We start from the raw sequence: 57,671 nt of genomic DNA, 5'->3' as shown, positions 1-57,671 counted from the left end.
TTTTTGTAAAAACAAGTGAAGGAAAGGACAGGATACTCGAATACATCCGCCAAGGCTATGCCCCTGCCAGGGTGCTGAAGGCACGGAGTATTGAAGAAAATTTCCTTTCCAGGGCAACTGATAAACAGGTTGAGGAATTTGAGGCATTGACCGCCAACCTGATGCCCGTAAGTGAGGAAAGGCAGACCCTTATCGCTGAGCGGATAGCGCAATTTGAAAGCAACGGCGCATCCATTTCCTCTGGAAGAACGCTCTATGAGCAGCATTGCAGCATGTGCCACCAGATAGACAACAAAGGGGGTCTGATAGGCCCGCAATTGGATGGGATAGGCAACTGGGGTCTTCAGGCCCTGGCTACCAAGGTCCTGGATCCCAACCGAAACATTACAGAAAACTTTCGCACCTACACCATCACTTTAAAAAACGGGCAAACCCGCTCGGGTCTTTATCGCAGGGAAGAAGGCCAGGTACTGGTAATGGCAGACCAAACTGGAAAGGAATTTACGGTGTCCAAACAGGATATTGCTGAACAATCCGCCTCCAAAATCACGCTGATGCCTGATTATTTCAGTACAACTTTGGGCCAGGAGCAATTCAATGAGTTGATGGCCTATTTGCTTAATGTAAGATAAAACCCTAATTCGATGATCAACCTATTTGGTAACAAAAAAAGTGCAACACCAACCCTACCCTCCAAAACTGCCGGCTTGTTCATGATAGCAGGTTGCCTGGCTTTTACCCCTGTGCAAGCCCAACAGCCCAAAGCCGTGGCAGCAGATAAGATCTCCTTCAAAAAAAATGTTCTTACGGAAGAATTTCTCGCGGAAGGCGCAGCGGTTGCAGATGTCAACAACGATGGTTTGATAGATGTCATAGCAGGGGCCTACTGGTTTGAAGCTCCGCACTGGAAGCCGCATGAGCTGGAGCCCCCACAGCGGTTCGAATACGACAAGGGTTATAGCAACGCTTTTGTGAGCTACGCCATGGACGTCAACCAGAACGGCTGGATGGATTTTGTAAGGATAGGGTTTCCGGGGAAAGAGGTTCAGTGGTTTGAAAATCCGCAGAACCAGGACGGGCACTGGAAAATCCATGTCATCCATGAAACCTTGGGCAACGAATCAGCAGGGTTTTATGATATGGACGGCGATGGCAGGACCGACATCGTGGGCAGCATTCCTTCTACCGGGCAAATGGTCTGGTTCAAGGCACCTGGCTCACCCCAGGATCTAACATGGGAAATGTATCCCATCAGCGAACCCAAAAGCCCGGGTACAGCCCAGTTTTCTCATGGATTGGGTGTGGGGGATATGAATAAAAACGGAAGAAAAGATATCATCATCAAAGAAGGCTGGTGGGAAGCCCCTGAGGACCCCAAACAACCCGGTTGGAAATTTCATCCCGCCGATCTGGGTGAGGCCAGTGCACAGATGTATGCTTTTGACTTGAATGGAAGCGGTCTTCAGGACGTCATTTCCTCTTCCGCTCATGAACTGGGCATCTGGTGGCACGAGCAGCGCAAAGACCAAAATGGAAACGTGAGCTGGAGCACGCATCTTATCGATGACAGTTTTACCCAGACCCATGGTTTGGAATTCGTTGATATCAATTCAGACGGCCATCCCGATCTGGTTACCGGGAAGCGCTATTTTGCCCATATGGGAAATGATCCGGGAGAATTTGACGAGCCTTACCTTTGCTGGTTTGAATTTATACCCGGTAAAAACCCCCAGTGGAAAAAGCATGTCATAGACAGAAACTCAGGAGTCGGCGTCCACGTCATCACGCAGGACATTACGGGAGACGGGCTCATTGATATTATCGTGGCCAATAAGAAAGGCGTTTTTGTTTTTGAACAGCAACGGGAGTAAAAAGTTTACCGCAGCCATTCCTTCAATGCCTGCTCACGGTCCTCGAAATCAGCCACAATTACTGTTGCGGGAATCTTAAGATCATTTTCCTTCATGGGCTGAAAACCTGATTCGGGCTTCAGCATCAGCAGTTTTCTATCCCTTGAAAGGTAATCCAACAAATCGGGCAGATCGTACACCGGCAAGGCACCGGCCACGGAATATTCAATCAGCGAAGGATCATAGGTTTCACTTTCTACTATGGATTGAAAAGAAGACACAGGGGCATCCAAAGCTATTCCTTCTATGTCGGGATTAAAACTTGCCGCATGCAGCATCACGGCAGCCATACGCTGTTTTCCATAACCGAAAATCCGGCCCGCCCCTTCATCATCCCTCAACACCTTGGCTAAGCGGTTCACATCTCCGGCATGCAGTCCCGCAATGCTTCTGCCAATCAAAATCCCACCAAACCATAAATTATAAGAATTCCCTTCAAAATTGGAATCGCCGGTAAAGTTGCCTCCTCCCATTTCCCCCGTATTCAGCAGGTCCGGTGCCAGGACCATGCTCCCGCTTCTCACCAGTCTTTCCATTTCGCCGCCTTCGGCCGCATCCACTCCTTTTCCTTTGGGGTCCAGGTAAATGATCGCTTTTGCGGTTTCCATTTCAGGCTTCATCAAAAGGTAAGGGATCCAATAATCCCCCTCCCCTTTCATCAGGTGTTTTTCCACCACATAGCCCTCACGCTGTATCCTGCCTACCATCATGGTTTCGGCAGGAGAAACCGGAATACGGTAACCTGATATTTCCGCGGCAGCCTTTGCGACATTGGCGGGCTTGGCGGCGGAAACCCTGTTTTTTTCCAGTTCCCGCTGATTGAGGTCAAAAACACGGACACCTTCATAAGCCGTCAAAACCTGGCCGGTGGAGGTCACCTGTAATTCAGAAGCCGGGAGAGAGTCCATTATTTCATCAGCACTGCTTCCCGGTAGATCAAGGTGTTTCTGGAAAAAAGCGTACATCGCCTCCCTGTTCTTCGGAGTAGAGGCATGCCCGGCATCATCTTCCACCATAAGGAAATTCTCTTTGCTTTCAAAGGTCTTATATGCTTTTTCCAACTCCTCAGCGGCCTCTCTTGCCCCCTGAATGTTGAAAATGTCTCTGGTGGTGGTGATCATCATGTTGGGCTTGGGTGCCCGTACCAATAATAGATCCGGCTGGTCAAGACCGGCAGCGATTCCTTGGAAAAAGTTCTGTTCAGCATCCTGTGGGCCATGGGTATACAACAGCCTTTTAAAAGTGGTAATGTAATTCTCTGGGGCGGAGGCAAGGATCCTTTCATCGAAGGCCGCTATATAAGCAGATTGGGTACCCCCGCCGGATCTCCCGGTGATGCCTATCCTGTCTGTATCCACTTCCGGACGGGTAAACAGGTAGTCAACCGCCCTGATGCCATCCCATATCATGTATTTGGCCTGGGAGCTGCCTGCCAAAAAAGCCTGGGCTCCGGGGTAGGAATGTTGGTTGGTAGGCCCTCCCATGGGATTTCCGCTGTTTGGATCAAAATATTCAAGCCGTTCCCCCTGTCCTACCGGATCAAATGCAAAAACGATAAAGCCCTTGTCCACCAAATTAAGGATAACATGCTGATAAGTAGGATTTCTGTAAGCATGGACATGATGGCCGCTGCAATAAATGATGGCGGGAGCTTTCCCTTTGAGTCCATCCGGTATAAAAAGAGACGAGCTTACATAAAAACCTGGCTGGGACTCAAATACAATATGTTCGATTTTGTAGCCTTCTTTTTGGACAGTTTTTGTTATCTGAGCGTTCAGAGGGGTTTTCTCCGGAAAAGGTCCCACTACCTTGTGAAGTTTTTCCTTGATCTCCGTTTGCCATTGCCCCCATTCTTCTTTGGATTCAATTTCTTTGATGCGGTTTTCTCTTGCTTCCAGCAGGTCAAAAGCCTGCTGTGATAAATGTTTGTAAAGCGCGTTGGGTCCATCCCCAAAATGAACCCAATGGGGCTGGATCACTTTCAGGTCTTCCTGTGCCAGGGAAGCTTCAATTAAAAAGAACACAAAAACGGAAGCAAGGAGGTAATTTTTCATCGGGTAAAGGGATTGGTATCTCTATAATATCGTATGGACAAGGCAATTAAATTGGATGTAAATTCAAACGTGAGTTTAGCGTATGAACGTTCAAAAAAGCCGTCTGTCGCCACTGCGCGGAATTTATCGCGGTCAACCGGGAAAGCAGGCTCTTTTGGTACGCCCCCGTCAAGGGATCGCTTCGGCGCAGACAGCGGTACGGTAAACCCGACGACCAGGTACTGCTCCTCGCGATGAAGGGAAAGTCTGTCGCTACTAATCCTTTTAGGGGATTGCCGGGCTGGAAAGGGCCTTTCGTGGATTCCCACGGCCCACTCCACAAACCACCCCGCTCGCCTACCGATGACGGCGTTTTTTCAAAAACGTCCCCAACTTACGTTAATTTAGATACTTTGCGGACAATTTCAAAAACAGAATCCCCGGCTGCATAACCGGGGATCCCTATATTGTTGACTTAAAATTTAAACCTGGTCAGGCACCACATAGGGTGGTCTGCTGGGTCTTGTAAGCAAGGTATCTGCTTCTGTGTCATTGGCAAATTTTTCATATTCACCCATAAACTTCAATCCTCTGCCCAGCCTGTAAGAAATATTGGCCAGCAAGGGCAGTGCTGATGAATAATATCCTTCCCTGATGTCACAGGTCAGGGTTTCTTTTTTACCGTCCCGGATGGCATCCAGAAAATTGGCATAGTGTTCCGCACCGCCCGGAGCAGCCAGCACATTGGATTCTGAGGCTTGCGGTTTTTCTTTTTGAGAAGTGGCAAACGGCTCTTTTTCATCCTGCCGATAAGCTTTCCAGGTACTGCCATTCAATTCCAAATAGCCATCGGTACCATAAAACACATTTCCTATATTGGTATTCAAGCTGCCTTCACCATTGGTAAATCTGCCTCTGGTTTCAAATTCCAGCACTTTACCATCTTCATATTTAAATACCGAAGTCTGGGTGTTGGGGGTTTCCTGGGAGCATTCTGTAGGTGAAACCCCATAAATACCACCAGTAGAAAATACGGACACGGGGTGTTCGTTCTTGTTCATACCCCAGCGGGCGACGTCAAATTGGTGGGGGCCCTGGTTGCCGGTATCACCGTTTCCGGTGTCCCAATGCCAGTGCCAGTTATAGTGTCCCTTCTTTTCGTTATAAGCTCTGTAGGGAGCAGGGCCGAGCCAAAGGTCGTAGTGCAATTCGCTGGGCGGGGTGCTGTCTTTGGCAATTCCAAAAGAGTTTCTCGGCTTATAACAAAGACCCCGGGCCATATAGATGTCTCCAATATTGCCATCATGCAAAAACTTCATGGCCTCGATCACATTCTTGATGGACCTGTTTTGGAAACCTACCTGAACGATTTTGTCGTATTTTCTGGCCGCTTCAATCATTTTTCTGCCTTCAAAGACATTATGGCTCGCGGGTTTTTCCACGTACACATGTTTTCCCGCCTGGCAGGCCCATATGGTACCCAGAGCATGCCAGTGGTTGGGCGTGGCAAAGGAAACCGCGTCAATATCCTGGTCCTCAAAAACCTTACGCATGTCGTATGCGGTTCCGGGTTTATCCCCTGTCCTTTCCTGGACAATTTTGATCTTTTCCGCATATACGGACTCATCCACATCACACAGGGTTTTGATCTGCACATTTCTGCTGTCTTTTAGCTTGCAGAATTGATTGATGTGGTTGGTACCTTGTCCCCTGATCCCGATTATCGCCAACTGCAAGCGGTCATTGGCTCCTTTTATCCGGGCATAAGATTTTGCACTTGTGGACATCCCCGCCACTGCCAAACCGGCACCGCCCAAAAGGCTCTTCTTAATAAAATCTCTTCTTTCAGTCATTTTTATTTATCTGTTATTAGTTTACTGTTAATTATATATTTTTCACGTAGGTTTCGTACATCTCTTTTTGGGTTTTCATCGCGGCGATTTTATCAGCCGGGTTGCTGTGTGCTTCCAAAAGAACCCACCCTTGATAGCCCGCTTCTTTGAACAGCTCAAAAAGTTGCTGATAGGGATAATCATTTTCATCGAAAGCCCGGACATGGGCGGTATCGCCCAGCCATTGCTTTACCATGTTGAAATTGGCCACCAAGCCCGGATCCATCAGGTCCGTGTCGTTGCTGTTCCAGCATATCTTCACATTAGACTCGGTCACCTGGTCAAAAATCGCCTTCATCACAGGAAGCTGTTGGGTAATCCTTCCATGTACTTCCACCCGGATGAGCTGTCCAAAATCCTGTGCATACTTCCCCACTTCATTAAAAGACCTGGCAATCTGCGCGATGGTTTTTTCCCTGGAAACACCTTCGGGCAAGGTATTGGGCTTTACCTTGATGCCCGTGGCACCGATATCATGACAAAGTTTGATGTAGATTTTAGTTTGGTTGATGTTTTCCACCACCACTGCCGGATCCGGGCTGTGGTATTCGAAGTTACTGCCATAGCCCACACAGGTAACGGGACTATCTGCAAATCGCTGTCTAACTTCCTTTCTCTGTTTGGCATTCAGGTGTGCTTCCACACCGTGGGCATGCTCTGTCCTGAGCTCTACGCCTAAATAACCGGCTTTCTCACAATTGGCAATAAGTTCCTGCAATGACCAGTCCTTGCCCCATTGATAGGTCACCAAGCCCAATTTCATTCCCTGGCGGCCATGGGAACCTAAAGCAGGCAAACTCCCGATGGCACCAAGCATCAAGCCGGAAAACACACTTTTTTTGACAAAATCCCTTCTCGTTCTTGAGTATTTCATTTTTGGTTTATTGTGTGACTGTTTACTTCCATAATACTGCCTGATTGGATTTAATACCATTTTCCGGAAAAGGATGTTTTTCGTCAAAGGGATACAGGGCAGTTTGGTCCTCAATAACGATCATATCCTCATTGAGTGATCCATCCAGATGAAGCGCCTTCTCCAGATCCAATCCCAGGTGTTTCGCCATAAAAGGATACACGGCCTGCCGCTTTTTATCATCATAACCATGCTGGTCTTCCGGGATGTGGACATTTTCCACCATTTCAGGTTTTCCCATGAGGCCATAAATGTATTGAATATGGGGAAACTCTACTTCCGGATTGTTCAAGGTCCAGTCCCCTCCCACAGAAACCAACAGCAACGGTTTGGGCGCTACCACCGCAGCTATTTCAACGTTATTGGTCTGAAAGTCCTTTGTCTTGTGAATTGGCATACCGCTCTCACACACACATCCTCCAAAAAAATGGGCGGACACCATCACCACCGGCGCGGATACCGCAATGCGGTCATCAACGGCAGCCAGCAAGAAGGTCTGCGTCCCTCCTCCGGAAGCTCCTGTAACGGCTATCCTTTCCGGATCAGCCCCCAATGACAAGATAAAGTCCACCCCGCGTATGCTGTTCCACAACTGTAATTTCAATGCTTCTTCGTGCCGGTGTTCCCAACCTATTTCTTTCATCTGTCCATAGCCCACGGCATCATATGCCCACACCATGGCACCCATCCGGGCCATTGACGCAAACCTCTTCTGGGCCTCAGGCCTGTATCTTCCCACCTCACCCACTTTATCAAAATGGCCATGGGGACTGAGGATTCCCGGCAATCTGCCCTCTTTGCCAAGGGGTGTATAAAGACTACCGGTCACATAGACCCCTGGGAGGCTTTCAAAGGCGATGTTTTGCACCTCATAGCCATCATAGGTTCTCTTTTCTCCATACACCGGATTTAATGGGCCTTTTTGAGGCATTTTCTCCAGTCCGGTACCTTTGAGAATCTGCTTTCTGATGGCGGAAGCCCGCTCCATCCATGCCTGGGCTGAAGTATATTCCATTTTCATTTTTTCCAGGAAGGCAGCACCCTCCTCTTCTGTCCAATGTGCGCCTACACAGAGCATGTTATCCTGCCCCGTAGCCGTTGATTGCGCCATCATTCTTGTGGAAATACAATTAGCAAAAAAGACCAGTAATAGGGCCAGTATTTTTATACGGGTGGTCATCATGATTATGTCGTTATCAGCTTTTTAACCATTGATCCCACCAGGAAAACGCTTCCTCCTGCATGGGCTTGTCAAACTTATGCGGACCAGGATAGTAGGAACATTTGTAGCGGTCAGCAGCTCCCGCCTTGGCGAATACTTCCTGTAAAATGCCATCTGCTTTTTTCATTTCAGGTAAGGTGTACAGAAAATCATCCTCATCATTCAATACCATAGTGGGCAATGGCACCCTTAAACCCAGCATTTCCGGAAAGTCCAATTCATCAGGAAGCCGCGGCACATAAGCCATCCAGGTGTGGGTAAAGGACTTGTTCAGTAAAAAATCTGTCCAGGTACTCATAAAACCCACACAGACAGCACATTTCACCCTGTGATCCAGCCCCGCCGACATCACCGTCCGCATGCCTCCCCCCGAAAGGCCTCCGCAACCTATCCGATCTGCATCCACGTCATCCCGCCCCACAAGTATATCCAAAGCCACCTTGTCTTCGGCATAGAACACGGCAGGCCAGGTGGTGCCGGAGCAAAACAGGGATTTGGCCATGATATGTTCATGGTCAGAAGCCCAGCTGTTATATGCCTTTATGTTGTCGGGATTTTCAGGATCTCCATCGGTCAACCCTTTTCTTTGGTCCTCAGGCACATCTTCCATCAGCACCCTCCTGCTACCGAAAGTAAAGGTGTCAGATACCATGACCACGTACCCCCTTTTCGCAAGGTCGTTGGCCCATGCACGCCCTTCATAATAATTCTTCTGATGATCCGCCATCATTTCATGCTGGTCATCCCCGGTTTTGGTAATTTTTCTCACGCCAAAATATTTGTTGCCGCCGTGATCATGAAAAGCCAGCACCGCCGGCAGACGCCCTTCCGCATTTACAGGCTTTAAGACAATCGCCTTGGTGGCTCTGCCGTATGGCAGCTGCCAGGAAATTTCCTCAATCACCAATCCGTCATAAGTGTAAGTATGATGTAAAGTCACCTCCGGAGTGGGGCCTAACTCAGGGAGCCCCAGACGATCCAAAATCGTGTCCATGGCCCTCTTTCTCCAGCCTTCCAAATCGGTGAATTCATCTCTTCTAAAAGAAAGGCTGGGTAATCTGCCACTGTTTCTGGAGTTTGCCCACGGGCCGTACTGCCCTATAATGCTTTTTTCTGTATCCACATTCCCATTGTGTAATCTTGGTTTTTCAGAGGCAGATGCGGGAGTGGGAAATATCCCTCCTCCCATGATTCCCAGTCCGGCAATGCCCGACATCTTTAGAAAATCTCTTCGGTTATTTTTCATAGTTGATGACATTCATGGTCTATAATCCCATCATTTCTTCTCAGTGAGGCTGATGATTTCCCACAACCGCTCCATTCCACCCGCTTTTATAGCCCAAATGGCTAAGCGTAAAGGCAGTAATCCGGCTGCGAGTAAGAAAACTTCATTCCGCCATTTCCAATGCCTTGGTGGTGACGAAATATTTGGCGATCATATTGGGCACCTCCCAGTTGGGCAATTTTCCTTCGGTCAAATACTGAATATAGGCTTCAGTTACTTCCCTAAAGTGGTCTTCATGGCTTGTTCTGAACTTCCCGGGAATGACAATCCGCCAGGAATTGGCTTTGTCGGTTTTTACCACATCCAAGCCATCGTATTTCCCCGCCAGCTTTTGCACATTGTTTTTCAGGGTTTCTTCAAACGCTTTCATATCTACACCCTGTACCGGTTCGATATATAATTCAGGGGTATAATTCTCTTCTTTGTCCTGTCTGATGACCAAATTGGCCTTTGAGCCCCTCATGATGGAATAATGGGTGTCAGCGGATCCTTCAGGGGCCTCATAATTCCAAATTACTGAAACTTTGGCATGAACATCATTGATTTTATAATTGATTTCGCCGTTCCCATACACTTTAAGGACATCACCATCCAGGTACGCATTCAGGTAATCGGGATAAGTACCAAGTCCCGTGGACCTTTCAAACTGCTCAGGCGTAAGGTCGGTTGTCCATCTTTTGGCATTGATCATTTCTATGTCATTTTCATAATCAATGATCTTTTCGGGGAAACACTCCCATTGGACCAGGTCCACCAAGTGGGTGGTCACATCCACTATTCCATTTCCCTGCTGGGAGACATCGTAGAACCAGCCCGGGCGCTGAAGAGGCTTGCCGGACACTTGTTTGAAAAAATGGTGTACGCTTTCTTTGGTCACCGCCGGATTCTCCAAGCTGCCTTTTTCCAGGGTGCCAAACACATCGGGGATCAGCGAAAATTCTTTCTGTAACATGGTGGTGATCTCAAATCTTTCCGTCATGATGTCAAAAAGCAATACATCATTTTGCGCTGCCAGGTCAAAGGCTTCTTTGAGCACTTCAAAGCCATTTACATCAATGGCCATAGGCTTGTCAGCCAGCACATGGAATCCGGCCTCCACCGCTGATTTTATGTTAGCAGTCTTGTCCCTGTTGTTGCCGGCAGTGACCATGACATTTCCCTTTTTTTCCTTAATCATCCGGTTTAAAAAATCATCTCCTTTGTACACTTCAAGCTGCCAGCTTGTAGGATTATCCGAACGGGTGTTATAGCTTTCAATAGCGGCAAGGTATGCCTGAAGCTCGGGCCCGTCCTTGGCATATACATGGACTTTCGGATCTACCTGTTCGTACATCGATTTTTTTACCAAATGGGCATGAAAATGGCCGGGATCCAAAGTGACCAGTTTGATCTCATTTTTCTCTCCCGTAAACGTAGTTTTCACTTCTTCTTCTGATTTTTTGTCTGTTGAACATGATAAGGATAAAAATAGCATGGATGCTGTAACAGGAGACCACAATTTACTGTTGAATTTCATATGATTATAATTTGTTTTTCAATGGTCAGATGGAATCTTGGATGATAAATAATTAAAGTTTTCGGATAAAAACAGATACCTCGATTCATTCGAGGGACTAAATATAAAGAATATCGTAAAAGAATAAAACTTATATTAGCGCAATCGATTGCATTTAATGGATTATTTGTTTATAATTCAAAATGATTGGTAAATAAATCGTGGAATTATCCACTGGGCTCCCGTTAAATTGACCGATGAACAAGAAAGACAGGATCACTATACATGACATAGCCAACAAGATCGGGGTGACAGCATCGACGGTGTCCAGGGCCCTGAACAACCACCCGAGGATCAGTGAAACCACTAAAAAAATGGTTTTGGAAGCCGCCAGGGAAATCAATTATAAACCCAATCAGATTGCTGCAGCGCTCCGTCATGGTAAGAGCCGGTTGATCGGGATCATTGTCCCGACCATCAACCGGAATTTCTTTTCCAGTATCGTCAGAGGAATAGAGGAACACGCCAATGAACTGGACTACAAAGTGATGATCAGCCAGTCCTATGACGACTATAAAAAAGAGGTGCAGACAGTAGAAGCGCTGTTGAACGCTCGGGTAGATGGCATTATGGTTTCATTAGGGAAAAACACCCATAACCTGGATCATTTTCATGCTGTGATGCAAAAAGATATCCCTTTGGTCTTCTTCGACCGGACTACTGACGACCTCAGTGTAAGCCAGGTAGTCATCAATGACTATGGGTCGGCTTACGAGGTCACCCAGCACCTCATCGACCAGGGATACCAACATATTGCCCATTTTACCAGTCATATGAAAATCAAAATTTATCAGGAAAGGCTGAGGGGTTACCAGCAGGCTCTTCTGGACAATGGTATAAATTTTGATAAAAACCTGGTAATAGAAAGTAATATGCAGCTTGACGGCGGCCACCAGAGTGTATTGCAATTGCTGGAAAAAGGGATAGGGTTTGATGCCATCTTTTCGGCCAGTGATTACGCCGTGGTAGGCGCACTCCAGGAATTAAAGAAAATCAATGTCAAAATCCCGCAGGAAGTGGGACTGGCGGGATTCAGCAACGAGCCTTTTACGGCCTTTACCGATCCGGCCCTCACCACAGTGGATCAGCAGGGCATTCCTATGGGGCAGGCCGCTGCGGAACTGTTTTTTGAGATGATCAACGGCATTCCGAAAAACACCTACAGCCGGAAAAAAATATTGAAGGCTGATCTGATTATCAGAGAATCTTCCCTGAGATCCAAAAAGGCCTGAATTGTCCCGATGGATGGGAAGAATTATTTAACTGAACCTTATATTTTATCATTACCATTATGAAAGTTTTAAGCAGAGAGAATCTTCCGCAAAAAAATATCAGACCCATAAAAGTGCTGCAATTCGGCACCGGTAATTTTATGAGAGGCTTCCCTGATTGGGTGGTAGACCTTCTCAATGAGAAAGCCGGATTTAACGGCAACATTCAAATGATCCAGGTACACGGGAGAAAGCCAGCTTATGGCATCAATGCTCAGGACGGTCTATACCATGTCCTCATAAGAGGTTACCAAAATGGAGAGACGGTAGAGGAAAACAGGTTGGTGGATTCTGTAGTAGGCGCCATCAACCCCTATCTTGAATATCCTGAATTTTTGTCTTATGGTGAACTCCCGGAACTTGAATTTATTTTTTCCAACACCACCGAAGCCGGTATTTATTACGATGAAAAGGACAAAGACAGGACCGTCCCCCCTGAATCATTCCCCGGAAAACTCACCGCGCTGCTTTTTCACCGCTACGACCATTTTAAAGGCGATCCGAAAAAAGGTTTGTTTATCCTGCCTTGCGAACTGATAGAGGATAATGGAAAAAAACTTAAAGAGATCGTGCTGCGTTATGCCGAGCTTTGGGACCTGCCCGCCGGCTTCAGCAGATGGGTTGATGAAAAAAACAGCTTCTGCAACACCCTGGTGGACAGAATCGTGCCAGGATACCCCGTAGACATGGGCAGCAAAATCCAGGAAAAGCTGGGCTATAAAGATGAACAATTGGTCATGGCGGAGCCCTTTCACTTTTGGGCAATCGAAGGTCCTGATGTACTCCGTCATAAATTTCCCGCCGAAAAAATAGGGCTTGATGTGAAGGTGGTAAAAGACTTAAAACCTTACAGGACCCGGAAAGTGAGGATTCTGAACGGTGCGCATACCGCCATGGTGCCGGTGGCCTATCTGAAAGGATTAAGGCTTGTCAAAGAAGCTGTGGATGATCCTGAGACGGGCAAATTCCTTAAAGAAACCATTTTTGAGGAAATCATTCCCAGCTTGGACCCTCCTAAGGAAGAATTGCACCGTTTTGCGAACGATGTAATAGACCGGTTCAAAAACCCGTTTATCAAACATCAGCTCAGCGCCATTGCACTGAACTCGATTTCAAAATTTAAAGTGCGGGTGCTGCCTTCCATACTCGAATATATTAAACGCAGGGAAAAAGCACCTAAAAACCTGGCCCGGTCTTTTGCGGCGCTGATTGTTTTCTACAAGGGACATTACGGTGGCTTCCAGATCCCTCTGAACGACAAGCCTCAGATCCTGGCTTTTTTTGATAAGATATGGAAAATCAAAGACGCGGAGGGCATCGTGGAATCTGTGTTCGCCAAGCTGGACTTTTGGGAACGGGACCTCAACCTGGTGCCTCACCTGAGCCATGAGGTCATTAAGGAGGTAGAAAGACTACTCGCAGAGGAAAAAAAGTAAAACAAAAAAGAGGCTGATAATCAGCCTCTTTTTTGTTTTATATGTACTGGTTAAGGATATTTTCGTACATCTCCTGCTTACCGCTTGTTTGCGCCGGCTCGCCTATTTCCAACGCATGAGACCTTAGGTCCTCAAAGGATAGCTTGCCATCCTCGAAGTCCTTTCCCTTTCCGGAATCAAAAGAAGCATATCTCGATTTACGCAAAGATTTATAAGCTGACTTTTCCATAACATCATTGGCGATGATCAGGCCTCTTGCAAAAGCATCCATACTGCCTACATGGGCATGAAACAAATCCTCCAGGTCTGTGGAATTTCGCCTGATCTTGGCGTCAAAATTCACGCCGCCGGTGGTAAAACCCTCCCCTTGCAGAATGACCAGCATCGCCTCTGTCAGTTCCTGGAGGTTGATGGCAAACTGGTCAGTATCCCAACCATTTTGATAATCCCCTCTGTTGGCGTCGATACTTCCCAAAAGTCCGGCATCCATAGCTACCTGAAGCTCATGCTGAAACGTGTGTCCAGCCAGGGTGGCGTGGTTTACTTCCAGGTTCAGCTTGAAGTCTTTGTCCAATCCAAAATGCCTGAGAAACCCGATCACCGTAGCGGCGTCATAATCATACTGATGCTTGGTGGGTTCCATAGGTTTGGGTTCAATCAGAAAGGTGCCTTTAAACCCCTGTTTTCTCCCGTAATCTCTGGCCATGGTCAGAAACCGCGCCAAATGTTCGGTCTCCCTCTTCATGTCGGTGTTGAGCAGGGACATATAGCCCTCTCTGCCTCCCCAAAACACATAGTTCTCTCCTCCAAGCGCAATCGTGGCGTCAATGGAATTTTTCACCTGTGTGGCGGCACGGCTCACCACGTCAAAATCAGGATTAGTGGCTGCCCCGTTCATGTACCTGGGATTGCTGAAAACGTTGGCGGTGCCCCACAACAGCTTGATGCCTGTTTCCTGCTGCTTCTGCTTGGCATATTCCACGATGATGCCCATTCTCTTCTCGTATTCTTCCACGGTATCCCCTTCATCGATAAGGTCAGTATCATGGAAACAATAGAATGGCGCCCCGATCTTACCGATAAACTCAAAAGCCGCATCCATCTTGTCCTTTGCCCGCTGGATTGGATCGGAAGATTTGTCCCACTCCCTGACAATGGTTCCCGGGCCGAACGGATCATTGCCTGTTCCACAGAACGAATGCCAGTAGGCGATCGCAAACCGGAAATGGTCTTTCATGCTCTTCCCGGCGATTACCCGGTTTTCGTCATAAAATTTAAATGCCAAAGGATTTTGGGAGTCCCTTCCTTCAAATTTGATTTTATCGATATTAGGAAAATAAGTATTAGACATTGATTTACTGTTTTTTATTTTTTAGGTTACATAAGTTTCTTTCAATACAGCCCTCATTGAAGCTTCCCGAGGTAATTCTCCCAACGCCGGTACACCTCATGATAGGCTTCTTTCAGCTTTGGATCAGGATGAAAGGTGTCGATTTTCTCAAGGCCCACAAACGCCTCTTTGGCATCGGTATAGATTCCGGCTCCAATACCGGCTCCTCTTGCCGCACCCTGTGAGCCGTCCGTATCATAAAGCTCTAAAGTCACATCGTTCATGTTGACAAAAGCTTCCCTGAACAAAGGACTGAGGAACATATTTGCCTTCCCTGCTTTCACGGTATTGAGGTTAAGCCCCATGTTTTTCATAATATTGAAGCCATAGGTCAAGGCCGCTACGATCCCCTCCTGTCCTGCCCTCAGCACATGCCGCTTATCGTGCTTGAGCAGATTTAACCCTGAAAGATGCGCGTCCACCTGCCGGTTTTCCATGATTCTCTCCGCTCCGTTACCAAACGGGATAAAGTTGAGGCCCTCAGCGCCTATCGGCACTTCTGCCGCCCATTCATTCATTTGCGCATAGTCAATGGAATTTCCCCCAATCAGTTTTTTGAGCCAACTGTTCAAAATCCCGGTGCCGTTCACACAAAGCAGCACCCCGTATCTTGGATCAGAAGCGGTATGGTTCACGTGGACAAATGTATTGACCCTGGAGGCGGGATCATACACCGGCCTGACACTTACCCCATATACGGTACCGGATGTCCCCGCCGTGGTAGCAAGCTCGCCTTCTTCCAAGACATTGAGGGAAAAGGCGTTGTTGGGTTGATCCCCTGCCCGATAGGTAACAGGTATTCCCGCTTCCAAGCCCAGTTTTTCTGCTATTTCTTTTTGGAGGGTGCCTTGTGGACTAAAAGAAGGCACAGCATCTGCAAGGTAACCTGCATCCAGCCCATAATGGTCCAGCAGCCGGGAAGACACGCCGTTTTCCAGAAAATCCCAAAAAACACCCTCCGACAGGCCTGTTTCCGAAGTTAAAACTTCACCGGTCAGTTTCATGGCGATATAATCTCCCGGGAGCATCATCTTGTGGATCCGCTTGTAGTTCTCCTTTTCGTTTTCCTTTACCCATTTAAGTTTGGAGGCTGTGAAATTACCCGGAGAATTTAAAAGATGGGAAAGACAATATTCACTTCCCAAGGCAGAAAAAGCTTCGTTGCCGATGTCCACTGCCCGGCTGTCACACCAGATAATGGAGGGCCGGATAACCTGGTAATGCTTGTCCACCAACACCAGGCCGTGCATCTGATAAGAAATGCCTATCCCTTTGACTTCCCCTTTTTTGATACCCGCTTCCGCCACTACCTTTTGGGTGGTTTCCACAATATATTTCCACCAGGTATCCGGGTCCTGCTCTGCCCAGTCCCTGTGGGGGGATTGGATGGCCATTTCCTCCTTTGGCAGACCCACCGAAGTCAGAACTTTTCCGGTTTCCGCATTCAATAAAGTGGTTTTGACAGAAGAACTGCCGACATCATATCCAATAAGTAACTGTCTCATTATTCAGGGGAGGTTATTTTACTACCAAAAAACAATATATAAAGCGGCAAGAATCCCTGCGATCAGGGTCGCCCCAATCTTGAATTTGGTGCTGGTGGTAAACAGGTCTTTGGTAATCTCTATTCCTTTTGGATGATCTTTACCTTTGCCTTCATAAAGGCTCACAGCTATGATTACGGCAGAAATGATAAGGAACACGATACCCATTCTGTCTATGAAAGGCAGACCGGGAGTAAGGAATTTAAATGCTGTAGAAAGCGGAATGGTCAAAGCCGCTGCAGTGAGCGCTGCATTGGCGGTGGTTTTTTTCCAGAAAAATCCAAACACAAAAATGGCAAACACGCCGGGGGATATAAATCCCGTATATTCCTGGATATACTGGAAGGCTTGATCCAGCTGCCTGAGCGCAGGAGCCACGACCGCTGCAATGACAAAGGCCAACACGGCGGTAATCCGGCCTACCCTTACCTGTTTCTTTTCTGATGCGTTTTCGTCAAAAAAGTTCTTATAGATATCCAACGTGAAGATCGTAGAGGTACTATTGGCCATAGAGGCCAATGAGGATACAATGGCAGCCGTCAAAGCCGCAAATGCCAGGCCCTTAAGCCCTGTAGGCAACAGCTGCAACAAAGTCGGATAAGCCCTGTCTGATTTGATGATACCCGATTCGGGATCGGTCATGGATGAAATAAAGCCAACGTCCATTCCCTCTTTGACAATCACATAAGCCGCTATCCCCGGGATAACCACGATCAAAGGCATCAAGAGTTTAAGAAACCCGGCGAAAACCATCCCTTTTTGGGCTTCATTCAGAGATTTGGCTGCCAATGCCCTTTGGGTAATGTACTGGTTAAAACCCCAATAATTGAGATTGATCACCCACATACCGCCAATTAAAACACTGATGCCCGGGAGATCCAGATAAGCATCCCTTACACCCCCGCTGCCATCCGGAATCATCATTTCCCCTTCCTGAATGATCATTTTAAAATGGGAAGGCGCCTCAGACAACAATGTGGTAAATCCGGACAGGACATTGCCCTCACCTACCATGGAAAGTGCCAGATAGGTCGTAGCCAAACCACCCACCACCAAAAAGAAAACCTGCACCACATCGGTCCAGGCTACGGCTTTAAGTCCACCATAGATGGAATACAGCATCGCAAAAACCGCCAAACCGGTGATCCCGTAGCCAAGAGGAACACCAAGTATGGTGTCCAGACTAAGGGCTCCCAAATATAATACGGAAGTAAGGTTCACAAATACATAGACCAACAACCAAAATACAGCCATCACCGTTCTCACGCGGCTATCATAGCGTTTCAACAGAAACTGCGGCATGGTACTGATTCCCTCTTTAAGGTAAACGGGGAGAAAGAAAATAGCCACTATAATGAGCGTGGCAGCAGCCATCCATTCGTAGGTGGAGATGGCCAGCCCCAATGCAAAACCGGATCCGGACATGCCTATGAACTGCTCAGCGGAAATGTTGGATGCAATCAAGGAAGCGCCGACTGCCCACCAAGGGAGGGCTTTGCTGGCAAGAAAGTAATCATTGGAATCTTTGATGTGCCCCTTTTTCTCCCTGGAAACAATATAACCAAGCAGGATGATCAACAGGCAGTACCCAATAAAGATAGTCAGGTCTAAGGCGGTAAAATTCATGTAATATTATTTAATGGGTTTAGGTTTGTCAACGCTTAATGGCCTTCAGTGAAAAACAATGGTGCAATATAGTCAATTCAGTTTTTTTAAAAATAAAATTATTTAGAAAGTGTCTTTCCCCACCTCCCTTTTCAGTTCCAAGCTCCTATTGACCTGAACTCAACCCTGATTATCGAAGATTTTAAACAGGGGCAAAAACCCGCCTAGCGGGTGGAATTATTCCTGAGCGTTTTTGCGGTGAACCAAACAAAACCAGGACAAAATCGAATCGAAAGTTAAAAAAGATCCTTCAAAACCCGCTGCGCAGCATGGTACCCACACATGCCGTGAACGCCGCCGCCAGGAGGAGTGGAAGAAGAGCAGATATAAATTCCCTTCGCGGAAGTCCGGTAAGGAGACAGTCTGAGCGCAGGCCTGGTAAAAATCTGAGTGAGGTCCTGTACCCCTGCATTGATATCCCCGCCGATATAATTGGGATTATATGCTTCCATATCCAGGGCATTGAAAGCATGTTTTCCCACTATTCTTTTTTTAAATCCCGGTGCGTATTTTTCAATTTGGTTTTCCATTACCGGTATCAGGTCTCTGGTGGATCCGGCGGGAACATGACAATATGCCCAAACCGTATGCATGCCTTCAGGCGCCCTGGTATCGTCAAAGAGGCTTTGCTGTGCCACCAACATATAGGGGTTATCCGTATAACGGCCTTTCCAGATCACGGATTCTGCATGGGCAATGCTTTCCAGGGAACCGCCTAAATGAACTGTGCCCGCCTGAGTCGGTTCGGGAGCCTGCCAGGGGATAGGCCCGTCTAAGGCAAAATCAGCCTTAAAAACACCCATACCATACCTGTACCTGTTTAATTGCCACCGATACAAAGGCGAAAACCGTTTGCCTGCAATATCCATCAACTGCCTGGGCCCGACATCCAACAACACGGCCGTTGCAGCAGGCAGTTCATCGATCGTCTTGACCATCCACCCCGTATGTATCTCTCCGCCCAACGCTTTGAAATACGCCGCCAAAGCTTCTGCAAGAGCATTTGAACCTCCTTTGGCCACGGGCCAGCCTCTTGCATGACCGGAAGCCAACAAAACCAGGGCAATGGCTGAAGTGGCCCAATTATCCAAAGGCTGTATGCCGTGGGCCGCCATTCCTGCCCAAAGCCCCTTGGTCTTATGCTCCTTAAAAGTCCCGGCTAGGGCCGTGGCCGGCTTAATGGCTTTCCATCCAAACCGGCTAAACCCCATTGGCTTCTTGGGAAACCTCAAAGGAGCCAGTATATCGGCCGACAGGTTTTCCCAGTCCTCCACGATGGGCCCCATAAGATCCAGGTAGGCGTTGCTATCCGCCCCGAGACCAGAGGCGGTTTTCTCCAGGGAAGTATATAACGCTGCTGAAGTCCCGTCCTCAAAAGGGTGCGCGGCCAATACTTCCGGCTGTATATATTCCAGCCCGTATTTTTTTAAGGGAAGGGATTTAAAAAAGGGGGCAGCAACAGCCAAAGGATGCACGGCAGAACATACGTCGTGTTTAAAACCGGGCAAGGTAAGTTCCAAAGTCCTCATTCCTCCCCCTAGGGTATCCTTGCCTTCAACCAAAAGTACTTTCAAGCCTTTTTGTTGCAAAACAATAGCCGCTGCCAATCCATTTGGCCCTGAGCCCACTACCACTGCATCATAATTGGACATACTTTTCCTACATTTACCCACAAGGATAACAACAATTACTCTTCCAAAACCAAGATCGACAAGAATTTTGTTCAGACTCCCTGCTTTTCCAAGTCGCGCGGATCATGTTTTTCCGCCAATATGGTCAAAGCACCAACCAATTTGTCCAGGTCAGCCAACCGGGTATATACATGGGGAGAGACCCTCACACAGTGGATGTTTTCATAACTTATAGGAGAAGTATGGATTTTAAACCTGGCCAACAGGTTTTGTTCCAACCTTTGGGGCGTCATATTTTCCAGGGATACGCCGGCAATGGCGCAGCTGTACTCCGGCTTCAGCGAGGTATGGATACGGACACCCGGAATCTTGACGGCCTTTTCGGCCCAATAATTTTTCAGAAAACGTATTCTTTCCTCTTTTCTTTTGGCACCTATTCCATTGTGAAAATTCAGGGCTTCCCCTATCCCCTGTTCCAGCGGAAAACTTCTGGTCCCCAAAGTTTCAAACTTTCGGATATCTGTACTTTTCGGATCACCATTGCAGAGCAGTGGCCAGATTTTACCAATCTTTTCTTTTTTGACCCACAACATACCTGTTCCGATAGGTGCTGACAGATATTTATGGAGACTGGTGCCAAAATAATCCCCTTCCAGGTCCGGAATTTTGAAATCCAACAATCCAAAGGAGTGTGCACCGTCCACAATCACCTCAATTCCGTGTTCATGGGCCATCCGGCAGATTTTTTTTACCGGCATGATCTGACCTACCCAGTTGATCACATGGGTGACATGGATGATTTTGGTTTTGGGGCTGATGGCTTCCCTGTATGCGGCCACGATGGTGTCATCATCCTCTATAGGAAAATCGAAAAGCAGCTGCTTGTATACAATTCCCTCCCTTTGGGCTCTTTGATGCCAGGCCTGCATCATATTGGGATAATCCTGCTTGGAGCCTATCACCTCGTCTCCTTTTTGGAGGTCCAAACCGTAAATTACGGTATTGAGCGCTTCCGTGGCATTTCTGTTGATGGCCACTTCTTCCGGATCACAACCCGCCAACAAGGCCAGTTTCTCTCTTACCGGCTCCCTTCCCTGATCCAGGATCCGCCACATGTAATAGGACGGCGCCTGGTTGGAAAGCTGATTGTACCGTTCCACCGCCTGTTGGACCACAAGCGGGCTCGGCGACACACCCCCATTGTTCAGATTCATGACAGGGGAAGAGCTGGCGGTATACCCTTGTTGGATCATGGACCAATAATCTTCATTTTCCGCCATTTCCAGATCGGAAATCCCGGCATATTGGAGGTTTTTTGCCTCCCAATCCGCCGCGTATAGCTGGTTGAAAAGGCTGTATGCTGAAAAGGCACCCCCCATCAAGGCGGTACCTCTTTTAATAAAGGATCTGCGGGAATTGGAACGGTTCATGACAGAAGAAATAAGTGAAGGGAAACGCAAGTTGAACCATCAACTCGCCCCAATTTTTAAAAATAAAGCATAATCCCGATCATTACAACAAACATTCTATCAACGGCAATATTCAATGTACCCTTATTTATTTGCCGGATTCAGGGAAATAAGTGAATTTTGCACTGGTAAAATATGGAAATAAACCCATGAGAGATATCAAATTGGTGGAAGTCAGGTCTGAGCTGGCGGCGGGTACCCGGGGAGCCAGCCTGGGGGTAGATGCATTGAAAGTGGCCAGCCTCGACAAAAAATCCAACTTCTTCAGCCGGTTTGATCCTATCAACGTGCCGGATGCCAACAATTACCTGTGGCGGGACAACCAGCATCCCTATGCCAACTACATTGATGGGGTATTCGAAGTTATCCACAACGTATATGTGGCTGTCAGGGAATTACGGCAGAAGAGAAAGTTTCCCATCATTTTGGCCGGTGATCACGCTACCGCCGCGGGAACCATCATGGGCATAAAGGGAGCCCACCCAGAAAAAAGACTGGGGGTCATCTGGATTGATGCGCACGCCGATCTGCATAGCCCGTACACCACCCCCTCGGGAAACATGCACGGCATGCCCCTGGCTATGTGCCTGGGTTTTGATAACCTGGATTGCCGCATCAATGATCCACTTCCCGGTACAGTAGCTTACTGGGAAAAAATAAAAGCGATTGGAGGTAGATCTCCCAAAATTCTGCCGAACGACCTTGTTTTCATCGGGGTAAGGGATACCGAAAAGCCGGAAAATTATTTGATTCAACAATTCGGAATCAAAAATTTTTCCATTGGTGAGCTGCGGGAAAAAGGGGTAAGCAGCATTGCCCAACAGGCCCTGGAACATTTAAAGGACTGTGATCAAATTTACATCTCATTTGATGTGGACAGTCTGGACACCACCATTTCCCTGGGTACCGGCACACCTGTCCCCGGTGGATTATTGGTGGATGAAGCCATAGACTTGAATACAGAACTGATCAAAGACAAACGGGTATGCTGCTGGGAAATCGTTGAAGTAAACCCCACTTTGGATACCGAAAACGTTATGGCGGAAAACGCTTTTGATATTTTAGAAGCTACCACCCATTCTTTGGTGGCTCATTTTTGATCCGATAAAGCCTGCCATTGACATCAAACTGCATGTTATGGAAACAAAAACGGGGTATGGCTTGACATGTCGGCGGCATTAAGACAGCTTTCCCACCCATTATCCGGGCCCGTATGAATAGATGCGCGCAAATTTTTCCACATTGGGATAAAGATGGTTTTCATCAAGCGCCTCTGTTGCAGAAAAAAACCTGATTTCTGTGCATTCAGTTGACGGGATGAAATTTAAACCGGCCAACCGGGTTTCATAAAGAACATTGGCGACGAATACGCCTTTGGGGTTTAGTGAGGTAAAAAAATAACAAGGTTGATCCGCTATGTAAAGGGTTTCCAGGCCCATTTCCTCTTTTATTTCCCTTTTGAGCGCTTCATGGGGGGTTTCCCCGTGGTCCAATCCACCCCCAGGCAATTCCCAAAGCCCGTTGTCCTCTTTGACGAGCATGAACCTTCCTCCATCGTCCAGCACAAGTGCTTTGACGCTTACTCTGTAAAAACATTCCAGTAAATGGTCCATTAGGTCTTTTTCATTTACCACTGACGGTTTTAAGAAGATTGTTTGTCCAGCCAGACCACCTTTTGCTCCGGCGTGTGACTCTGTCCGATAATTTCCCTGTAAAGCTTCGGCCTCCTGGCTTTTTTATACCTGTGCCCTCCTGCCTGCGTGAGCTTTTCAGGTGTGATCGTAGCCACGGCCAGGTCATCCCCCAGCTTCCTGCATTCAGCGATAATATCCCCAAAAGGATCCAGGATCATCGAACACCCGTTTTTCAATTGATCGTCATCCATGCCGATCGGATTGGAAAAGACCGCGTAAATCGCATTGTCATAGGCCCTTGCCGGGAGCCATTTCATCAGCCATGCCCGGCCTTTCATCCCATCAAACTCCAATCTCAATGAAGTGGGGTCTTTTTCTCTGTTTTCCCATAACGCCGGATCCACGAACCCGGCTCCCGGTCTGGTAGACGGGGTACACATGGTGACATGGGGCATAAAAATGATATCCGCGCCCAACAGGCTGGTGGCCCGGACATTTTCGATGATGTTGTTGTCATAACAGATCAAAATGCCACATTGCCATCCCTTGATCTCGAATAGGCAATACCCTTTTCCGGGAGTGATGTGAGGATTGATGAAGGGATGCAGTTTATGGTGCTTGGCTACCAAGCCGTTTTTGTCCACACATACATACGCCTTGTAGATGTTTTCTTCCCGGTCTCTTTCAAATAACCCAGCCAAAACGATGATGTCATGGGCGGCCGCAATTTCCCGGAGTTTTTCTACGCTGGGACCTTCCGGCACGTATTCCGACAACTGCAGCAACTGGGATTTACTGAGGTTCCTCGCAAAGGTGTACCCGGTAATAGAACATTCATGAAAAGCGATCACGTCAGCACCTTCATCAGCCGCTTGCTTGGCCATCCGGTTGATGATCTCCAGGTTATGGTTTTTATCACCGCTTTTGTTTTCAAATTGGGCAGTCGCTATTTTTAGATTTTCCATTTCATCTGTTTATAATTGTTTTTTTAAGGTCAGATAGCCTGTCCCGGACTTGATCCGGGAGAATCTCGCATGTTTTATAATCATCCCAGTTTGTGACGATCTCGTCATGCTTGATTTCATATGATTATAATTGTTTTTCAGTGGCCATATGGAATCTCACAATCTATAATCATCCCAGTTTGTGACGATTCCGTCATGCTCGGTTTCATTGGTTTAGGTTTAAAGGCTCAAATTTAAAAAGGGCAGGAATTATTTTTGACGGGCCACATCCCATATGGCTTCCAACAGGGAATGTTCCCCCGCTCCATCTGCCTGGATGTGCCAAATCATCACACCGGCGGCCCCTTTTTCCCTGGCAAATTCCGCCTTTCTGCGGATGAGTTGGGGACCGTTATAATACAGGGTTCCGCCTTCCGGGAAGGAAATTTCATCACCCAAATGGGCATCCGGATAGGTGGAGATTATTTGATGGTAACGCAGGGAGCCTGGCGCTCCCGGACCGAATCCATAACCATAAAAAGGAAGGCCTATCAAAAGCTTGTCAGCCGGTACCCCTCTTTTCACGTGATAGTATTCAAAATCTTCCCCCACCATGGAATAAGGGGAATGCTGTCCCGGCTTGTCCAGGTTCCAGGGACCTGTCTTGTCATAAGACATGATGTTGATATAATCATACAGTGCCAGTGTTTCGTCTGCAATATTGTCCCCGTTCCAGCTTGCCAGGGCTGCGGTCATCAATTTTCCTTCGGATTTTAACCTATCCGAAAGTTCCTTGACAAAGGCGGGGTAATGCTCATTGATCAGCGCATTTTCCAGATCCACGTCTACCCCGTCAAAATCATACTCCGTAGTAAATGCCATGATTTCATCGATCCACACCTGCCTTTTTTCAGGAGTGAGAAACTCGCCCAGATATTCGGGAGGGCCTCCCCCTCCAATAGAAATATACACCCTTGTCTGATTCTCCTTCGCCTTTTTGACAATAAAATGGAAGATATCATCCCTTTCTATTTTACCGGTATGATCCGGTTGTATAAAGGCCAGGTTAATGTCTGTGAATTTGGAAAAGTCTGTTGTATGATAGCCCAGCCTCCAGTTGGAATAGCTAAAAAGGTATCCCAGGACCCTGAAATCGTCTTCGGCCAAAGCGTGATTTTCCTGATCATTGTTCCTTCCGACGCAGGCCAGCAAGAGCATTATAATGATGGATAATGATTTCATCTGCTGTAGATTTTATAGTTAAATTCCTTTTTATTAAGTTACTTTTCGCTGTTCTACTATTTTTGTTTTATGTGCGGAAATTTGTCTTTGACCAAGTTCAGCTCGATTCCATATTCCAAATAGGCTTTTAGCCCGTCCAATACGGTCGTAAATCCTCCTGTGTTGTCTTTTATTGCGGCGATTAGATCGTCACCTGTTTGGCTAAATCCGTAATTTTTGATAACCACATAAGTGGTCCCGTCCGTCAAAGCTGCAAACTCAAAATCTACCGTGGTTGCAGGTTCATCCCATTCAATGGAGATTTTTTCGTTCGGTACGATTTCATTCACTTTTACATCACCCGATACATTGTACATTTCCCAGTCCCAGGTGACGGTCTTGCCGACTTCAAGTTTTCCGTTTGATTTTGTAAACCAGAACTTAGTGGTAATGGTTGGATCAATAAAGGCCTGGAAAACTTCTGATACAGGCTTTCTTATCATCATTTGACATTCTACGGTAGGTACTTTCCTTTTTTCCATACTGTATTCCTATTCATCTGTCAATTGGGTTTTTCCGTGATTGTTAGCAATAAATTCTGACTAATATGAAGAAAAACCCTCAAACTGGGCTGGTTTTGAAGCCCTGGCCTTGGTTAGGCAAACCGAATTTACCGATTTGTTTTCGAATACACTTAATAAGGACAGACAAAACTCTCCGGGATACCGTAATTTCTGCCTCATTTTTGCTCATAAGTGCCGTTAAAAACCTGAAATTGTAACCGGGATAGGGGATTTCTATCCGGATGTCGATAAGGCTTCTTCTTGCATCACCCCTCTTGAGACAAGCGATCTTGCTCTCCTTAAAAGAACAAATGCAATTACAGCAACCCAAATCATGAAGATGCCGATGTTGACGCGTTCCCATATTCCAATAGTAGGTGTAGGGCCATTAATGGGGATATTCGGAGCTTCCAAAAAGGTCAACGCGCCAAAGACAATATGCAGCCCTATGGAAATGATGGTATATAGGCGGAACCGCTTTCCTAAAGCCCTTGCTCCCAGTCCCATGAAGAGCCACATAAAGACAATGGTTACCAACGCCCAAACAATATGCAACGTATCCGTTAAGGTGGGTTCGTTACCCCGCATGTGCATGGGAGGCCAGTAGAAGTTAAAAACACAATACGCGAGTATTAAGCTCCCCACCAAACGCAATGAACGGTTTCGTTCTGCTGATTGCAACACCCCCCACCCAAATGCACTCAGAAGCAAGGGATACGGCAGCGCAAGCAACACCCATAAAATTCGGGTAGGAGCATTTATTGCGGACAACTCACTCACCGTATAAGATACTGGACTGTAGCCATCGTATTGCGTCGGCACATATATATTTATAGCAATATACCACAGCGAAGCAAGTATCCCACAGATGAGTAAACCCTTTTGCAACTTCGCTGTGGCATTTCGCAGAGCAATTAGTGGAATGGCAACCACCCAGCCTATTAACACAGGAATGCCCCACATAGCGTGGAGCCAATGCAATTCCTGCAGAATAACAATTTCTACCACAAACCAGATAGACAGTCCAGCCAAAGCCATTCCTGCCAAGAACCAGTCTTTATTCGCTCTCCGAAGGACAGAAACAAAAGCAGATGCATTCAATATGCCTAATCCGAAAAGGATCATACCAGGAATATGGAAATCACGAAAGGCTCCATGCATGATATCAACCGGCATGTCCATCAACCGGCCGTCAGGAGAGGCAATAAGGAGTATACTTCCCGTCAATGCGCCAGCGGCTTCGTAACCTATCACAATGAGCAAAATAATCCGCTGCCATGCAGGTTGGCTAACTATATATGCCTGTAACTTCCTTACCATGATGCACGGTTATTGTTGATTCCATTTATAATTTGATGTAACCAGTTCGATAATAGATAAATTTATTCCATTTACCGGTGGGTGAATATGATTTTCATCATACCCATTTAAAGTTAATGATCATCACCTGCAAGAAATTGATGCTAATCAAACGTTTCAAACCTTTTATTGAAGTTTCTTCAATCATATCCAACATATTCAACATGTAGTCCTCTAAACCTTTATTGGGTCATAGGAATGGATTTGCTATAACTTGGCAAGCATTTGAAACGGTTTTTTAAGGGGACCTTTTCCCGCCCCATCAAGATGTGCCCTGAAAAAAACCTTTTTAGGGATGTATCCCCCATACAAGCCGATAATACCGTGCTAAAAAGACCAAAAAACGAAATTAAAACGGAAAATTTGGTGTGATTTTTTGGATAAAAGTGAGGAAACGTTGACCAAAGAATTTGTTTTAGTTTGGTACACTATATTAAGTTGTTCATCCCTACGCTCAACCGCCGACCCTGGGCAGGGCGAGGAAATCGACCACGCTGTCATGGACTGAGGTGAGCGCAGGGAAGTTTTTCAACTTAATGTCATCAGGAGGGCTCTCCCGGTTCCGCCACGTCTTTGAATAAGATCATGTCCAAAATCCGCGAGGACGCCCCCGGGTAGAAGCCATTCTCGTGCTCAAAGTCACTTGGGTTTTTCCAGGTTCTGAACAGCATATCATAGATGGAAATATCCGAATAATTGTAAGCATGAATACCCCGGGCATGGTGCAGGGCATGGGCCTCCGGTCTCTGGACAAGATATCCCAGCCAGACGGGTGTACGGATATTGCTGTGCTGAAACATCGAAAAGAAGGTATTGACAAGCATGATCAGGGTCGCCGCTTGCGGGGTGAATCCCGCTACCAAAACCAACATCAGGCTGCCCAGCGCCGTAAAGCCGACCATGTCCAAAGGGCTGAAGAAAAAGGCCCCGAAACTGTCCAGTCGTTCGGCGCTGTGGTGCATCTGATGAAATACTTTCCAAAGTACCCGGCTCCGGTGCATGGAGCGGTGCCAGAAATATACGCCCAACTGGTAAAGCAGCACCCCAGCCACTGTGCCCCAAAGTGTTTCCAGCGCGGTGAGGTCAAACAACTGATAACCTGAGAGGTAACCGTCCCATATTAAAGGAAGGTAGGTGGACAGGTAAAAGAAAACCATAAAGGCAAATAGTCCCTTAAGTTTCCAAAATCTCACTTCGGGAAGCGCGCGTGCAGGAAGCAAGGCTTCCCAGAGCATGAGTCCCACGTACATTGCGATGACCACCAAGCTTATCGGGTCAAGCAAAATCTCAAAAGGTGTAGGCATTATTTTGATGTTTAAATTGTTGGAAATTCTATTTTGAAACTACCGGGCCGCAAAGACTGACCGGTGGTATTTCCGCCATAAAGGAGGAGAAATAAGGATTTTGCCTGATATTTTGGTAGGCAATGTCCCATTGGCGGATGGCACAGGAGGGATCCAGCCGGGTGGCTTCCAGGAAAGCCTTTGCCGCCTCGCGGTAGTTGAACCCATAGGTCAGGTTGATGTCCCGGTTGAGCAGGTGTTGGACCAGCGTGATGCTGATCTCCACTTGGTAATCACCCAGGTTATCAAACAAAGGAGCTTGCAGGTCTTTTGTATCCTCTTTTCCCCCGCAGGACAAAAAAAGATGGCCCGCGACCGTACAGGTAAAAATGAATGCAATAATGATTCTCATAAGTAAATGAATTTAAAATTAGACTTGTCCCGTAAAAGTAATGGACACAGCACGTTACGACTTTGCTCAAAAGTTTAACTTTTTTGTTTATTGGCTGCTAAAAAGGTTGCAAAAGGATCAAGGGTAGGGACGGGCGATTTACGCTGGTCCAAAATCGTCCGTCCCTATGGCACTTGGGGAGAAGGGTACACTTTTTGGGCGGCCCGTAGGTTGAAACCTGCGGTGATCAGATCGCCCGTGCCTATGGCACTAACAAGGAGTTCGGGCTCCAGCGGAGCCTCGTTTTATTGCCCGATTCAATATGACAAAATAGGGTTATTTCAACTGGTAGCTGGTACTTCTACCGCCCGAGGTTTCTTTTTGTAATATATCCTTGTCTATCAGGTCGTTGATATCTCTAATTGCGGTATCCTTTGAACACCTTGCAATTTTTGCCCATTTAGAAGAAGTCAATTTCCCTTCAAATCCGTCCAGCAGTCTATTTAATAGTTTCTTCTGTCTCTCATTTTATAATGGTCTTTGGATGTTTGTTCCATAAATCAGCTCGCCGCACCTAAAAATTATTCGCTGCATTTTTTGCATCGATTATGGGGTTTTTTCGTTGCACTTGCTGCTATTCTGTTTTTTTAACGGCAACAATCGATTGGTAACTTCGAGCGTTTTTTCATCCCGGCACAACGCCAAACTTCCCGCCCATAATCTATCCAAATCAGGTTGGCTGAAGGTGAAGTATTTCTGCTTCATCTCTTCGAACCTGTTCTTTTTCCATGTGATTAATTTGCCGGACCTTTGCAGGCTTTCCTCCCGATTTTCCAGGAACAGCGGAGCCATTACTTTTCCACACGTTTCAATGGAAATAAATGCTCCGAAGAGCTTCGCCAGTCTCGCCATAATTTTCATTCCTGACGGGATAATGTTGATTTGATCCGTCCAGACAGTTTTATGAACCCGGAACCCGATAAATGAGACATTTCCATGTTTATTCCTGCTATAAAAATGGTGCAATTGCACCATGAACATTCTCTTTGCGGCCATGGCTTGATGAATGGCCTTTTCATAACTCCATTTACGGGTCATTTGCATATCATCCCACCGTATTTTCCCAAATTCGGTAACATTAAAAATGACCCGGCCTCCTTTTTTGGAATTTTCCAGCAGTGAGAGTAAGTTTAAGGTAAAGAGGAATTGGGACAGGTAGTTTACCTGAAAATGCGAATCCATACAGTCCTGTGTTTCAATACGTGTTTTAGCATAGCCTATTCCCGCATTGATGAACAGGCCATCGAGGTGGTGATGCTGATTTTCAATTTCACCAATGACTTTCTTGACATCCGCTAATTTGGAGAGATCACATTGTACCATAGAAATTTTTGCGTTTTTCGAAAAACCCTGAAGTTCTTTCATTGTAACCCACCCCGATTCTTCCGATCTACACAAAAGGATAATTTCATGGACTTGGCTAAACCCTGCCAATGCCATGGCAACGCCTTTTCCCATTCCCTTGGAAGCTCCTGTTATAAGTATTTTCATGGTCACTGCTTTAATGGACGATAGATTTGAAAAATATACTATGACGATGCCGTATGATTTTACCCTAAAACTCCGCCCTAAACCGCTAGATAGCAAGTTCAAACAACCTTTTAAAGGGACCTTTTCCCGTCCCATCATGCGGTACTACTGTAAAAACATTTTCCCACATATAAACCGATAATCCCATGCTAAAAATACCCAAAACCAAAATTAAAGCGAAAAATTTAGCATGTTTTTTGGGTAAAAGCGGGGGAAAAATCGCTGACCAATGAATTTGGGTTAGTTGGGTATCATATGCTTAAGTTGTTCATCCCTACAGTCCCCTCAGCGCAGCTGGGAAGTCGAACATGCTGTCGTGTATTGAGGTGAGCGGTGACCTCCCGTTAGAGCCTGTCCGGCGTTATAAGGAGGTTTGGGGCGTGTAGGGAATTTTCTTAACTTAATGACATGGAATCCCTCCTTCACAAGGTGGAAGCTTTTAGCCCTTCCGTTGACAGTTATAATCCTCACGTTAATACTGCCGTGAACCATATATTTTACGATTCATTCGTAAGAATTCGTGGAATTCGTGGACTTTTCAAATGTCTACCTCTCTTTTTTTATACTGAAGCGGAGAAGTGCCGTACTTTTCTTTAAAAACCCGGCTGAAATGGGACAGGTTTTCGAATCCACTGACAAAGGCCACATCGCTAACACTTTTCCCGCTCGTATCCAATAACAGTTTGGCGTGTTCCAGCCTTTTTTGTGTAAGCCATTTCCCGGGGCTGGTGTTATAATATTGCTGGAATTCCGTTTTAAAGGCAGAGACGCTGCGATGGGCCATCCGGGCAAACTGGGTGATGGTCAGGTTAAACATGTAATTCGCATCCATCACCTCCCATAAGGGGATTTTTTGCTGGTCCATGATGCTGTTGACATAGGCCAGCAGACCGGCATTGACGGGGTCCAGAAAGATGTTGAAAAGCAGCTCTTTGAACTTGAGTTCCAACAAACCCTCCGCAGGCGGGAGTTTCTGCTTAAAGTAAGGGAGGATGCTGTAAAAAAAAGCCTTTGTGGTCTCGTTGACGTTTATTTCCATTAGCATATCCCGGGGAGGCTCGGGCAGATTGGTCAGGGGCAGGTACTGACGGTACTCATTGAATACCTGCCGGAAAAAATCATCCTGAAAATAAAAAGCCAGCACCTCCCAGCCCACCACATCGGGCAACTCCTGGAGATAGGCGGTTTTCCGGGTAAGCAGGCAGGAATGCTTGCCAAGGGTCCAGGACTTTCCGCTGTGGTGCATGGTCCTGCTACCGCTAAGGGTAAACATGATCTCATTATAATGAGAAAACAACTGGACATGTTTGTCCACTTGGGGACACCGGTAATACAAAAACAGCGCGTCTTTTACCGCCAATTGCCTAAAAGTATGTGGATCGGCTACCGTGTCGTCGTAATTATTGTAAACAATCCCCATATCATTCAGAAAATCAAGTAAATAGCCAGGTTAATTTAAGAAATTTTTCTTGAATAAAATAGTGTACCATTGCGGCGGTGAACAATTTTACGGCTGTGTTTTCCAATGTTATTTTTCAGTGGTGGACCATATGGTTTATTGCGAATGAATGAATTGTCTTTCAACATATTCAGCCATTTCCTGAAAGCCAGACAGGACGCTCCTCTGAACTGGAAAAATGATGAGTTCCTCTCAATATGTTTTGGGTTGAAAGTTGGTTTTTTTCTAAGTTTATTCTTATTTTTATTAGATTGGTTATTAGGGTCATGCCTTTTCAGGCGGAGTTTTTGAACCGGTGTTTTTAGCATAATAAAATTCCGGTAGCATTGGATGTACCCCATATCGGGGAGGGTTTTTTGATCGCACAGCTATGGAGGAAAAGAAAGAAAGTACTCCAAAAAAAATGAAGCGCAGTGAACGGAAGCCCAAAGCCCGGGCCGGGGAAATGCTATCGCCCCGTGAATACCTGGTCGTGGCCCTGGTGGGATTTATCCTTTCGATAGGGCTGGCGGTGCTTTACGTACTGTATATAGTGGAGAGGGTGGATGAGTTGAATGATTTGCGCTTTTACTATTTGATCCTGGTACTTTTTGGACTTGCGGCCAGTGCGGTTCTTTTTGGCGCAATGAACTCCTATGCCAGTCTTCAGGGAGAACATTTGGGCAAGCAGTTTCAACTGACCGGACCGGTCGTGGGGGTGGGACTGGTTGTTTGGTTTGGGCTACATCCCCCCGGTATCGTTGCCGAAAATACACTTACCGTTCGCGTATTTGACCGGAATGGAGCGTCTGTTTCCCAAGGAACCGTTGCTCTTTATCTGAACCAGTATATCCGGGACCAGTCCATCGATACCAGAGGGCAGGCCTTGTTTACAGAGCTTCCGGCCCGCAAATCTTCCGAGAAGGTGAAAATTGAAGTTTCCAGTCCTGGCTATAAGAGGGTTCAGTTTGACACCGTATTAAAGCATTCCACTGTCATGGAGCTGAAGCTTGAACTGAATCCTGTTATCCTGATCTCCGGCCGTGCAAAACGGGCCAACGAGAATCCCATTCCGGATGTGGAGATCCATGTGGACGGAACCCGTTACGCTGTCCGCTCGACCACCGATGGGACCTACACCCTCAGGCTGGAGGAATACACGCTTGGGGACAAGGTGACCATTACCAGCAGTCATCCCCGATTTGAAGATAAAACGGTACCACTCCAGATCACAGATCCAGAGATCGGGAATGTAGATTTTGTACTGAACCCCATAGACAATTAACCCGCTTTTATCATGAAGACTTTTCTGGTACTTCTCGTGACCGTGCTCTACCTTCCGGCATTGGTAGCCCAGGATGTGATCATCAAAGGCAGAGTGACCTGTATCGTGCAAGCTCCCAGTTCCACGAAAGGGGCTGAAAACGTGATCGTGGTACCCTCTTTTGTGCCATCCCAATCCACCATTACGGCTACCAGTCCCACAGGCTACTTCGAGTTCAACACCCGGACGGATCTTTCCCTGCTACAGGACAAACAGGTCAACGTCTACCTGGTTTCGGGTTGTAGAGACTGCAGGGAGTCGGTGTACAGGCTCTTTGTCTCAGAAGATCAGGACCGCCAAAACAAAGACGATTCCAAATCCTACGTGACCATCAGCAGATGGAAGACCCAACAGGCGTGCCTTCAACTGGAAATGCCACCTTTGGTCGCAGACAGCCTTCTGACGGTCATCGTACAGCAAACAGAGGAGGATTTGTCAGAACTGGGTGCGGCGACAGTTGCTTCAGGTACACCCGCGCTGCTTAATTTGCTGACTTCCATTGCCTCTGTGGGGCCCTATTCTGCAGGAGGCACTTTTTTAGCGAGTGGACTGGATCCGGGAAAAATCTCCTATGGGGAATTTCTGTCCGCATCGGCGCTCTATCATACCGGAAATATGGGGTTTAACTTCTCTCCGGGAAGGGATTTTTCCGAAGCGGCATTTTGGAACCCATCAGCCTTGGCTTTCAGTCCCGCACAGGGACAAGTCAGCCTTTTCACCAATATAAAAAATCAGGTGAAACTGGGCGGACATTACCGTCTGAATGAACGCATCTCCATCGGCGTGGGGGGAATTCTGGTGAGTCAGGATGAGTTTCGTGATGCGACTTACATTCGCAGTCCGGGTGAGCCGGACGATGAAAGGGTGAGAATAGACTCCACACACAGAAAACTCAGGGAGATCGCTGCCCAGATCAGCCCCTCCTTTAAAGTGAACAAGCAGTTGAGTGCGGGTGTCTCCCTGAAGTCGGTTTGGCAGGATTTTGATATTCCCGATTTGCTTGAATTGATTCCCGACACGAACGGAGAATTTTACGACATAAAGATCAAGCGTCAGGTGTTTGACTTGGATCTGTCCCTGAGCTATAAGCCTACCAAATTTTTGCAATTGGGTCTCAATGCCATGAACCTGCTGGATTCGGAACTCTATTCCGATGCCTTCCTTCCGGGTAATGAAAATCCCCCCGTCAGAGGTACCAGGGCCCTGGGCTTGGGAGCCAATTACAAATGGGTCAGGTTCAATTTTGGAGCGGATGTGATCCTGGACGAAAATGGAATATATGACGCTGCTTTTGGCGTGAACTACATTCCCATGAATGACGTCCTGATCTCCGCAGGGATTTCTGCCCTGCAAAAAAGTCATTCCCTTTCCGTCCGGCTGAGAAACTTCAGATTGGCTTATGTCGATGACAGGCAGTGGTTGATCAATGAACAGCGGAAAGGCCGTTCCGGAATGCTGAACGGACGTTTATATGGGGGCTTTACCTTTACATTCTGAACGGTCTCATCATACCTGTCTCCACCTCCTCCCCCACCCAATTGGAATGGCAGCATCAGGGATTATGGGAACAGCTGACGCCAGACCCGTCGTTAGCTACTGGTCTTTTTTTCGTCTGTCAGTGTTCTCTAAGTTCAAATGAAAATTCTTCGGTCATCGTTTTTATCCAACTTCCGCCACTCATGTATTATTGAGTTGTTCTGCCAGCCCGATAAGAATCCCTTCGGTTCCGCGAATGTAGCAGAGCCGATACGAGTCCTCGTACTGAACCACTTCGCCAACGAGCTGAGCGCCAAGCCTGCGTAGCCGGGTTACCATCTCATCAATGTCTTCAACCGTGAACATGACGCGCAGGTACCCCAGGGCGTTCACAGGAGCGGTACGGTGATCCGAGATCGTAGGCGGGGTGAGAAACCGCGAAATCTCAAGCCGGCTGTGGCCATCGGGGGTAACCATCATCGCAATCTCTACCGACTGGGAACCCAATCCGGTAACACGACCGGCCCATTCCCCTTCGACTGTGGCTCGTCCTTCGAGCTTCAGGCCTATCTCTGTGAAAAAAGAGATGGCGTCATCAAGGGATTCTACAACAATGCCGACATTGTCCATTCTCAGTAATTTATTTTTTACCATAGTTCATCTGTTTATAATTGTTTTTCAATGGTCATAACTCGTCCCGCACCTCAGGTCGGAATAGCTTGTCCCGCATGTTTCCCCCCCCGATAGCTATCGGGGCTATCGCGGCATCCCAGTGTGTGCTGCGTGCGTCATGTGCCCGGTTTCATTTCGTCTTAAACCCCAACAGTACCTGTCTTTACTTCCCCAGCCCGCTTGTAATTGGCAATAATCACTCCGGTTGTGGTAACCGTACTTTCTGCTAATGTAAATGCTGTCGGAATCACGCCGTTGTCAAACAATTTTTTTCCTTTACCAAGAGTCAAGGGGTGAATTTTGAGCCGGAGTTCGTCTACTAAATCATTCTTCAGCAGCAGTTGAATGAGCTCACTGCTGCCCCAAACTTGAATATCAGGGCCTTGTGATTGTTTGAGCTTTTTGATGTCTGCGAGGCTTTTAAGGAAAACAGAGTTTTTCCAATCCGACTTTTTCAACGTCCTGGACAGGACGTATTTCGTGCCATCATTGATACCCGGCCAAAAGCCTGCATGGGCCGGCCAGTAGTTTTCCCATATTTTAAAAGTTTTTCTGCCTAAAAGATACGCTGCGGGTTTCAGCTCTTCTTGCACCACTTTGTCATAAATCTCGTCAGAATACGGTGCCACCCAACCGCCATATTTGAAACCGCCTGATGTGTCTTCCTCAGGCCCTCCAGGCGCTTGCATTACGCCATCCAATGTGATCATGGATAAGACAATTATTTTTCTCATAACCATACCGTTTTGTTGAGATACGAATCTCGACAATAACACCTTATCCACTACGGTGCGGATACGACAATCACAGGGGCTAAAATGACATACGGACACTTCCGTCAATAGCTGGCATAAATCCCCCCCTCAATTGTCGTATACCTACCCTTGAAATTTCATTATTAACCGCCAATTTTGGTCAGCACTAAAACAAAAAACGATGTTACTTCAAAACAAAAATGCCGTTATATATGGCGCAGGCCCTTCCTTGGGAGGAGCAATAGCCCGGTCATTTGCCGATGCAGGAGCAAAAGTATTTGTCACGCATAAGAGAATGGACGCCGCGCGGAAGGTTGCCGACGACATCAATTCCCAGGGCGGCATGGCAGAAGCCGGAGAAGTTGATGCCTTGGATGCCGAAGCGATAACGACCCATTTGAACACGGTTAAACAAAAAGCCGGAAGTATCGATATTTCTTTCAACGCCATTGGTCTGCAGGATACGCAGGATATTCCTTTGACAGAAATGACATTAGCCGATTTCCAGCGCCCTATCCACATCGCCATGCAAACGCAATTCCTGACCGCCACCGCAGCTGCAAGAATAATGACAGGCCAAAATGCGGGCGTTATTCTTTCCCTTACAGCAACTCCAGGGGGTATCGGTTACGCAAACGTGGGTGGTTTTGGGCCCGCTTGCTGCGCTATTGAAAGTTTTTCAAGGAACCTGGCAACCGAACTGGGCGCTTATGGTGTACGTGTCGTCAATATCAGGTCGGCAGGATCGCCTGATTCCCGGCCTTTTATGGAAGCATTGGACAATGCATCCAAAGAAGTAAGTGAATTCATGGCAAAATTAGAAAATGACACCATGTTGAAGCAATTACCCATGATGCAAGACATTGCGAATACGGCCGTATTCCTCGCATCAGCGATGGCCGGAAAAATCACAGGCGTAACCGTAGATGTCACGGCGGGAACAACCACCGCACTGAATTACAAAGTCACCAAGATTCCTTTTTGAAAAAATAACAGTTATCACCCCGGACAATACTAAAAAGCCAAAGAAAAAGACCACTTCCCGGAAGACTTTATGTTTAAGCTGGCTCCCAGAGAGTTTGCCAACTTGAAGTCGCAATTTTCAAGCTCAAACATCTTCACCCGCATCCAACCGGTTGTTTTGATGTCCGTTGTTGGAATCAGGCGTCAGCTTGCTTTGCAAGCTGGTATGACAAATGAGTTGTTCATCATCCAGCCCTTCACTGACACGTATGTCGACCCCGAGTTACATGAATTCGACGTCAAGATAACGGAATTTTATGCCATGTGGCTGGAAGAAAAGCTGCACCGGTTCTATACCCAATCTGCAACTGGCCGTTACTTACATTTACTAGAATCCCACCCCCATATCATTCAATACATCACTTTCATCGCCTCCTACCTGGGCGTTTCTTTGGAAACATTGAGTAGAATAAGGTCTAAGATCTGAATCCGATTATTTGATCTATGTCAAATGAAAACAGGGGAAGATGTTTCAACTTTACCTTGAACCTAAACATCAAACACCATGAACGTCAGGACAATCGGATTCGACCTAGCCAGAGCATACGCCATTTTCGGAATGTTTATTGTAAACTACAATGTGACATTTGATGACCACCAGGACCCCAGTGGGTTAGTGAAATTCGTGGACAAAAATTCGGTGGTTAACCCGAAAGCTGACCCTTGACCCAATAGTAGTGGTCTGGAGCGCATAGCCGGTTAGATTGGAGAGTCCCGTTCCGCCGGCTATCCATTGCTGTTAACTTTCGCAAAATAGGATCTTTTCAGTCTATATTTCTTTCCTAAACAACAGCACGCTGATCGCCAAAAAGCCTACCCCGGTAAGGCCCGGCGGAAGTATTTGATTTTTGAAACTTATGGCGATCATCGCGATCCCCAGAATCAGTAGAATAATGGCAACGGTATTTTCATGACTTTGTCGTTTGGTGTTTAGAAAATCCCAATAGTTCCTTCTAGGGCTGGTTTTCTTTAATGGGGTCAAAAGGACCATATTTATGTTGTTCTTCGGTAAAAGCATCTGCATAGGGACCGAAGGGATGATCGACAGGCTTTTTGGAAATATCCGGCCAATCCATCGATAAGTCCATGGAAGGCCGGGGCATGGAGTTGACATAAGCCGCTATATCCCAGGCTTCTTCGTCCGATAAAAAAGGGTTTTCAAACGTTACCCCTAAGGGCATATTGGCTTTGATAAATGCCGCAAACCGGGAAAGCCGGTACAGGCCGGCCCCGATGTTATAACTTTGGTCCCCATGTAGAGGTGGGTACAGCCATTCAAGATTGTCCTCCGCCAATTGACCTTCCCCGTTATTCCCATGACAACGGGAACAATACAGGTTATAAGCCAGCTTGCCCTTGACAGGGTCGGCCGGGCGGTTAAGGGGCTCCAGTTCTTTGAGACCGAAACCTGTGAGGGAATCGTCCGTTTTCACCTCTTTTCCTACCCATTTCAGGTAAGCGATCATGGCCTGCATTTCCCGGCTGTCCGGGTCAAGCTTTTCTCCATTCAGACTGCGCTCTATGCAGTCATTGATTCGTTTTTCAAAACCTTCCACAGTACCCGAGCGGTTGCGTAGCTTGGGGTAGGTAGCCGCTACTTTTCCATAATTGTTCCCGAAAGGTACTGTGCCCGCCTTCAGATGGCAGTTCTGGCAATTCATCCCGTTGCTGAGGGGCTTCACCGCTCCACGGGGACCAAGGTACCTGGAAGTATGGGCAATCAGCTCCCTTCCGTACCTGATCAGTTTGCCCTCCTCAGTGTGAGGGATGGAAGACGTGTCGGGGGCCTGCCAGAGAGCCGACCCCTCATGCAAGCCCGGACCTCCCGCGTTGACGGTGGAAATGGTATCTCGGGAAGGACCAAGCGAAAACAGACCGAACTCTACTGCCATTATAAGGGCTGTCCCGCCCACTACACATCCAATTAACGTTTGGACGAGGAGTGTGAGCCGTTTTACTGCCTGCATGAAATTTTCTTCCTGATACCTCATTGATCCGTGCGTTTGGTTTTAACCGGACAGGTCACGCGGGACCTGACAATTGATCAAAGCAGGAGAAAGAGAGCTTTTACAGCCCTCCTTCTTTTATATACCCCCATCCCTGTCGCTGCTTCTGAACCAGCTCCAGAATTCCGTCCGGCACCGATCCCACACCGGGGATCAGGTTGGACATCTGTAACTGATGCCTCTTCAGTCCCATTTCACAGACGACAAACCGGACGTTGTCACGGGTAACCAGTTCCTGGACTTCTTTCGTGACGGAAGATTGCTCAGGAACCACCATAAATACACCGCCCCCATACATTACCACTTGAAATTCGGCCTCGGGATAGGATGCTGACATCGCCGTCACGTGCCGAATAGTGGCCTGGTGTACCTCCGGGTCTTTGCTGGTCAGATCGAAGAGGATCTTGACCGGCTCATTTTGTCCCATTGCCGTCAGGGTAGCTGCCAGCAATGGGATCAGAAACAAGAGTTTTTTCATCATTTGCGGATTTTTGTCAACCCATGTCTACCGGACTCAGCCGGCGAAGATGTAGGCACAGCCGTGTTCCTGTGCCCGGCCCAGGGCCCAGACACCGGATGGGACGACCTGGATGTCAGGCAGCAATCCATCCGACCATTCCTGGTACACTTCCCCGGCATCCAGGTTCATGGCCTGTGCCGCGGCGGCGGAATACACGGTCAGGGCGGCATTGCATACGCAAAACATCACGCCACTGGCTTGCAGCTGGTCGATTCCTATCGCCACTTCGCCGAATCCCGGAAACTGGAAAGTTCCTGGTGCAGGCTTCCAAAACGGATTTTTGGAAACAGGTTCTCCCGTCATGGGATCTGGAGCATGAAACATCTCCGTGAAATTGTACTTGGGCCAGAGGCTGTTTTCCAACGCATAAGGAATGGCATCATGTCGCAGCACCACGACTACATTGCACTCATTTTCGGGAGTACCGGTAGCTTCATTCGTCAGTAGAAATACCCGGGGCCAGGCGAAGGGGAATACGCCATGAGGCTGGGTCACATCATAGACTACCCGGTGCTTACCCTTGATTTTCTTAAACCATTCGTCCGCATCACTGGGTGTTGCGGCGGGAGCAGAACTGAGCGGCTGGGCCGACACAGCTCCTGCGAAAGCGGAAAATCCACCCACCGCGGTGCCCAGCACCACGGTTTCCAGGAAATTCCTTCTTGAATTGTTGTTTGTTTTCATTGTTCGACTTTGATTGGTTAGTATTTGGGTATGGGGTTTTTATCGGTTTTCTCTCGGTCGGTAGATATCATGGGTCAGCATCGTGATGATGGTGTTGCCGACATTTACCGCGGCGTCAGACAAGCTCGGACTGGCGAATCCCGCTCCAACAGGTTAGAAATGTCAATCTAAACAGCGTTCTCATGATCATTGCTGGGTAACGTGGCTTTGAAATCTTTCCAGTTCAACCAGGAAACTGTCACGGGATACGAGATGGGGTGCATGTCCGCCGGGAAATTCTACCACCGTTGAATGGGGAATATGCTCGGAAAGCCCGTCGATGATCTGATGCAGAAATGGTGAGGAACCGGTGCCTTTTACCAGCATAGTGGGCGATTGAAATGATTTCAACCGGCCCACCTCGTCCTGATGGGTCACTGTATAAGGATTGATGCGCAACGAACGCCTAAAAGGCACCCAATGATCCCATTGAAGCAATTCTCTCGCGGATTGGCCGGGCTGTACAAATCCGGCATTTTTTAAAAACTCCGCAAGCATATCTTCGGTGACTTCATCTTGAAAGGACCGGCTGAACTCAGCCATTTCCTGCGCTTCCTGGTTCCATTTTCCCGTAGCACGAAGCACCCACATCGCGGGCGGTTCAATCAAGGTCAATGTTCGGATTCTGTCAGGGTTGTCAAGTGCATAATCAAGCGCTGTAAATGCGCCATAGGACCATGCAACCACATCTACCGGCATTTGGTATCCTAAAGCATCCAGCGTTGCCGCCAAGGCACCACTTTCCATCTTTACCGAATAATCTTCCGGCAGCGGTCGGTTCTCCAAGCCGAATTGAACCCCCAATAGTTGGACCCTAATGACGGTTCTGTCTTTAGAAAACCCTTCTACAAAAGGTTCCCAACTCGCCCATCCGGTTAAGCCGCCTGGTACAAGGACAATAGGGGAGCCATTACCCATAACTTCCGATTGCATTTTCATAGTGTCTGAACCCTGTTTTGAAGTAACATTACATGAAGCAAGGGATAGCGCTACCCCTATTGTAACAGCCAAAGCAATTTTCCTTTTCATATGGTTATAATTTTTTCTCAATAGGCCATAAGGAATCTCGCATGATAGATAATCATCCCAGTTTGTGTCGCTTCCGTCATGCTCGATTTCATCTGTTTATAATTGTTTTTTAAAGGTCAGATAGCCTGCCCCGAACTTGTTTCGGGGGAATCTCGCATGTTTTCCCCCCCGATAGCTATCGGGGCTATCGGGGCATCTCAGTGTGTGCCGCTTGCGTCACGCTCGGTTTCATGGCTTGATATTCTGGTTTACCCGGAAGAAATTTTCCGGATCGTATTTTCTTTTTATTTCCACCAACCCGTCATAATTGGCGCCGTAGAAGGCTTTTATCCGTTCCCCGCCCTCCTCCATCATAAAGTTGATATAGGCGCCATTGCCGTTAAATGGACTAAGGGATTCCCGGTAGTTCCGGCTCCAGTCCTTGAGTTCATCTGCCTTTTCCGGTTCCGGATCTATTCCCACGATCACCATGGACCAGGTGGCGTCCCGGCGGGACCAGGCGGTATCCCCAGAGCCTACCCGCTGTACCGCCCGATCGATGGGGTACAGGTGCATGGCACAAAACTCGCTGGGGGCATTTGCCGCATTTTCAATGTGTTTTTCGATAGCCTCATCGGTCAGTTCCCGGACAAAATCCCCGTTCCAGTACCACTGGTAGCCTTTTGGGTATAGCGGGTCAAACATCGCCTGCACGGTTGGGTAAGGCAAGGGCTGGAGCCAGTTGAGGAGGGGTTTGGGCAACTTGTCCAGCAGTGGGGCGATCACCTCTCTTGCGTCGTCTTCATTGCCATTGTAGCAGAACATGATAAGGCAGATCCGTTCTCCCCATATTTCTTCCGGGAAGGGAGCCGTGGACAGGATGGTTTTCAAGCCCAGAAATGCGCCGAGTTTCTCTGGCGCTTGGCTTAAAAACTCCCGGTAGGCCTTCATAATATGCCGGGCATCTGCCAGTTTCCATGCCACAGGACCGGCATAGACCCTGCTGACCGGATGCAGTTGAAATACGAAGCTGGTGACCACGCCGAAGTTGCCGCCGCCACCCCGGATGGCCCAGAAGAGGTCTTCGTGCACCCCGCGATTGGCCGAGACAAAGCTCCCATCCGCCAGGACCATATCGACTTCCAGCAGGTTGTCGATGGTCAGGCCGTATTGGCGGCTCAGATAGCCATGCCCCCCACCCAGGGTGAGCCCGGCAATGCCGGTGGTGGAGATGATCCCGGTGGGTACGGCCAGTCCAAAGGCATGCGTCGCATGATCCAGATCGCCGGTGGTGCAGCCTGCTTCCACCCGGACGGTTTGGGATTCGGGGTCTACCCGTATGCCCTTCATCCGGGACAGGTCGATCACCAGCCCGTCGTCACAACTCCCCAGGCCGGGACCATTGTGCCCGCCACCACGAATGGCGGTGAGGAGATTATTGTCTCGTCCGAAGTTTACCGCTGCCATGACATCTGCAACACCGGTACATTGGGCGATCAGGGCGGGGTGCTTGTCGATCATGCCATTGTAAAGGGCTCGACAGTCGTCATAGCTTTTATGATCCGGGGTGATGAGCGCTCCGCGAAAAGTCGTTTGGAAGTCCTGAAGGGATTGCTCTCCTATGATGAGGGTAGTTGTCATGATCTGAACAGTTTGGGGTAAAAATTCCTTGCTGAACAGGGAAGTCCTCACTCAGCAAAACCATTTAAAACAAAGTTATGTCCGTTAAAATGCCTCAGCCACCTTGCATCATTCAAAAGCTACCACAAATCGTTCATTGGGGATGAGACCCCCATTGATATATATGTTCAATTTCAACATGCAAAAAGGTTTCGCCCCTCCGGGGCGAGCTCTGGGGATGGGTGCAGCGCCATCTGCTACAAAGGTGCCGCACCCGCCACGGCGGGCGGGCGGTAAAGCAAAGGAATACACCGGCAGGCTCACATCGGCCCCGTGTTATTTAAAGGAAGCAAACACTGGATATTCCTCCCTTTGATATTTTTCCTGAATAAAATATTTCCCAAATAGTTGATCAAAGGTGGCCTGGTGTTTCGCGATCCCATTCACTATCATCCATGAAGTACAAACCATACTACTTCACCACCGAAGGACTGAATCCATATTTTTCCTTGAAGCATTTGGCAAAGTAAGACGGGTTGTTATAACCCACCTCCATGGCCACCTGGGTGATGTTTCCGGCCTTCTGCCGGAGTAAAGCCCGCGCCCGTTCCATTCGAATGTCGCGGAGAAATTCGTTGGGGGAACGCCCCGTGATGCCGGTAATCCTGCGGTACAGTTGCGGGCTGCTGACCCCCACCGATTTGCATAGGCTCTGTACCCCAAACTCCTCACTCGCCAGGTTGCCTTCCATCACATCGAAAACCTCGGAGAGAAAGGTTTCCTCCCTGCGATTCATCAACCTTGCCCGGATCAGTTCCCCGATTTCCCTGATACACAGCTTTCCGGTCAGGGAGTCGATCAGCAACTGGTTCTTTTTGGCCGCATGGGCGAGCCGGTGTGAAAAGCGGATGGCTTCCTGAAGGAAATTTCCGTTTTCGGTGACAGGCTGACTGGTACTCAACCCCATTCTAAAAAGCACTTCCGGCTTTTGGTGAGCTTCAGACAGCAGCTCTTCCTGAATGGTTTTGGCGCAATTCAGGGCGTCGGAAGCTTCACTGAACAAGGCAACAAGACTATCGTCATGCGGCCAGGGAACTTTTCGCCCGCGGAATTTTTCGGTGTTCTGATGCACCACATCCCTCGCCCAATGGGGGATTTGAAAAGCATCCAGATCATCAAAACCCCTGGCCCGGGTAAATCCGGTGATGGCGACCAGGAGCATACTCCGGTATCCCAAATCGGCTCTCCCCTCGCCCTTGACGGTGAGGCCCTCATCCACCCAGTTGTCTCCGCCCATGGCCAGTTTGAAAAATCCCGGCTCGACCTCGCTGATGGCGCAGGCCACATTTCCATGTGCAAGCCGATGTACCAGGGCGCAGGTTTCGGCATCAGGCCCCTCCATCAGGCAAAAAACGGTCCCTTCTTCCTCGTTGACCCAGAACTGGTAGTATTTTACCCCATACTTTCCCTGTGTGGCCAGATCAGCCAAATGGGCCTTCCTCACGTCCTCAATGGTGACGTGGTCAAACTTGTGAAAATCCATGAAAAGTGGCATCTTTCTACTTGAAATAAAGTCCCGATTTCCGAAGAGAAGATTACTGTTTTCTGTGACAATTCACCGTCACAGAAAGAGACCTGTTCAACCCATTTAACAATGTGGTTTTCCCACCAACCGTCCACCTGCTCGAATGGATGAAAATCACGCGCCGGAGTACATAAAATTCGTTTTACCGTATATAAAGTTAATTAATTATACTTGAAAAAGAAAATATCTGTAAACAAAAGGATGGATAGGGTGGCGTACTACTTTGCGGCCGATTGCCCTTTTAAGGAAAGCTGCATTTCAATTAAAAAATGGGCAATGTCACTTGGTGTACTCCAAAGTCCTCCGGCACTGGCCGGTTCACAGATGTAGTACTTTTGATCGATTACTTTATTTTTGGAAAGATGCCCGAATGCTATTGATTTGAATTGCCCATTCGGCAATCGGTAGAAATTATTATGGTGCCTGTGGCAGATAGGCAAAAAGCCAAAGAGTTTTATTTGAAACTTGGTTTTCAGCTCATTGTTGAAGCCCCTGGTGCACACGGTGAAACGTGGATACAGATGGGATTGCCGGATAGCAATACCACCATTTCATTGGCTGGGTTTCCGGGAATTATTTGTGAAACTGAAAACATTGATGTCAAAATCAAAGAACTGAATAACAAGGGAATTGAGGTTGGTAAAATTGATGAGACACCTTGGGGAAAATTTGCGTGGTTAAAAGACCTGGACGGAAACAGTCTTTGCCTGCATCAAAAGTAGCCTCTTGACGATAGTTCATTGACGCAGGTTTTTTTAGCGTGTATTCAAAGTAACGTGGGGCTTTTGTAACCCTTTCTTACCTGTACTTTTGGTTCGGGTGCGCAGAGTTTTCGGGATACCAATTCCGAAAGCTATCGGAATAAGGCAAAAAGATCCTTCACCCCGCGAGGTCCACACCCCCTCGGTTTTCTGCTGGCCCGCCCGCTTTGGTCGATTGCGCCGGTAGAAAAAACGCTTATGACAAGTCACATTGTTTTTTTTGAAAAGGTTGACATTTGATTCAACACCGGAACCACTTATATTGCAACACTGTTGCATAAAATAATCAACATGTTACTTTTACATTTACAACCAATCCCATGAAAAACAAAATGGATTTTGAGGTGATCATCGTGGGCGGAAGTTATGCGGGACTGTCCGCCGCCCTGACCCTGGGCCGATCCCTGCGCAGAGTGCTGGTCATCGATAGCGGCAAGCCCTGCAATTCCCCCACCCCTCACTCCCATAACTTCATCACCCAGGATGGTATGGCTCCCCGGGAAATCGCGGAAGCCGCCAAAGCTCAGGTCCTGAAGTATAACACGGTGGAATTCCACCATGGGCTGGCCATATCCGGAACGAAAACCGAAGGGGGATTTGAAATCAAAACCCATGGAAACGGGACTTTTACCGCCCAAAAGCTGCTTTTTGCCACGGGCGTCTTTGACATCATGCCGGACATTGATGGCTTTGCCGCTTGCTGGGGAAAATCCGTCCTGCATTGCCCCTACTGCCATGGTTACGAGGCGAGGCACCAAAAAATCGGGCTGCTGGGCAATGGTCCCATGACTTTTGAGTTTTGCCGGCATCTCAGCAACTGGTCCGGTCAACTGGTCCTTTTCACCAATGGCAAATCCACATTGACCCGGGAAGAAACGGCCAAAATCCGATCCCATCAGATCGAAGTTATCGAAAAAGAAATCCTGGCTTTTGAACACCGGGAAGGCTATCTTGACAAAGTGGTGTTTTCGGACGGATCGGATCACCAAGTTTCGGCCCTATTTGCCAGGGCAGAATTTAAGCAACATTGCGACATTCCGGCACAAATGGGTTGTGAACTGACCGAACACGGATTGATCAAAACCGACGAATTCCAAAGGACATCCCTCCCCGGCATTTTCGCAGCCGGCGACAATGTCAGCTTTTTCCGGGCGGTATCAATAGCCGCCGCCTCCGGAACCAAAGCCGGCGCGGCCATCAACAAGGAATTGATTGAGGAGAGCTTTTGACGACGTGCAGCGCCACCCTGGTTCTAAATTGGGTCCTCCAATATACCCTTCGATTTTAAGCACTGGCCTTCAGCCAGAAATAGATTTTATATAATGATCCCTAAGTCTTTAAATATCTTTTTTGTAATTTCTTTTCTACAACTACCAAAATCCGGCCTGTAAAGTTTTCTGTCCTGCAGAAGTCTGGTTGCAAAAATGTAAGTGCCATTTTTTGTTTCAATATATCCTGTCCACCAACCTGTATTGATATTGTTTTCCCGTGTCCAACCCGTCTTTGCGCTTATGGTATAATCTTCTGTCTGTTCTGTAATCATTACATTTTTCACAATGTCCATGTTCCGCTTAGAAAAGGGTAGCGTTTCTTCATACAAAGCATGTAAAAACTCAACCTGATTTTTAGGCGAAATTGCAAATTCTCCGAAATTCCAAAAGTCGGCGTCTTTTTGGGTCAGGTTGTTATTTCCATACCTGCACTTTGTAAGGAATTCTTTGTATTTGTCTTTTCCGATTTTCTTTGCAAGTTCAACAAATACCCAACCTGCTGATAATTCAAAGGCTTCCTTTACCGACATATGGTGATAAATCTCCGGTCTGTATCCATATTTAACGGTGTCTGTACCACCAACCCAGTTGACTATTTCTTTTTCGTCAGTAATTGTTCTTGTTTCAAGCGCTATTAACAGATTGATAATTTTAAAGGTAGAAGCAGGAAGGGTTTCAGTTTTTATTTCCGCCGTGTCAGACACAATCCATTGCTGCAGCTTTAAGTCATAGATAGCTACAGCACCGTCAAGGCCACAATTGTCAAAGTACTTTTTAAAGTCGTCCCGTAAAATAATATCATTTTTACTTAAATCCGTTGAATATTTGTCCGGCCGCTTGTTTGGTGAGCAGCCTGAGATAAATGAAAGTAAGACAGTTAGTAAAAGAAGGTATTTGGATGTCATTTTTGCCAGTAGGTTGTGTGATATGCTTGCAGGTAACATTTTGAGTAGGTAACGTTGCGGGCTTGGAGGGCAAATAAAGGAGGAACGATTGATTTGCGCGATTACTCCGAAACAATCCCACGCGACCGAACATTCTTTGAAAACTAAACTACAAATTTGTACCGCACCTGCAATGGGCACATACACTTTTGTCAGCGGTTGTGCATTACTTTGTCATATAGACTTTTTAATTGAGTGTCACCAAAACCATAAATGCTTTCTCTGTTCCAAAATTCTTTGAACACTTTAGGAAAGTCAGTAGAAATATTCTTCGTAATGTCTTCAATAACCCTTTCAGGCCTTCCTTTTGTGCCATCTTTTGGAAAACGGTCAATATGTGCTTTTACCACTTCTTGCAGATATGGAAAAGCAAAAGATTGATTTTTTGAAAGGCGAATTAATTCTTCAAAGTTATTGTCTTTATAGGCTGTCCATAATTCCTGTCCTAATTGTAAGTCAGCATCACTTAAAAGAATTCTATCGGCAAAACAAACTTGAAGCTGGCTTGAATTAGCCGGTCCAAATCCATTCCAAAAATGTTTATGGTTTCTGTCCAGATAGGAAGTATAAACAGCATAAACTTTTTTCTTTACTGGCAAACGATTGATGATTGAAATAATAAACCACATGTTTACCTGGCAGAATAAGTCATACTCAAACCAAAGATTGAATTCGGAATCGTCAGGCGCATTCATTATTCTTTCAAATTCACTTACAACCTTGTCGTAATACTCAGCTTCTGTTAATTCCAGGTACTTGGCTCTTGAATGCCAGAAGTCTTGCAGGTCATCGCCTGACAAGTCTCCGTCAATAAGTGCTTCTCTAGCAACGATGATGTCTCCTTCAATTTTAGTGTCAGGAAAACTGTAGGCAAGAGAATCTCCGTTTAAAATATTATAAATCATGATTGTGATGTTTTTTTGCATTCTAGCCATTTTAACTCAATAACATTGAGTCCTCGCCGCGGCGGGGAAGATAGCGCACAGGATTGCATCGTCGCGGGCGGAACAGGATGCTCAAAGTAAACATGGCACGACACTGGTAAAACGCCGGGAAACTACTTATGAACATGCAGATAGTAGCTGTATTCTTTAGGGAAGGTCAATCCAGTCAACGCCCCTATACCTGCGCCGGATAGCGCAAACAGCGTGACCATGCCAGCGGTGCTTTCCTGAAAGGGATTGAATGGATCTGATCTTGTTTGCATCACAGCGTTGCCGGACACCAGCAACATCACACCGGCTCCCATAAGTCCGCCCATAGCCGCCTTATTGCCTTCTTTTACCCGGATGTAATTAACTTCAGTAAAAGGCACTACATGTATGATTCCGCCGGAGTGGAATATAAGACTGTCTTGCCCGATCCTTAAGTCGGTAGCCTTTAACTGGGCGAAATTTTTTAACCCTATTTTGGCTTTCGAATAGCTATCCAGGGGTGGTAAATTCAATGAAGCCTGCGCAGGTAATTTTGTGATCGAAAAAAACGAAAGCACAAAAAGAAACAACAGACACCTCATCACCACTAAACTTTCTGAATATATTCTGCCAATCTCCTCGACATTTCCGCCGCCAACACTTCGAACTTGTGTAACTGTACCTTGTATTCGATGAGGTCTTTGCCTTTAATAGGTTCTGGCTTGGTCCACCCCTCCACATCAATTAACATATTTCCAAAAGCGTCATAAACAAAGAGGTAAGACTGGAGCGTGATCGTACCGTAGGCTCCAAAAGCCCCGGCACCTACCACAGCCAGGCGGTTATATGAAACAGCAATGTTACTGATCCCCATTTTTTCTGCTATTTCACCTACCCGGGCTTTGAGGGTTTCATCATTTTTAAAAATGGTATTGACATTTTTCCCCTTTCCGAAAGCTGCTATGTTAAGGTCTCCCTCGCTGAAGAAAACGATGGGGAAATTTTTGTTTTCTGTCTGTATTCCTTTTTCAACCACATAAGGGCTTTTTATTTCCCGATCCAACTGGTTTGACGTTACGATTTGAGTAGACAAATATCCATTCAAAGTATTCACCAGGATATGCTTATATTCCTCGATGATCCTTTCTTCTTCGTCCATTATCAAATGGGCGATTTGGTTTGTCTTTTTATTAAAAGCTGCAGCATCGACCAACGGCATCACAGGCTGGGCCATAGGGCCGATCATCACTGATGCCAGATTGAAATCGCGCATAGGAATTTTTTCCTCCCGTGTGCTATTTACTTTGACAGTAATAGGTGCGGCACATGAAGCCAGAAAACTCACCATAAGGGTAATTCGTAAAATTTTTTTCATATAATGTATTTTGTGTCGAACTAAATTTATATAAAGAAAAATAAATTCAAAATTTTTAGATTGTTTTTTACTTCGAAGACCGGCTAACCGCCGATGAAAACACCCAGTAACGCATCGGTTCAATCACGAAGACTATACCAGCTCTTTGTTCAACCCGGCAAATTCCTTTTTTGTCAACACTTGAGTTTTTACCCGGCAAGAACCACCCGATATCCAAAAATCCAAGATCAATCTCCACAAGCACTTCGCTGGGGTCTGCCGGAGTAATCGGGGCAATCGAGCCCGACCTGAGCCAGTTGGCTCATGGGTCTTTTTCATTGGGGTTCGTTAAATATTATATTCTTGGGCACTATCCCGTCAAAGTCGTTCTGCCCCCGCCTTTGGAAATCCTTGTTAGCGCTTAGTTGTTTTTTGTGATGTCGGTTCATAATAAAGAATGACTGCACCACCGCTAAACGTTTTGGTCTTTATGAGTTTAAGCATAATTTTTTCGCTGATGTTTTTAAATAACGGCAAACCACTTCCTGCGATAACAGGGTGAACACAAAGTTGATATTCGTCTATTAAATTAAGTTTCGTCAAAGCTACAATCAAGCTCGGACTGCACACAAAAATGTCTTTGCCCGATTGTTGTTTGAGTTCCAAAACTTCTTTCTCAAGGTCCTGACTTGCTAATTTCGCACTTTTCCAATCTACATTTTTCAGTGTGCTGGAAAAAACAATCTTCGGGGTATTGTCTATTGCGACTGCAAAGTCGTCCAATGCTTTATCGCCTGTGGGATTTTCCAGCACGGTTCGCCAAAATTCCATAAGCTGGTAGGTTATCCTGCCATATAAAGCGGTATCGGCGCTTCTCAACAGGTCAGCGTAATGTTGGTGTATTTCTTCATCAGGGACGCCTGAGGTATGGTCACAAAACCCGTCAAGTGTCATGTTCATTGCTGCAACTACTTTTTTCATATTTTCTTTTTTGTCAGTCTGTTTCGCGGGTCGTCCTACTATGACCGCTAATCGGGTCAGGCGACCGGAATGCGATTTTTTTAGACAAATTCCAATGTGAAGGTATCGTTTGGTTTTCCATATGATATTTGCTTTCATGTGTTTTGTTTGGCTTGCCGGTAACGTTTTGGCGGTCGAGTAGGCAAGCGCATTTCAGCCCAAGCCTCTCACAGATCCGTGCATGAACCTCTCGACTCACACGGCTCCTGACATACAATCATTCAGATTTTACTGATTGACCAATGGACAAACATATTGGGATAGCCTGACCTGATGTCCCGCAGCCAATTGAATGCTTTTTTGGTAGCTTCGTAATCTCTTAAACTTCTTCTTTACCCACTTTGCGATGCGATAGTCCAAATGCCGGAACAGCCTTTCCAGCATCCGGTTTTCCATCTTGCCAAAATAGTTGATCAACCCTCTGGATTTACTGTTTACCACTTTGGCAATATCCTGGATAGTCCATGTACTCTCTCTGTGAAAGTTCATTTCCTTCCAGGAACCGATGATCCGGCTGCGTGACTTCATGCTCATTTGGCAATCAAAGCCCAAGAAAACGCCTGTATCCCTATTGCTCTTCTTTGACATAGGCTTGAACGTGTGCCCCAGAAAATCAAACTTCTTCGGGTAATCCTTCCGCTTTTCACGGCGGTAGTCTTGGCAATAGGTTATCCTAGTCTTCTCTTCGCTTAACCGAAGTTTGCATTCACCCAGTCTCCGTCTGATGCCCTCCAGAACATAATGGCTTTGGTTTTCGCTTTTGCAATGCACCACGATATCGTCCGCATACCGCACAAATTTTACGGTAGGAAAGGTCTTTTCTATCCATTTGTCCAGCACATAATGCAGGAATAAATTGGCCAGCAAGGGGCTGATGACACCGCCTTGCGGGGTGCCCTGTCCTTGCTTTTGAACCAGTCCTTCTTTGGTTTGTACAGGTGCTTCCAACCATCGTCGGATGTACATTCTCACCCACTTTTCCGGCACATGCTTTTCCACGGCTTTCATCAGCAACTCGTGGCTGACTTCGTCAAAGAAACTCTTGATGTCCATGTCTAAGACCCAAGCATACAGACGTACATTGGAACGTACTTCCTCCAATGCCTGGTGTGCCGATTTGTGGGGTCTGTACCCATACGATTGGGGTAGAAACGCTGCTTCTAATCGTGGTTCGAGATAGGTTTTCACTACTTCCTGGGCTATTCTGTCGCTGATGCTCGGAATACCCAATTTTCGTTCGCCCCCATTGCTCTTGGGTATGATAACCTCTTTCACGGGCTTGGGAAAGTAGCTTCCGCTCGCCATTCGGTTCCAAATCTTGTACAGGTTCTTTGATAGGTTCTCATCAAATGTTTTCAGTGAAATCTCATCTACCCCTGCACTGCCTTTGTTTGCCCTGACCTTACGATAGGCTTCCCGAACCATGTCTTTGGTTATCGGAATCGGTTTTGATTTTGTTTCAAATAAGTCTGTCATCCTTACTCTAATAAGTTGTCTAAATACTTGAAACTGTATGTCTGCCGTCCTTCGCTCCATGTTCATTACAAACACTTCATCGCTACTACAACAGCATCCGTCATCCTTATAAACATCGATACTGTAAGCCTCGTGGGTACTTCCCACTTGTGCCGTTCTCTTTGCATTCTATAAGGACTTCCTGAGTTCCGTATAAAAGCCTGAATTAGGTTCGCACCTGCTCAACTGCGTTTGCCCTGTAACCAATAATCAAGCACCCGTTACAGCTTTTCACTTGTAGCAAAGAATACAAGCTTTTGACAAAGCATAGCCACTATCTCACAGCTTCATCACAGGTTCACTTGCGTTTGCCTCCCTAACTCATACCTGACTGTTCTGGACAGCCTTTTCCCCTTACTGTTCAGCACCTTTCAATTACTGTCCAAGCACCGAGAGGCGGTTTAGTACCTGCTCTTGAAAGCCGATACTGATGGGCCGACCATCATCTTCTATACAGCATTGGCCAACCTACGATTGTTGGCCATTCACAGCACACCTTGGCGGAGGCGGGGATTTTTAGCACTAAATTTCATTAGATACACAAAGCTTGAATTTCGTACTTCACTGTCATAGAAGTACGAAACCCCCGCTTTTGCAAAACGGCTGTTATAGGGCGTTTTTCCTTTCATTCTGTATTTCAATTAGAGCCTTTCTCGCTTCTCCAACCAAGTCATTTTGTAGTCTATTCTCAATTTCTTTGTCTGACAAGTTGATAAATTTTACTTTGAAAGAATCTTTCATTCTATCCTTATTCTGTTGTATTTCTTCGTCAGTTTGCCCAAATAAATTTGTCCAAATGATACCAAGTTCACCTTGTCTTTTAAATGCTAATATCAAGAGAAGAATCAATGATAGTAATTGAATTCCAGGTGATACTATTGACGCAAAACCAAATGTAAAAACCAAATTGATGAAATAGATAAATGAAAACAAGTTGAATAGTCCAAAAAATAGTAAAACCATTAAGCTCTTAAAAGTCATTTTTGGAATATAAAAAGCTATCAACGTCACAATTGTCAAACCTGCTAGTCCTAGATAGTCTGATAAGAATAAATTGTAATCATTTAAAAGTGCGTAGGGATATGTGGATAGTATTGTCAACCATAACGTCAAAATGATAATATTTTCCGTTCGCTTAAATATTTTCATACTTCAAATGTTCAAAATGTTTTCAGATGTTCTGTCTTTAAAATGCCCATAACGGTTTTGGGGTCGAGTAGGCAAGCGCATTTCAGCCCAAGCCTCTCACAGATCCGTGCATGAACCTCTCGACTCACACGGCTCCTGACATACAATCATTCAGATTTTACTGATTGACCAATGGACAAACATATTGGGATAGCCTGACCTGATGTCCCGCAGCCAATTGAATGCTTTTTGGTAGCTTCGTAATCTCTTAAACTTCTTCTTTACCCACTTTGCGATGCGATAGTCCAAATGCCGGAACAGCCTTTCCAGCATCCGGTTTTCCATCTTGCCAAAATAGTTGATCAACCCTCTGGATTTACTGTTTACCACTTTGGCAATATCCTGGATAGTCCATGTACTCTCTCTGTGAAAGTTCATTTCCTTCCAGGAACCGATGATCCGGCTGCGTGACTTCATGCTCATTTGGCAATCAAAGCCCAAGAAAACGCCTGTATCCCTATTGCTCTTCTTTGACATAGGCTTGAACGTGTGCCCCAGAAAATCAAACTTCTTCGGGTAATCCTTCCGCTTTTCACGGCGGTAGTCTTGGCAATAGGTTATCCTAGTCTTCTCTTCGCTTAACCGAAGTTTGCATTCACCCAGTCTCCGTCTGATGCCCTCCAGAACATAATGGCTTTGGTTTTCGCTTTTGCAATGCACCACGATATCGTCCGCATACCGCACAAATTTTACGGTAGGAAAGGTCTTTTCTATCCATTTGTCCAGCACATAATGCAGGAATAAATTGGCCAGCAAGGGGCTGATGACACCGCCTTGCGGGGTGCCCTGTCCTTGCTTTTGAACCAGTCCTTCTTTGGTTTGTACAGGTGCTTCCAACCATCGTCGGATGTACATTCTCACCCACTTTTCCGGCACATGCTTTTCCACGGCTTTCATCAGCAACTCGTGGCTGACTTCGTCAAAGAAACTCTTGATGTCCATGTCTAAGACCCAAGCATACAGACGTACATTGGAACGTACTTCCTCCAATGCCTGGTGTGCCGATTTGTGGGGTCTGTACCCATACGATTGGGGTAGAAACGCTGCTTCTAATCGTGGTTCGAGATAGGTTTTCACTACTTCCTGGGCTATTCTGTCGCTGATGCTCGGAATACCCAATTTTCGTTCGCCCCCATTGCTCTTGGGTATGATAACCTCTTTCACGGGCTTGGGAAAGTAGCTTCCGCTCGCCATTCGGTTCCAAATCTTGTACAGGTTCTTTGATAGGTTCTCATCAAATGTTTTCAGTGAAATCTCATCTACCCCTGCACTGCCTTTGTTTGCCCTGACCTTACGATAGGCTTCCCGAACCATGTCTTTGGTTATCGGAATCGGTTTTGATTTTGTTTCAAATAAGTCTGTCATCCTTACTCTAATAAGTTGTCTAAATACTTGAAACTGTATGTCTGCCGTCCTTCGCTCCATGTTCATTACAAACACTTCATCGCTACTACAACAGCATCCGTCATCCTTATAAACATCGATACTGTAAGCCTCGTGGGTACTTCCCACTTGTGCCGTTCTCTTTGCATTCTATAAGGACTTCCTGAGTTCCGTATAAAAGCCTGAATTAGGTTCGCACCTGCTCAACTGCGTTTGCCCTGTAACCAATAATCAAGCACCCGTTACAGCTTTTCACTTGTAGCAAAGAATACAAGCTTTTGACAAAGCATAGCCACTATCTCACAGCTTCATCACAGGTTCACTTGCGTTTGCCTCCCTAACTCATACCTGACTGTTCTGGACAGCCTTTTCCCCTTACTGTTCAGCACCTTTCAATTACTGTCCAAGCACCGAGAGGCGGTTTAGTACCTGCTCTTGAAAGCCGATACTGATGGGCCGACCATCATCTTCTATACAGCATTGGCCAACCTACGATTGTTGGCCATTCACAGCACACCTTGGCGCAGTGGCGGATTTCGAAGCACTTTCCTGTTGGCTTGCAACAAATTTACTTAAAAGAACAAAGCCTGAATTTCCACTTTCCCCGCCATAAGTTATATACGCTGTTGTGGTGTCGTTTTTTATTTTTTTCCTATTGGTATTTTCAACTCTTTATGAGTCCATTTCGTTTTATTCTCAACGAACTCAATGAACTTGGAAAGTCCAACTAAATGCTGGTGAACTTTCACCTTTTCGTCTTTTGTAGTCAGAATCAATAGTCCCGACATAGCTTTAAATCTAATATCTACAACGTCAGCCCATTTGATTTCTCTGATTTTTCCATACACGCTTGTCGCAACTATCGAATTGTCGTCAAATGTGACTCTGTGATTTCGATAATACATTAAACAAGGAATTCCTGTTCCCCAAAAAATTAGCAGCATTAGAATAACTGCCATCCAAATTCCGCTGTCACTAGGTTCAGTTGTCAATGGAAGGAAAATCAGGAATAGTAAACCGAAAACCAAACCAATTACCCCCATGATTCCGTAAAGTTTATTCATTCTTAAATTGAACTGTCCACTCTCGTCAATAGCAACCGATTTTCCTGTCGCTTTTGTCAGGAATGCAAGCGCGGTCGAAACCGCTATTCCTATTATCGCATAAAGAATTATTTTCTCTGTCATTGTCTTTTTTTAAATGCACCACAACGGTCAGGTATAAGCGTAGTTCGGGGTTTTGAAGCAATTCACTATCCGCCCACCGTAAAGTTTCATAAGAGCAGAAATTCTTAATTTTAGCAGTTTCCCCGAATTACGCTTATACAATGTTGGCATTTCGTTTTTTATTCATTTTTCAACTTATCAAACAGCAAGTCAATTAACTTCATCAGAATTGTATTAACAGGATTTAAAACGTTAACTTGATTCTGGACATATCCCTTTTGGGCGTGAAATACATTACATCTGATAGAATAAATAAAGTCTGCTATTGCCTTAATTTTTCTATCAGTATGATTTGCCTCCAATTTCGTAAGAAGTTCTAAATCCTTTTCCCTTTCAGGAAATCCGGTTACCATATTCAGTTTGATGTTGAACTCTTGATCCCTTATTATGACTTTAAGTCTTTCGATTGCGTGAGTACAATTCTCGTCAACATTAAAAGCGTTATTTATCGTATTACTATTAAGATACTGTATTACATAATTTTTTGCTGCTTGTGAGTCAGGAAATGAATTTCTGTTCTGAATATTTATCTCTCCTTTGTTTGACATTCTGAATGTAGCTTCAACATATAGACGATTATAGACAACAAAAAGAGTAAAGAATTTGTCAAATACGTCTTGCAAATTGTCATTGCTATATGCCTTTGCTTTCTCAATCCATTTTTCACAAAAGTCTTGTATTTCTTGATTTATCATTTTATCTCATTTTATAATAAATGTCTCCCGTTTGTGAAGCGTGGCGTCTTTTGATTAAAATCATATCATTTAGTTTTATTCTACCTTCTAGTACTTGCATTAAATCCATTCCGTCCATTAAGATCATTGATTTTAGAACTGGACTTCCTGTTTCTGTACATTCTGGCGAATATGGTCCAAGAGAAATAAACAATCCTAATGTATTTTTTAGTTTGCCTTGTATTTTCCCTCTGAAAGTATACAAATCAGAAGCATTAATAGCTTTTTCTTGCCATTTAGCCTCTAAAAGATAATCTGCATTATCAAAGGTAAATGCTCCATCAATTTGCTCTCCTATAACCTTAAAAGCCGATTTTGGGGTCTAAATCAAAGAAAATAAATAGCCTATTTAAAAACTTTTCGAATTGAAACCCTTTTTGTTGAGAATTGGAATTAGATGCAATTTGATAAAATTCCATTTTCAGTTCATTTAGTTTTTGTTGGTATGCAATACTATCTTTTAATTTCTCTTTAGTAGTTTCCCTTCTTTCTTCCGCCTTTTTTAATTCCTCAATTGTATCAAAGTAACCTTTCGCTTGCTGTCTTAATTTAGAGACAGCAGCTTCCGCTTTTTTGATTAATCCTTTGTTTTCTTTTTCCCAATATTCTAAATGAGTGAAGTCATTCATATTCCCAACTTCCTGTATCAATTTTAATAAGTCGGTTTGATAAAAGTCTTGACGTTTGACCATTCTATCAATTAATTGAGAAACACTTTCATATTTAAGGTTTTCAGTCCAATCTATAGTTGGCACAATAGCAGTATTTTCAATTGTCAATTCGATAAATTGCCTCAAGTCTTTCTTTCGGTAATAGATGGCGACTAGAGCATCTTTTAATGCTAAAATCGAAGTTGCAGATATTTTTTTATTAAAGCTCAATAGTATCCCTCCGACAAACCCCGTCTTGTTAAATAAGGGGATTTTATTTAGGACGGTATTCTTCCCAGTTTGAGGGTAGGAGCTGGTAGAGGTCTTTTTGTTTATGGCTCTGGATTCTTTCGAACACAT

General features: G+C 46.4%; 52 protein-coding genes and 1 pseudogene (1 of these 53 running past the window's edge). 12 read left to right on the top strand and 41 right to left on the bottom strand.

Going from position 1 to position 57,671, the window contains the following annotated elements; translation table 11 throughout:
- Both ACFPFU_RS24360 and ACFPFU_RS24355 read left to right on the top strand, forming a co-directional pair.
- Positions 1-632: the 3' end of a PVC-type heme-binding CxxCH protein gene (locus ACFPFU_RS24360; RefSeq protein ID WP_377069123.1), read on the top strand. It extends 2,464 nt beyond the left edge of the window; the window shows 632 of its 3,096 coding nt (coding positions 2,465-3,096); its start codon lies off the left edge, out of view; the stop codon is at positions 630-632.
- 12 nt (positions 633-644) lie between these two features.
- Positions 645-1,871, top strand: coding sequence for an FG-GAP repeat domain-containing protein (locus ACFPFU_RS24355; RefSeq protein ID WP_377069121.1), 1,227 nt, complete (start codon positions 645-647; stop codon positions 1,869-1,871).
- Positions 1,872-1,876: 5 nt separating this feature from the next.
- Here the strand turns inward: ACFPFU_RS24355 and ACFPFU_RS24350 are convergent, their stop codons facing one another.
- From ACFPFU_RS24350 to ACFPFU_RS24325, 6 genes are all read right to left on the bottom strand, one after another.
- Positions 1,877-3,964, bottom strand: a complete 2,088-nt coding sequence (locus ACFPFU_RS24350; protein WP_377069119.1) for an alpha/beta hydrolase — start codon at positions 3,962-3,964, stop codon at positions 1,877-1,879.
- A gap of 461 nt (positions 3,965-4,425) precedes the next feature.
- Positions 4,426-5,796 (bottom strand): Gfo/Idh/MocA family protein, encoded by a 1,371-nt coding sequence (locus tag ACFPFU_RS24345; RefSeq protein ID WP_377069117.1) that lies wholly within the window; start codon positions 5,794-5,796, stop codon positions 4,426-4,428.
- Positions 5,797-5,827: 31 nt separating this feature from the next.
- Complete coding sequence (locus tag ACFPFU_RS24340) at positions 5,828-6,709, bottom strand: sugar phosphate isomerase/epimerase family protein (protein ID WP_377069115.1); 882 nt, start codon at positions 6,707-6,709, stop codon at positions 5,828-5,830.
- A gap of 22 nt (positions 6,710-6,731) precedes the next feature.
- Positions 6,732-7,931, bottom strand: coding sequence for an alpha/beta hydrolase family protein (locus tag ACFPFU_RS24335; RefSeq protein WP_377069113.1), 1,200 nt, complete (start codon positions 7,929-7,931; stop codon positions 6,732-6,734).
- Between the two features lie 13 nt (positions 7,932-7,944).
- Complete coding sequence (locus ACFPFU_RS24330) at positions 7,945-9,216, bottom strand: prolyl oligopeptidase family serine peptidase (RefSeq protein ID WP_377069111.1); 1,272 nt, start codon at positions 9,214-9,216, stop codon at positions 7,945-7,947.
- A gap of 142 nt (positions 9,217-9,358) precedes the next feature.
- On the bottom strand, positions 9,359-10,771 hold the full coding sequence (locus tag ACFPFU_RS24325) for a putative oxidoreductase C-terminal domain-containing protein (protein WP_377069109.1): 1,413 nt from the start codon (positions 10,769-10,771) through the stop codon (positions 9,359-9,361).
- Positions 10,772-11,007: 236 nt separating this feature from the next.
- On the opposite strand from ACFPFU_RS24325, the gene ACFPFU_RS24320 reads away from it, so the two are divergent.
- On the top strand, positions 11,008-12,042 hold the full coding sequence (locus ACFPFU_RS24320) for a LacI family DNA-binding transcriptional regulator (protein WP_377069107.1): 1,035 nt from the start codon (positions 11,008-11,010) through the stop codon (positions 12,040-12,042).
- Positions 12,043-12,101: 59 nt separating this feature from the next.
- Positions 12,102-13,517, top strand: a complete 1,416-nt coding sequence (locus ACFPFU_RS24315; protein ID WP_377069105.1) for a tagaturonate reductase — start codon at positions 12,102-12,104, stop codon at positions 13,515-13,517.
- 37 nt (positions 13,518-13,554) lie between these two features.
- On the opposite strand, the gene xylA is transcribed toward ACFPFU_RS24315, so the two are convergent.
- The 5 genes from xylA to ACFPFU_RS24290 form a co-directional block, all read right to left on the bottom strand.
- Entirely contained in the window at positions 13,555-14,868 is a 1,314-nt protein-coding gene (gene xylA, locus ACFPFU_RS24310) for a xylose isomerase (protein WP_377069103.1), read from the bottom strand.
- Positions 14,869-14,921: 53 nt separating this feature from the next.
- A complete protein-coding gene (locus ACFPFU_RS24305) occupies positions 14,922-16,412 on the bottom strand; it encodes a xylulokinase (RefSeq protein WP_377069101.1) in 1,491 nt (496 codons plus the stop codon).
- Between the two features lie 21 nt (positions 16,413-16,433).
- Positions 16,434-18,077, bottom strand: coding sequence for a sodium/sugar symporter (locus ACFPFU_RS24300; RefSeq protein ID WP_377069099.1), 1,644 nt, complete (start codon positions 18,075-18,077; stop codon positions 16,434-16,436).
- Between the two features lie 275 nt (positions 18,078-18,352).
- Positions 18,353-19,768 (bottom strand): phytoene desaturase family protein, encoded by a 1,416-nt coding sequence (locus ACFPFU_RS24295; protein WP_377069097.1) that lies wholly within the window; start codon positions 19,766-19,768, stop codon positions 18,353-18,355.
- Positions 19,769-19,839: 71 nt separating this feature from the next.
- Entirely contained in the window at positions 19,840-21,177 is a 1,338-nt protein-coding gene (locus tag ACFPFU_RS24290; RefSeq protein WP_377069095.1) for an aminotransferase class V-fold PLP-dependent enzyme, read from the bottom strand.
- A 188-nt stretch (positions 21,178-21,365) separates the two neighbouring features.
- Here ACFPFU_RS24290 and ACFPFU_RS24285 point away from each other — a divergent pair, with 188 nt between their 5' ends.
- The gene (locus ACFPFU_RS24285) at positions 21,366-22,316 is read left to right on the top strand and encodes an arginase (protein ID WP_377069093.1); all 951 of its coding nucleotides are present in this window, start codon (positions 21,366-21,368) and stop codon (positions 22,314-22,316) included.
- 99 nt (positions 22,317-22,415) lie between these two features.
- Here the strand turns inward: ACFPFU_RS24285 and ACFPFU_RS24280 are convergent, their stop codons facing one another.
- The 10 genes and pseudogenes from ACFPFU_RS24280 to ACFPFU_RS24240 form a co-directional block, all read right to left on the bottom strand.
- Positions 22,416-22,829, bottom strand: a complete 414-nt coding sequence (locus ACFPFU_RS24280) for an NUDIX hydrolase (protein ID WP_377069091.1) — start codon at positions 22,827-22,829, stop codon at positions 22,416-22,418.
- Between the two features lie 29 nt (positions 22,830-22,858).
- Positions 22,859-23,815 carry a nitrilase family protein gene (locus ACFPFU_RS24275; RefSeq protein WP_377069089.1) on the bottom strand — a complete coding sequence of 319 codons (957 nt, stop codon included), beginning with the start codon at positions 23,813-23,815 and terminating at the stop codon, positions 22,859-22,861.
- A gap of 249 nt (positions 23,816-24,064) precedes the next feature.
- The gene (locus ACFPFU_RS24270) at positions 24,065-25,036 is read right to left on the bottom strand and encodes a glycosyl hydrolase family 18 protein (protein ID WP_377069087.1); all 972 of its coding nucleotides are present in this window, start codon (positions 25,034-25,036) and stop codon (positions 24,065-24,067) included.
- Between the two features lie 56 nt (positions 25,037-25,092).
- Positions 25,093-25,557 (bottom strand): SRPBCC family protein, encoded by a 465-nt coding sequence (locus ACFPFU_RS24265; protein WP_377069085.1) that lies wholly within the window; start codon positions 25,555-25,557, stop codon positions 25,093-25,095.
- Positions 25,558-25,812: 255 nt separating this feature from the next.
- A complete protein-coding gene (locus ACFPFU_RS24260) occupies positions 25,813-26,898 on the bottom strand; it encodes a DUF998 domain-containing protein (RefSeq protein ID WP_377069083.1) in 1,086 nt (361 codons plus the stop codon).
- A gap of 581 nt (positions 26,899-27,479) precedes the next feature.
- The gene (locus ACFPFU_RS24255) at positions 27,480-28,241 is read right to left on the bottom strand and encodes a sterol desaturase family protein (RefSeq protein WP_377069081.1); all 762 of its coding nucleotides are present in this window, start codon (positions 28,239-28,241) and stop codon (positions 27,480-27,482) included.
- A gap of 28 nt (positions 28,242-28,269) precedes the next feature.
- Positions 28,270-28,632: a hypothetical protein gene (locus ACFPFU_RS24250; protein WP_377069079.1), complete on the bottom strand. Its 363-nt coding sequence runs from the start codon at positions 28,630-28,632 to the stop codon at positions 28,270-28,272.
- A gap of 315 nt (positions 28,633-28,947) precedes the next feature.
- Positions 28,948-29,179 (bottom strand): annotated as a pseudogene (locus tag ACFPFU_RS25680) (DUF4172 domain-containing protein); the annotation flags it as partial.
- Between the two features lie 38 nt (positions 29,180-29,217).
- Positions 29,218-30,162 carry an SDR family NAD(P)-dependent oxidoreductase gene (locus ACFPFU_RS24245; RefSeq protein ID WP_377069077.1) on the bottom strand — a complete coding sequence of 315 codons (945 nt, stop codon included), beginning with the start codon at positions 30,160-30,162 and terminating at the stop codon, positions 29,218-29,220.
- A gap of 577 nt (positions 30,163-30,739) precedes the next feature.
- Complete coding sequence (locus ACFPFU_RS24240) at positions 30,740-31,621, bottom strand: helix-turn-helix transcriptional regulator (RefSeq protein ID WP_377069075.1); 882 nt, start codon at positions 31,619-31,621, stop codon at positions 30,740-30,742.
- A 442-nt stretch (positions 31,622-32,063) separates the two neighbouring features.
- Between ACFPFU_RS24240 and ACFPFU_RS24235 the strand changes: the two genes are divergently transcribed.
- Positions 32,064-32,924, top strand: a complete 861-nt coding sequence (locus ACFPFU_RS24235) for a peptidase associated/transthyretin-like domain-containing protein (RefSeq protein ID WP_377069073.1) — start codon at positions 32,064-32,066, stop codon at positions 32,922-32,924.
- Between the two features lie 12 nt (positions 32,925-32,936).
- Positions 32,937-34,460, top strand: coding sequence for a hypothetical protein (locus tag ACFPFU_RS24230; protein WP_377069071.1), 1,524 nt, complete (start codon positions 32,937-32,939; stop codon positions 34,458-34,460).
- Between the two features lie 180 nt (positions 34,461-34,640).
- Here ACFPFU_RS24230 and ACFPFU_RS24225 read toward each other — a convergent pair whose 3' ends face one another.
- Together ACFPFU_RS24225 and ACFPFU_RS24220 are read right to left on the bottom strand one after the other, a co-directional pair.
- On the bottom strand, positions 34,641-35,093 hold the full coding sequence (locus ACFPFU_RS24225; RefSeq protein ID WP_377069069.1) for a VOC family protein: 453 nt from the start codon (positions 35,091-35,093) through the stop codon (positions 34,641-34,643).
- A gap of 158 nt (positions 35,094-35,251) precedes the next feature.
- The gene (locus ACFPFU_RS24220; protein WP_377069067.1) at positions 35,252-35,845 is read right to left on the bottom strand and encodes a dihydrofolate reductase family protein; all 594 of its coding nucleotides are present in this window, start codon (positions 35,843-35,845) and stop codon (positions 35,252-35,254) included.
- Positions 35,846-36,047: 202 nt separating this feature from the next.
- On the opposite strand from ACFPFU_RS24220, the gene ACFPFU_RS24215 reads away from it, so the two are divergent.
- The 3 genes from ACFPFU_RS24215 (at position 36,048) to ACFPFU_RS24205 (ending at position 37,556) form a co-directional block, all read left to right on the top strand.
- A complete protein-coding gene (locus ACFPFU_RS24215; RefSeq protein WP_377069065.1) occupies positions 36,048-36,851 on the top strand; it encodes an SDR family NAD(P)-dependent oxidoreductase in 804 nt (267 codons plus the stop codon).
- A gap of 159 nt (positions 36,852-37,010) precedes the next feature.
- On the top strand, positions 37,011-37,316 hold the full coding sequence (locus ACFPFU_RS24210; protein WP_377069063.1) for a cyclic nucleotide-binding domain-containing protein: 306 nt from the start codon (positions 37,011-37,013) through the stop codon (positions 37,314-37,316).
- Between the two features lie 78 nt (positions 37,317-37,394).
- Positions 37,395-37,556 (top strand): hypothetical protein, encoded by a 162-nt coding sequence (locus tag ACFPFU_RS24205; protein WP_377069061.1) that lies wholly within the window; start codon positions 37,395-37,397, stop codon positions 37,554-37,556.
- Between the two features lie 286 nt (positions 37,557-37,842).
- Here the strand turns inward: ACFPFU_RS24205 and ACFPFU_RS24200 are convergent, their stop codons facing one another.
- From ACFPFU_RS24200 to ACFPFU_RS24175, 6 genes are all read right to left on the bottom strand, one after another.
- A complete protein-coding gene (locus tag ACFPFU_RS24200; RefSeq protein WP_377069059.1) occupies positions 37,843-38,880 on the bottom strand; it encodes a c-type cytochrome in 1,038 nt (345 codons plus the stop codon).
- 76 nt (positions 38,881-38,956) lie between these two features.
- Positions 38,957-39,376 (bottom strand): DsrE family protein, encoded by a 420-nt coding sequence (locus ACFPFU_RS24195; protein ID WP_377069057.1) that lies wholly within the window; start codon positions 39,374-39,376, stop codon positions 38,957-38,959.
- Positions 39,377-39,409: 33 nt separating this feature from the next.
- Positions 39,410-40,099: a hypothetical protein gene (locus ACFPFU_RS24190; protein WP_377069055.1), complete on the bottom strand. Its 690-nt coding sequence runs from the start codon at positions 40,097-40,099 to the stop codon at positions 39,410-39,412.
- Between the two features lie 186 nt (positions 40,100-40,285).
- A complete protein-coding gene (locus ACFPFU_RS24185) occupies positions 40,286-41,167 on the bottom strand; it encodes an alpha/beta fold hydrolase (protein ID WP_377069053.1) in 882 nt (293 codons plus the stop codon).
- A 228-nt stretch (positions 41,168-41,395) separates the two neighbouring features.
- Complete coding sequence (locus ACFPFU_RS24180) at positions 41,396-42,787, bottom strand: FAD-binding oxidoreductase (protein WP_377069051.1); 1,392 nt, start codon at positions 42,785-42,787, stop codon at positions 41,396-41,398.
- Positions 42,788-43,238: 451 nt separating this feature from the next.
- Entirely contained in the window at positions 43,239-44,309 is a 1,071-nt protein-coding gene (locus ACFPFU_RS24175) for a nickel-binding protein (RefSeq protein ID WP_377069049.1), read from the bottom strand.
- A 458-nt stretch (positions 44,310-44,767) separates the two neighbouring features.
- Between ACFPFU_RS24175 and ACFPFU_RS24170 the strand changes: the two genes are divergently transcribed.
- Together ACFPFU_RS24170 and ACFPFU_RS24165 are read left to right on the top strand one after the other, a co-directional pair.
- The gene (locus tag ACFPFU_RS24170; RefSeq protein WP_377069047.1) at positions 44,768-45,073 is read left to right on the top strand and encodes a VOC family protein; all 306 of its coding nucleotides are present in this window, start codon (positions 44,768-44,770) and stop codon (positions 45,071-45,073) included.
- Between the two features lie 359 nt (positions 45,074-45,432).
- On the top strand, positions 45,433-46,341 hold the full coding sequence (locus ACFPFU_RS24165) for an NAD(P)/FAD-dependent oxidoreductase (RefSeq protein WP_377069045.1): 909 nt from the start codon (positions 45,433-45,435) through the stop codon (positions 46,339-46,341).
- Positions 46,342-46,427: 86 nt separating this feature from the next.
- On the opposite strand, the gene ACFPFU_RS24160 is transcribed toward ACFPFU_RS24165, so the two are convergent.
- The 12 genes from ACFPFU_RS24160 to ACFPFU_RS24105 form a co-directional block, all read right to left on the bottom strand.
- Entirely contained in the window at positions 46,428-47,288 is an 861-nt protein-coding gene (locus tag ACFPFU_RS24160; protein WP_377069148.1) for a penicillin-binding transpeptidase domain-containing protein, read from the bottom strand.
- Between the two features lie 191 nt (positions 47,289-47,479).
- Positions 47,480-48,253, bottom strand: a complete 774-nt coding sequence (locus tag ACFPFU_RS24155) for a DUF1835 domain-containing protein (RefSeq protein WP_377069043.1) — start codon at positions 48,251-48,253, stop codon at positions 47,480-47,482.
- A 131-nt stretch (positions 48,254-48,384) separates the two neighbouring features.
- Positions 48,385-48,774 (bottom strand): hypothetical protein, encoded by a 390-nt coding sequence (locus ACFPFU_RS24150; RefSeq protein WP_377069041.1) that lies wholly within the window; start codon positions 48,772-48,774, stop codon positions 48,385-48,387.
- Between the two features lie 74 nt (positions 48,775-48,848).
- Complete coding sequence (locus ACFPFU_RS24145; RefSeq protein WP_377069039.1) at positions 48,849-49,616, bottom strand: hypothetical protein; 768 nt, start codon at positions 49,614-49,616, stop codon at positions 48,849-48,851.
- Positions 49,617-50,009: 393 nt separating this feature from the next.
- Positions 50,010-50,714: a dihydrofolate reductase family protein gene (locus ACFPFU_RS24140; RefSeq protein ID WP_377069037.1), complete on the bottom strand. Its 705-nt coding sequence runs from the start codon at positions 50,712-50,714 to the stop codon at positions 50,010-50,012.
- Positions 50,715-50,843: 129 nt separating this feature from the next.
- A complete protein-coding gene (gene ltrA, locus ACFPFU_RS24135) occupies positions 50,844-52,091 on the bottom strand; it encodes a group II intron reverse transcriptase/maturase (RefSeq protein ID WP_377069035.1) in 1,248 nt (415 codons plus the stop codon).
- Positions 52,092-52,736: 645 nt separating this feature from the next.
- A complete protein-coding gene (locus tag ACFPFU_RS24130; RefSeq protein ID WP_377069033.1) occupies positions 52,737-53,279 on the bottom strand; it encodes a hypothetical protein in 543 nt (180 codons plus the stop codon).
- A 150-nt stretch (positions 53,280-53,429) separates the two neighbouring features.
- A complete protein-coding gene (gene ltrA / locus ACFPFU_RS24125; RefSeq protein ID WP_377069031.1) occupies positions 53,430-54,683 on the bottom strand; it encodes a group II intron reverse transcriptase/maturase in 1,254 nt (417 codons plus the stop codon).
- Positions 54,684-55,342: 659 nt separating this feature from the next.
- A complete protein-coding gene (locus ACFPFU_RS24120) occupies positions 55,343-55,888 on the bottom strand; it encodes a hypothetical protein (RefSeq protein ID WP_377069029.1) in 546 nt (181 codons plus the stop codon).
- 158 nt (positions 55,889-56,046) lie between these two features.
- Entirely contained in the window at positions 56,047-56,622 is a 576-nt protein-coding gene (locus ACFPFU_RS24115) for a hypothetical protein (RefSeq protein ID WP_377069027.1), read from the bottom strand.
- Between the two features lies 1 nt (position 56,623).
- The gene (locus ACFPFU_RS24110; RefSeq protein WP_377069146.1) at positions 56,624-56,947 is read right to left on the bottom strand and encodes a restriction endonuclease; all 324 of its coding nucleotides are present in this window, start codon (positions 56,945-56,947) and stop codon (positions 56,624-56,626) included.
- Positions 56,948-56,963: 16 nt separating this feature from the next.
- The coding region (locus ACFPFU_RS24105) for a hypothetical protein (RefSeq protein WP_377069025.1) at positions 56,964-57,671 on the bottom strand (708 nt) is incomplete at its 5' end.

This window comes from Negadavirga shengliensis (assembly GCF_042652345.1).
Taxonomy (GTDB): Bacteria; Bacteroidota; Bacteroidia; order Cytophagales; family Cyclobacteriaceae; genus Negadavirga; species Negadavirga shengliensis.
Note: the sequence above shows the minus strand (reverse complement) of the source record. Positions and strands in the feature narration are given on the sequence as shown.

What these genes read in the sequence shown, in the direction of transcription:
- ACFPFU_RS24355 (WP_377069121.1), top strand. Translation starts at nt 645, where the DNA reads ATGATCAACCTATTTGGTAACAAAAAAAGTGCAACACCAACCCTACCC.
- ACFPFU_RS24350 (WP_377069119.1), bottom strand. Translation starts at nt 3,964, where the DNA reads ATGAAAAATTACCTCCTTGCTTCCGTTTTTGTGTTCTTTTTAATTGAA.
- ACFPFU_RS24345 (WP_377069117.1), bottom strand. Translation starts at nt 5,796, where the DNA reads ATGACTGAAAGAAGAGATTTTATTAAGAAGAGCCTTTTGGGCGGTGCC.
- ACFPFU_RS24340 (WP_377069115.1), bottom strand. Translation starts at nt 6,709, where the DNA reads ATGAAATACTCAAGAACGAGAAGGGATTTTGTCAAAAAAAGTGTGTTT.
- ACFPFU_RS24335 (WP_377069113.1), bottom strand. Translation starts at nt 7,931, where the DNA reads ATGATGACCACCCGTATAAAAATACTGGCCCTATTACTGGTCTTTTTT.
- ACFPFU_RS24330 (WP_377069111.1), bottom strand. Translation starts at nt 9,216, where the DNA reads ATGAAAAATAACCGAAGAGATTTTCTAAAGATGTCGGGCATTGCCGGA.
- ACFPFU_RS24325 (WP_377069109.1), bottom strand. Translation starts at nt 10,771, where the DNA reads ATGAAATTCAACAGTAAATTGTGGTCTCCTGTTACAGCATCCATGCTA.
- ACFPFU_RS24320 (WP_377069107.1), top strand. Translation starts at nt 11,008, where the DNA reads ATGAACAAGAAAGACAGGATCACTATACATGACATAGCCAACAAGATC.
- ACFPFU_RS24315 (WP_377069105.1), top strand. Translation starts at nt 12,102, where the DNA reads ATGAAAGTTTTAAGCAGAGAGAATCTTCCGCAAAAAAATATCAGACCC.
- xylA (WP_377069103.1), bottom strand. Translation starts at nt 14,868, where the DNA reads ATGTCTAATACTTATTTTCCTAATATCGATAAAATCAAATTTGAAGGA.
- ACFPFU_RS24305 (WP_377069101.1), bottom strand. Translation starts at nt 16,412, where the DNA reads ATGAGACAGTTACTTATTGGATATGATGTCGGCAGTTCTTCTGTCAAA.
- ACFPFU_RS24300 (WP_377069099.1), bottom strand. Translation starts at nt 18,077, where the DNA reads ATGAATTTTACCGCCTTAGACCTGACTATCTTTATTGGGTACTGCCTG.
- ACFPFU_RS24295 (WP_377069097.1), bottom strand. Translation starts at nt 19,768, where the DNA reads ATGTCCAATTATGATGCAGTGGTAGTGGGCTCAGGGCCAAATGGATTG.
- ACFPFU_RS24290 (WP_377069095.1), bottom strand. Translation starts at nt 21,177, where the DNA reads ATGAACCGTTCCAATTCCCGCAGATCCTTTATTAAAAGAGGTACCGCC.
- ACFPFU_RS24285 (WP_377069093.1), top strand. Translation starts at nt 21,366, where the DNA reads ATGAGAGATATCAAATTGGTGGAAGTCAGGTCTGAGCTGGCGGCGGGT.
- ACFPFU_RS24280 (WP_377069091.1), bottom strand. Translation starts at nt 22,829, where the DNA reads ATGGACCATTTACTGGAATGTTTTTACAGAGTAAGCGTCAAAGCACTT.
- ACFPFU_RS24275 (WP_377069089.1), bottom strand. Translation starts at nt 23,815, where the DNA reads ATGGAAAATCTAAAAATAGCGACTGCCCAATTTGAAAACAAAAGCGGT.
- ACFPFU_RS24270 (WP_377069087.1), bottom strand. Translation starts at nt 25,036, where the DNA reads ATGAAATCATTATCCATCATTATAATGCTCTTGCTGGCCTGCGTCGGA.
- ACFPFU_RS24265 (WP_377069085.1), bottom strand. Translation starts at nt 25,557, where the DNA reads ATGGAAAAAAGGAAAGTACCTACCGTAGAATGTCAAATGATGATAAGA.
- ACFPFU_RS24260 (WP_377069083.1), bottom strand. Translation starts at nt 26,898, where the DNA reads ATGGTAAGGAAGTTACAGGCATATATAGTTAGCCAACCTGCATGGCAG.
- ACFPFU_RS24255 (WP_377069081.1), bottom strand. Translation starts at nt 28,241, where the DNA reads ATGCCTACACCTTTTGAGATTTTGCTTGACCCGATAAGCTTGGTGGTC.
- ACFPFU_RS24250 (WP_377069079.1), bottom strand. Translation starts at nt 28,632, where the DNA reads ATGAGAATCATTATTGCATTCATTTTTACCTGTACGGTCGCGGGCCAT.
- ACFPFU_RS24245 (WP_377069077.1), bottom strand. Translation starts at nt 30,162, where the DNA reads ATGAAAATACTTATAACAGGAGCTTCCAAGGGAATGGGAAAAGGCGTT.
- ACFPFU_RS24240 (WP_377069075.1), bottom strand. Translation starts at nt 31,621, where the DNA reads ATGGGGATTGTTTACAATAATTACGACGACACGGTAGCCGATCCACAT.
- ACFPFU_RS24235 (WP_377069073.1), top strand. Translation starts at nt 32,064, where the DNA reads ATGAAGCGCAGTGAACGGAAGCCCAAAGCCCGGGCCGGGGAAATGCTA.
- ACFPFU_RS24230 (WP_377069071.1), top strand. Translation starts at nt 32,937, where the DNA reads ATGAAGACTTTTCTGGTACTTCTCGTGACCGTGCTCTACCTTCCGGCA.
- ACFPFU_RS24225 (WP_377069069.1), bottom strand. Translation starts at nt 35,093, where the DNA reads ATGGTAAAAAATAAATTACTGAGAATGGACAATGTCGGCATTGTTGTA.
- ACFPFU_RS24220 (WP_377069067.1), bottom strand. Translation starts at nt 35,845, where the DNA reads ATGAGAAAAATAATTGTCTTATCCATGATCACATTGGATGGCGTAATG.
- ACFPFU_RS24215 (WP_377069065.1), top strand. Translation starts at nt 36,048, where the DNA reads ATGTTACTTCAAAACAAAAATGCCGTTATATATGGCGCAGGCCCTTCC.
- ACFPFU_RS24210 (WP_377069063.1), top strand. Translation starts at nt 37,011, where the DNA reads ATGTCCGTTGTTGGAATCAGGCGTCAGCTTGCTTTGCAAGCTGGTATG.
- ACFPFU_RS24205 (WP_377069061.1), top strand. Translation starts at nt 37,395, where the DNA reads ATGAACGTCAGGACAATCGGATTCGACCTAGCCAGAGCATACGCCATT.
- ACFPFU_RS24200 (WP_377069059.1), bottom strand. Translation starts at nt 38,880, where the DNA reads ATGAGGTATCAGGAAGAAAATTTCATGCAGGCAGTAAAACGGCTCACA.
- ACFPFU_RS24195 (WP_377069057.1), bottom strand. Translation starts at nt 39,376, where the DNA reads ATGATGAAAAAACTCTTGTTTCTGATCCCATTGCTGGCAGCTACCCTG.
- ACFPFU_RS24190 (WP_377069055.1), bottom strand. Translation starts at nt 40,099, where the DNA reads ATGAAAACAAACAACAATTCAAGAAGGAATTTCCTGGAAACCGTGGTG.
- ACFPFU_RS24185 (WP_377069053.1), bottom strand. Translation starts at nt 41,167, where the DNA reads ATGAAAAGGAAAATTGCTTTGGCTGTTACAATAGGGGTAGCGCTATCC.
- ACFPFU_RS24180 (WP_377069051.1), bottom strand. Translation starts at nt 42,787, where the DNA reads ATGACAACTACCCTCATCATAGGAGAGCAATCCCTTCAGGACTTCCAA.
- ACFPFU_RS24175 (WP_377069049.1), bottom strand. Translation starts at nt 44,309, where the DNA reads ATGGATTTTCACAAGTTTGACCACGTCACCATTGAGGACGTGAGGAAG.
- ACFPFU_RS24170 (WP_377069047.1), top strand. Translation starts at nt 44,768, where the DNA reads ATGGTGCCTGTGGCAGATAGGCAAAAAGCCAAAGAGTTTTATTTGAAA.
- ACFPFU_RS24165 (WP_377069045.1), top strand. Translation starts at nt 45,433, where the DNA reads ATGAAAAACAAAATGGATTTTGAGGTGATCATCGTGGGCGGAAGTTAT.
- ACFPFU_RS24160 (WP_377069148.1), bottom strand. Translation starts at nt 47,288, where the DNA reads ATGACATCCAAATACCTTCTTTTACTAACTGTCTTACTTTCATTTATC.
- ACFPFU_RS24155 (WP_377069043.1), bottom strand. Translation starts at nt 48,253, where the DNA reads ATGCAAAAAAACATCACAATCATGATTTATAATATTTTAAACGGAGAT.
- ACFPFU_RS24145 (WP_377069039.1), bottom strand. Translation starts at nt 49,616, where the DNA reads ATGAAAAAAATTTTACGAATTACCCTTATGGTGAGTTTTCTGGCTTCA.
- ACFPFU_RS24140 (WP_377069037.1), bottom strand. Translation starts at nt 50,714, where the DNA reads ATGAAAGCAAATATCATATGGAAAACCAAACGATACCTTCACATTGGA.
- ltrA (WP_377069035.1), bottom strand. Translation starts at nt 52,091, where the DNA reads ATGACAGACTTATTTGAAACAAAATCAAAACCGATTCCGATAACCAAA.
- ACFPFU_RS24130 (WP_377069033.1), bottom strand. Translation starts at nt 53,279, where the DNA reads ATGAAAATATTTAAGCGAACGGAAAATATTATCATTTTGACGTTATGG.
- ltrA (WP_377069031.1), bottom strand. Translation starts at nt 54,683, where the DNA reads ATGACAGACTTATTTGAAACAAAATCAAAACCGATTCCGATAACCAAA.
- ACFPFU_RS24120 (WP_377069029.1), bottom strand. Translation starts at nt 55,888, where the DNA reads ATGACAGAGAAAATAATTCTTTATGCGATAATAGGAATAGCGGTTTCG.
- ACFPFU_RS24115 (WP_377069027.1), bottom strand. Translation starts at nt 56,622, where the DNA reads ATGATAAATCAAGAAATACAAGACTTTTGTGAAAAATGGATTGAGAAA.